Origin of the sequence: Pseudomonas sp. BN515, from assembly GCF_029873155.1 — a bacterium.
In the GTDB taxonomy this organism is placed as follows: domain Bacteria; phylum Pseudomonadota; class Gammaproteobacteria; order Pseudomonadales; family Pseudomonadaceae; genus Metapseudomonas.
The window spans coordinates 9,647-64,025 of the sequence record NZ_SSOH01000081.1; the positions used below are offsets into that span (position 1 = coordinate 9,647).

A 54,379-nucleotide genomic window follows, 5' to 3' on the forward strand; every position below is an offset into this window, starting at 1 on the left:
AAGCTTCTATCCCAAAGCCCCGGTATGCCCAGCGCATGCCGGGGCTTTGCCTATTAGTGAAAGTCATAGATTTCGGGATTGCGTCCGAGGACGAGATCCCAACCGAATTGCTTGACGACCATAGAGCGTTGGAACCACCTGATCCCATCCCGAACTCAGCAGTGAAACGACGCATCGCCGATGGTAGTGTGGAGCTTCTCCATGTGAGAGTAGGTCATCGTCAAGCTTCTATCCCAAACCCCCGATACGCCCAGGCGTGTCGGGGGTTTGTCTTTGCGCGCGAGAAAATTCAGCTCAGCGCGCCGGCATAAAAAAGGCCACCCGAGGGTGGCCTTTTGCATTCTGAAGCTGTCAGTCGCCGCGGTATTCGCAGCCACTGGTGCAGGTCTCGTGGATGCGGATGCGGGAGAGTTCCGGGAGCAGGGGCTTGAGCTGCTGCCAGATCCACTTGGCGAGGACTTCGCTGGTGGGGTTCTCCAGGCCGGGGATCTCATTGAGGTAGTTGTGGTCGAGCTGCTCGTAGAGCGGCTTGAAGATGGCCTTGAGCTCGGAGAAGTCGCGGATCCAGCCGGTATAGGGATCGGGCTCACCCTCGATGTAGATGGCCACACGGAAGGAGTGACCGTGCAGGCGGCCGCACTTGTGGCCGGCAGGCACGTGAGGGAGCCGGTGCGCGGCTTCGAAGATGAATTCTTTGAAGATTTCCACTGAACAACGCTCTTGAAGTGACGGCCATGTGACTGGCCAAAGCAGGAAAGCCCTGATTCTACCAGCTCTCCGGCAGCCTGACCGAAAAGACAGATACTGCCGGACGAGCTAACGCTTCACTTGATTCCTAGTCGCTTGGCCAGGCGCAGCAGGTTGGCGCGGTCCAGGCCCAGTTCACGGGCTGCTGCCGCCCAGTTCTGCTGTTGGCGCTCCAGGCTCGCGGTAATGAGTTGGCGCTGGTAGTGGTCCACGGCCTCGCGCAGATCGCCGACGGCTTCAATGGCCGGTGCATCGACCAACTCGGTGGTGGGCGCCGGCTGGTTGCTTGGCAGGGCCAGGTCATTGGCGGTCAGGGTAAGGATGCGTGGGCGCTCGGGGCAGGCTGCCAGGGCCTTCAATGCGGCTCGGCCGATCAGATGTTCGAGTTCCCGTACGTTGCCAGGCCAGTCGTAGCCGAGCAGGGCTGCCTGGGCGTCCTGGCTGAGGCGCAGGCTACGCAGACCGAGCCTGGCGCGATTCTCCTCGAGGAAGAAGCCTGTCAGCAGCAGCACGTCACGGCCCCGTTCACGGAGGGGCGGGACGCGCAAGGGGTAGACGCTGAGTCGGTGATAGAGATCGGCGCGGAAGCGGCCGGCACGCACTTCTTCTGCCAGATCGCGGTTGGTAGCGGCAATTACACGTACGTTCACTCGGTGTTCCCGGTCGGAGCCCACCCGCTGCAGTTGCCCGCTCTGCAGCACCCGCAGCAGCTTGGCCTGGATCGCCAATGGCAGCTCGCCCACCTCATCGAGGAACAGCGTGCCTTCATCAGCCAACTCGAACTTGCCCTTGCGATCATTGACCGCGCCGGAGAAGGCGCCGCGCACATGGCCGAACAGCTCGCTCTCAACCAGGGTATCGGGCAGAGCAGCGCAGTTGAGGCTGATCAGCGGATATCGAGAGCGTAGCGACCGGGTATGGATGGACTGGGCCACCAGCTCCTTGCCGACGCCAGTTTCACCGCTGATCAGCACCGTGAGGTCACTTCCGCCCACCAGGTTGATCTCTTCCACCATTGCCTTATGGGTGGCGCTTTGCCCGATCATCTCCTGCGGACGAACCTGCCCGGCGGCCTGGCGATACACCTCTGCCAGCTGCTGCTCGTCCTGGGCACGGCGGGTCAGGGTTTCCATGCGCTCGGCGGCTTTCACCGTAGCGGCAGCGAGGCTGGCGAAGCTTTCGAGGACGTCAAGGTCCTGCCCATCGAATCGCGATGGGTCCATGGCATCCAGCGTCAACACACCCCAGGGGCGGTCATCCAGATAGAGGGGGCAGCCCATGCAATCGTGCACTTCCAGCTGCTCCTGGTGCCCTTCCACCAGGCCGTCATAGGGGTCTGGCAGGCCACAGTCGGCTGCGAAGCGGGTGACGCCGCGTTTCTCCATCAGAGCCTGCAGCCTTGGATGATCGGAAACCTTGAAGCGTCGCCCGAGCGTGTCCTGGCTGAGGCCGTCTACCGCCATCGGTACCAGCTGGTCGCCATCCAGGCGGAGCAGGGCGGTCGCGTCGCATGGCAGCAGGCCGCGCAGGGCCTCCAGCAGGCGGCGGTAGCGTTCGCGCTCAGGGAGTTCGCGGGACAGATCGCTGACCAGGGGGATCAGTGTCTGCAGGAAGGGATGAGTTGTCATTATGACTCCGGCATGTCGATATGACTCGATCGCTAGTGTAGTCAAAACAACACATTGAAATATAGGTGATTGATTTTAAAGGGATAAAAAGTTGGCACGAAAGCTGAAATAGAACAGGCAGAAAGACCAACCCAGAAATTGGAGTCCTTATGCTCACTAGCCAACAACGTGCCATCGTCAAATCCACTGTCCCCCTGCTGGAGACCGGGGGCGAAGCGCTGACCAGTCACTTCTACAAGATCATGCTGGGTGAATACTCCGAAGTGCGCCCGCTGTTCAACCAGGCTCACCAGGCCAGCGGCGATCAACCGCGCGCCCTGGCAAACGGCGTACTCATGTATGCCCGCCACATCGACCAACTCGAGGCTCTCGGCCCGCTCGTGGGCAAGATCATCAACAAGCACGTCGCACTGCAAGTGCTGCCTGAGCATTACCCGATTGTCGGTGCCTGCCTGCTGCGGGCCATCCGCGAAGTGCTGGGTGCCGAAGTCGCCACCGATGAAGTCATCGAAGCCTGGGCCGCTGCCTACCAGCAACTGGCTGACCTGCTGATCGGTGCTGAAGAGGAAATCTACGCCGCCAGCGCTTCTGCCAAGGGTGGCTGGCGGGGTGCCCGCTGGTTCCGCCTGGTGCGCAAGGAAGTGGAAAGCGCGGAAATCACCTCCTTCTACTTCGCTCCGGAAGATGGCGGCGAGCTCATGGACTTCATTCCGGGCCAGTACATCGGCCTGCGCCTCAACCTCGACGGTGAGGAAGTTCGCCGTAACTACTCCCTGTCGGCACTCGGCAATGGTCGCGAGTACCGCATCAGCGTCAAGCGTGAAGAGGGCGGTCGCGTTTCCAACTATCTGCATGACGAGTTCCACGTAGGCGATCGCATCGAACTGTTCGCTCCGGCCGGTGACTTCGTCCTGCGCCCCGGTAGCAAACCCCTGGTGCTGATTACCGCCGGCGTCGGCATCACTCCGGCGCTGGCCATGCTGGAAGCCGCGCAAGATAGCGGTCGGCCGATCCACTTCATCCATTGCGCGCGCAATGGTGCGGTCCACGCCTTCCGCGACTGGATCGACGAGAAGGTCGCCGCCATTCCGCACCTGAGCCGCTTCTTCTGCTACAGCGAGCCGCATGCGGACGACCAACCCGACGCCGAAGGTCTGCTGAGCCGCGAACAACTGGCCCAGTGGCTGCCCACCGAGCGCGACCTGGATGCCTACTTCCTCGGGCCGAAAGGCTTCATGTCCCAAGTGAAGAAGCACCTGCGCGAGCTTGGGGTACCCGAGCGCCAGTGCCACTACGAGTTCTTTGGACCGGCCAGCGCCCTGGAGGCCTGACCACAGCCACCCGGCGCCAAGGTGGCGCCGGGTCTTCACGCGAGGAGTGCAAGATCATGACCAGTCTGTTCGGATGCCCCCAGCGTTTGCTGCAACTGTCTCATCTGTTCCTCTGGACCGGACTGTTCCAGCTCCTGCTGGGCATCGCCGGCGCTTACTACCTCGATGCCCACTTGGGCCTGCTCACGCTGATTGGTGCCCACGGCATGGTCATTCTGGGCCCGACACTGATCAAGCTGGGCTATGTGATGCGCCTGACGGCTCTGTACCAGATGCGCAAGGAAGAAAGGGGGCTGGCCCGTGCAATTGCTTGATGCTTCTCGCGAACTGGCCATCCGGCCGATCTGGCGCCTGGGCTTCAGGCCCTTCTTTCTCTTCGGTACGGCCTTCGCTCTGTTGGCGGTGCTGATCTGGCTGGCGGCTCTTAGCGGCCAAGTTGCCTGGCAACCGGCCGGGGGCTGGCTGGCCTGGCATCGCCACGAAATGGTGTTCGGTTTCGGCGGCGCCATCATCGCCGGCTTCCTCCTGACCGCCGTACAGAACTGGACCGGCAACCCCGGTCTGCGCGGGCGCTCCCTGGCGATGCTGGCAATGTTCTGGCTGACCGCGCGAGCGGCCTGGTTGATGGGCGCGCCCCTGACGCTGGTCATTCCTCTTGAGCTGGCCTTCCTGCCCACCGTCGCCTTCGTGATGGGACGCAGCCTCTGGCGTGTGCGCCAGCGTGGCAATTACCCGGTGGTGATAGTGCTGACCCTGCTGGCCGCGGCCGATGCGTTGGTGCTCTGGGGGCTGGCCGCTGGTGATGACGCATTGCAGCGTCAAGGCGTGCTGGCCGCGCTCTGGCTGGTGGCTGCGCTGATGGGGTTGATCGGTGGGCGCGTAATTCCGTTCTTTACCCAGCGGGGCCTTGGGCGTGTTCAGCAGGTGAAGGCCTGGCCCTGGCTGGACTGGAGCCTGTTGGTGGGTGGCGTGCTACTGGCCGCGAGCTTCGCCAGTGGCCTTGGGTTGCAGCCCAATCTTTGGCTCGCGGGTCTTTGCATGCTGCTCGGTCTCGGCAATCTGCTGCGATTGGCGCGCTGGTATGACGCCGGCATCTGGCAGGTGACGCTGCTCTGGCCGCTGCACCTGGCGTTCGCCTGGTTGGCTGCAGCGCCGCTTGGGCTTGCGGCCTGGCACCTGGGCATCCTGGCCAATCCGAGTCTGGCCCAGCACGCCTTGGGCGTAGGCGCCATGGGCGGGTTGATCCTGGCGATGATCGCACGCGTAAGCCTGGGGCACAGCGGTCGCCCACTGGAACCGCCCCGCGCAATGGGGGTGGCGTTCGCGCTGCTCAACCTGGGCGCTGCAGCGCGCGTGCTGCTACTGCCGATTGCCGGAAGCGCTGCGCTCTGGCTGGCCGCCATCTGCTGGGCTGCCGCGTTCGCGCTGTTCCTGCGGCACTACGCCGTGCTGCTCTGCACCCCGAGGGTGGACGGCAGGCCGGGTTGAGTCGGTTCCGGTTCGGTGGACGAACCGGTACAGGCGCGCAGCAGTTCGCGCAGGTGGCGGGCGAGGTAATCCTGGAAGCGGGAGTCGTTCCAGTATTCCAGGTGACTCAGCGGCGTGTGGCGGCGGAACCAGGAGCCCACCGCCATCGGCCGGTCCTCATGCACCACCGCGGCGTAGCCCTGCACCGGACGCAGCGGGTAGCCCAGCAGGTCGGCCGGTGCGTAGACGTTCAGCCAGCGCGCAGACTGCGCCAGGCGTTCATCGAGGCAGTGTCCCGGAAAGCGAATCGGCTGCACCGGGTCATAGGCGAACGTGAACAGCGGGATGTTGCAGCCGAAGGTGACCAGGCACGCCAGGGTTTCCATGGCCAGGAAGGGATCCCGTGGGCAGCTCGGTGTGGTGTTGAGCTTCTGCTGGTCCCAGATGTAGTTGGAGATGATGTGCCCGCCCAGAGAGTGGGCCAGCACCACCAGCGGGGTGTTCGGCCCCACCTTGGCGCGCAAGGCGTTGAGACCATTGCGCACGCTCTGGTGGACCTGCTCATAGGTGGTGTCGTACGCCTGGCTGACCTTGCGGTAACCGCTGGCGTCGCCGAGGAAGAGGGTGACCAGGCGGCGCATCCAGCGCCAGCGAACCGGTTCCTGTTCGAGCTTCTCCAGGTAGGCCAGTTCGCGCTTGTCCAGCACGTTGGCCCAGTACAGCGACTGGAACGCGATGTCCGCCGCTTCCACGTCAAGCCGTTTACGCAGGCCGCGAATCAGCCCCTGGGAAAAGGCGTGCTGACCCTCTGCATCCTTCGCGTCCTGTTGATTGCCGATGCCATGAATGATGGCAACTGCCAGCTTCATCCCTGTACTCCCTTCGCTCCATGCGTCTCAGATCAGAGGCTTTGCAGGCGCTCTCCCAAGGTGCCGCTTTCCACCAGTTCGAGGAACTCATCGCCCAGGCGCTGGCTCTCGGCCATGGCCTTGCGCCAATAGCGCTCGCGTCCGGCGTCGTCGCCGAGATAGCGCTTGAAATCCTTGCGGTCTGGCAGTTTGCCATGAGGCAGTGTGGCGAGATACTCGCGTGAAGGGGAAATCAGCAACACATCCTGCAGGCGCTCGGCATCGCCTTTGCGCCAGGGCAGGCCCTTGTCGAACCAGCCGGGCACCACCTTGTCCGTGAAGTGCGGATAGAGCACCACGCCACCTGGGTTGTAGGGCAGGTCCAGGTGGTAGTCGAGCAGGCCACCGTCGCGGTAGGTGCCGGGGCCGGCGCCGGGAATGTCGCGCACGCCTTCCATCACCATGGGAATCGAGCCCGACGCCAGCAGGGCGTGGCGCAGGTTGCTGGTATCCAGCGCGTGGTAGTGCGAAGGGAAGTCGGACAGCGGCGCCAACGGCGGGGCCTGGCGGGCATCGTGGAGGATGACGCGTTCGAAGTGTTTCGCCAGGTGCGGACGGCCGAGGAGATTGCTGCCGATCACCGACGACAGACCGAGGCCCAGGGCGCCACGGCGGTCGTGGGCGAGCAGGCCGTGGCTCTTCACCACCACCACGTTGAGGCGGTAGTTGGGGTTGGACAGCACATGGGCGTCGTGGCCCTGGAGCAGGTCATCGAGCATCTGACCGCACAGACGGCTGACTTCCGCCATGCTCACGCCCTTGGGAAACCGTTGGCTGGTATAGAGCTCGCCCAGGCGGCGGATACCGTTGGCAGCGTCCGGCAGGCAGGCGCTGGCGAAGCGCCAGGAACCGATGGAGGCGCCGATCAAGGCGCGCTCGCGCGGCGCGCGTGGTAGCCAATCGCCGAACAGCGCCAGATCAAGTCCCTGGATGCCCAAGGCCTTGGGGCCGCCCGCCGCGCCCGGCAGGATGCCGACGTCGGCCGGCTTCAGACCTTGCCCGCGAATGTGGGCGAGGGCGCGGCGTCCGGCACGCAGGGTGAGGGCGGGGAACTTGATCTGGATGGCGCTCATGCGGGGCTCCTGAAGGCAAGGCAGCGATTATAGTTGCGACCCCGTCAAGGCCAAGCTTCTTCAGGGTATGAATGATCCTTCCCAAGTCTTAAGGCGAATTCAGCTTCAATTAAGTCGTCCTCGGTATCTTGCTCCCATCGAAAGCACACAAGCTCCCAAGGAGATGACCCCATGAAGAAACTCGCTGCCCTGTTCGCCGTGACTGCTCTCGCCGCCACCGCTGGTATCGCCCAGGCCCGTGACCTCGGCCCGGACGAGGCTCTGAAGCTGCGTGATGCCGGCACCATCCAGTCGTTCGAGAAGCTCAACGCCGCGGCGCTGGCCAAGCACCCTGGCGGCACCATCAACGAAACCGAGCTGGAAGAGGAATACGGCCGCCACATCTACCAGGTAGAGCTGCGTGATGCCCAGGGCGTGCAGTGGGATCTGGAACTCGATGCCACCAACGGCCAGATCCTCAAGGATCACCAGGACGACTGATGCGCTGGATCCTTCGCTACAGTGGGATCATCGCCCTGGTCCTGGCCATCTTCGCGCTCGAAGCGGTGGCCAGGGACCTGGACCAGGACGAAGCCCTGAAGCTTCGCGAAGAGGGGGTCATCATGCCGCTCGACCAACTCTTGCGCAGTGCCCTGGGGCTCTACCCCGGGGCACGGCTGCTGGAGGCCGAGCTGGAAGAGGAAGATGACGTCTACATTTACGAGGTTGAGCTGGTCACTGCCGATGGCACCGTGCGAGAGCTGGAACTGGACGCCCGCGACGGGCGAATTCTGAAGGACGAGGAAGACGACTGATGCGGTTGTTGCTGGTAGAGGACCATGTACCCCTGGCCGATGAGCTGACCACCAGCCTCGGCCGCCAAGGCTACGCCGTGGACTGGCTGGCCGATGGCCGCGATGCATTGCACCAGGGGGCCAGCGAACCTTATGACCTGATCATCCTGGACCTGGGCCTGCCCGGTAAGCCCGGGCTCGAAGTGCTGCAGGAATGGCGTGCGGGCGGTCTCTCGACGCCGGTGCTGATCCTGACTGCACGCGGCTCCTGGGCGGAACGCATCGAAGGCCTCAAGGCCGGCGCCGACGACTACCTGACCAAACCCTTCCATCCCGAAGAGCTGGCCCTGCGCATCCAGGCGCTGCTGCGTCGTGCCCATGGGCTGGCGAACCAGCCGCAACTGGAAGCGGCCGGCCTGCAACTGGACGAAGGGCGCCAGTGCGTCAGCCGCAATGGCGAGGAAGTCCAGCTGACCGCCGCCGAGTTCCGCCTGCTGCGCTACTTCATGTTGCATCCCGGCCAGCTCCTGTCGAAGAGCCACCTTGCCGAACACCTCTACGACGGCGAGACCGAGCGGGATTCCAATGTGATCGAGGTGCACGTCAATCATCTGCGCCGCAAGCTCGGGCGCGAAGTCATCGAGACGCGAAGAGGGCAGGGCTACCGTTTCACCGGTGAGGGCCGATGAGGTCGATCCAGCGCCGGCTCAGCCTGGGGCTGATCGGCGTTCTGCTGCTGGTGGGGTTGGCCCTGGCTCAGACCAGTCTCTGGCTGTTCGATCTCGGCTTGCGGCGCTATCTGGCCGAGGGCATGCGCAGCGAAGCTGAGTTGCTGCTGGGAGCGCTGGTGCGTGGTCCCAGCGGCATCCAGCTGGACGAGAAACGTCTCAATCCCGCCCATCAACAGCCCTATTCGGGCCGCTATTTCATCATCGAACTGGACGAGGAGCCCTGGCGTTCCCGTTCCCTCTGGGATGCCGAACTGCCCATGCCGTCTCAGAAGGGGCTCGCTCCGCAATTGTTGCCGGGGCCGGATGAGCAGGAGTTGCTGGCCTGGCGCGGTGACTACAAGCGCTTTGGCCGCCAGGTTCGCATTGTCGTCGCGCAGGATTACACCCCGATTCTGGAAAGCTTCCGTCGCGTGCAGTGGACGGGCTTTGCCCTGGGCGCGGCGGGCCTGTTGCTGATTCTCGCCCTGCAGCGCATTACCGTGCGCCGGGCATTGCGTCCATTGGAGGACGTTCGCCAGCAGATCGCCCAGCTGCATCAGGGGCAGCGCAGCGAACTGGACAACCAGGTGCCTGAGGAGCTGGAACCGCTGGTGGCGCAGATCAACCATCTGCTCAGCCATACCGAAGACACCCTCAAACGCTCCCGAAATGCCCTGGGCAATCTCGGCCATGCGCTGAAAACTCCTCTGGCGGTGCTGGTCAGCCTGGCCGACCGCGAAGAGCTGCGCGACCAGCCCGAGCTGCGCGAAACCTTGCGTGAGCAACTGGAGCAAATCCAACAGCGCCTGGGGCGTGAGCTGGGCCGTGCGCGCCTGGCTGGCGAGGCGTTGCCGGGTGCCCATTTCGACTGCGCCGAAGAACTGCCTGGCCTGTTCAACACCCTGGCGATGATCCACGACCGTGGGCTGGACCTGGATTGGGACGCCCCCGAAGGGCTGCGCCTGCCGTGGGACCGGGAAGACCTGCTGGAACTGCTCGGCAACCTGCTGGACAACGCCTGCAAGTGGGCGGAAACCCAGGTCAACCTCACCATTCGCGGCGGGGAGGGCGGCTACAGCCTGATGGTGGACGACGATGGTCCGGGCATCGCCGAAGACAAGCGCGAAGAGGTCATCGGCCGTGGCGCACGACTGGATGAGCAGGTGATGGGACACGGCCTGGGACTTGGGATCGTGCGCGACATCGTCGAATCCTGGAATGGCCGTCTTAGCCTTCAGGAAAGCCCGCTGGGCGGCTTGCGGGTGCGCATCGAGCTCCCGGCAACAACGGCCTCGTAGGGCGCGCTTTTCCTGTAGGGGCGATTTCAATCGCCAAGCGGACCGAAGGTGCGCCTCTCAGCCTCGATGAGGCAGCTGCGCTGCCCTTGGCGAATGAATTCGCCCCCACATGGATTTTCAGCGCAGCCAGCGGGATACGCGTTGCAGCACGAGCTGACGGCGCGTTTCCCAACCACCCTCGACCACTTCATATCGCTGGCCGGTTCTCTCCAGCCAGCTGCGGCAATCCTCAAAGAAGGCCATGCGCTCCGCCAGGTCCGGTTGGCAGCGCTGGCCATCGTCTACCCATTCCACCTGCTGCGGGCTCAGCAGCAGATGGAGGTCGTAACGGCGCGCCAGCAATTCGCGCTCCAGCCAGCCTGGGCAGTCGTTGAACAGCTTGCGGCTCCATAGGATGTTGCTGAGCAGATGCGTATCGAGAATCAGCAGGGACGGCGCTTCGGAACGGGCCTTGTCTTCCCATTCGAGCTGGCCACGGGCGATGGCCGGAATGTCGGCGTAGCAGGTGTCGCGCTGCTCGCGATCGATGAAATGACGGACGTACTCGCCCACCAGCAGGCCGCCGAATTCGGCCTGAATCGCTGCCGCCAGCCAACTCTTGCCGCTGGATTCCGGCCCTGTCAGCACCAGTACCTTCATGCAGCAGCCGGCTCCAGCTCACGCCGCCAGGTACGCCAACCCTGCACGGCCAGCAGGGTGAAGAGCCCGTAAAGCGCGGCAGTGAGATACAGCTCCTTGCTGAGGAACAACCCCACGAACAGCACGTCAACCACTATCCAGAGCACCCAGCATTCCAGGCGTTTGTGCGCCATCCAGAACTGGGCCACCAGGCTGAAGGCAGTGAGCGCAGCGTCCCACCAGGGCGCGGCGGCATCGGTCCAGTTCGCCATGGCGTAGCCCAGCCCAAGGCTGCCGAGGGCGCCCGCCAGCAGGCCAAGACCCAGTGATTGCACGCTCAGGCGGCTGACCCGGCGGCCATCGTGCTGGGTGCCGCCCCGGGTCCATTGCCACCAGCCGTACAGCTGCAGGCCGGCGTAAACCAGTTGCAGGAGCATGTCCGAGTACAGCTTCACTTCGAAGAAGATCCAGCTGTACATCAGCACCATTACCAGGCCGATGGGCCAGCACCAGAGGTTTTGTCTGACGGTGAGCCAGACGGCCAGCACGCCCAGGCTGGCGGCGAGGAGTTCGAGAGGAGACAACTTACCGATTCCGAGGAAGAAAGCCGCCGATTGTAGCGGCTCCCTCCGGTTTCGGCTGGGTTGTGGCTACACGCGAAACTGACCCAACAGGTGATTCAGCTGCTCGGCCAGTTGCCCGAGGCGCTGGCTGGCGCCGGTCGTCTGCTCGGCGGCACTGGCGCTGTTGTGGGCGAGACCAGCGGCCTGGGTGACGTTCTGGTTGATGTCTTCCACGACGTGGGATTGCTGCAGCGTGGCGCTGGCGATGGAGGCGTTGAGACCGGTGAGGTTACGCAGCGCCTGGGCGATCTGCGCCAGGCTCTCACCGGCCTGGCTGGCCTGGTCCACTGTGGCGCGGGACGCCCGGCTGCTTTCGTCGATGACCTGGACTGCCGCCTCGGAGTTCTGCTGCAGGCGCTCGATCATGGTCTGGATTTCCGCCGTGGATTTCTGCGTGCGCTGGGCCAGCAGGCGGACTTCATCGGCCACCACCGCGAAACCGCGCCCCTGTTCGCCGGCGCGCGCGGCTTCGATGGCGGCGTTCAGCGCCAGCAGGTTGGTCTGCTCGGCGATGGAGCGGATCACTTCCAGCACACTGCCGATCTGGGCGCTTTCCTGGGCTAGCGTCTGGATCACTTCCACCGCCTTGGTGATGGTGGAGGACAGCTGGTCGATCTGCCGCAGGCTGCTGTCGATGTTGTCATGCCCCTGGCGCGCCTGCTCCTCGGCGTGGCGCACTTCGCTGGCGGCATGCTCGGCGTTCTTCGCCACGTCCTGCACGCCGTAGGTGACCTCGTTGATGGCGGTGGCCACCTGCTCCATCTGCAGGGATTGTTGCTCGCTCTGGCGCAGGCCCTGGCTGGCGATGCCGTCCAGGTTGCTGGCGGCCTGGTCGAGGGCGTTGGCGGCGTCCAGGGATTGGCGGATCACGCCGCGCAGCTTGCCGGTGAAGGCGTTGAAGTGACTGCCAAGGGCAGTGATCTCGTCACGGCCGTGGGTGTCCAGATTGCTGGTGAGGTCGCCTTCGCCACTGGCGATGTTGGCCATGGCAGACACCACCTCGTCCAGCGGCCGGGTGATGCTGCGGGCGATGAGGATGACCAGCAAGGCCATGACGATGGCGATGGCCAAGCCCACCGCCGACGCGCGAATGGCCTGAGCGCGGAACTCGGCCTGCATGTCGTCGATGTAGATGCCCGAGCCGATCACCCAGCCCCAGGGGGCGAACAGCTGGACGTAGGAGACCTTGGGCACCGGGTCGCTGGCGCCCGGCTTGGGCCAGCGGTAGTGAACCAGGCCCGCGCCGTTTGCCTTGGCTACTTGCACCATCTCGTTGAACAGCGCTTTGCCGTCCGGGTCCTTGTAGCCGGAGAGGTCCTGTCCCTCCAGCTTGGCGTTGGTCGGATGCATGACCATGCGTGGGGTCAGGTCGTTGATCCAGAAGTAGTCGCCCTTGTCGTAGCGCAGCGCACGCACCGCCTGCATGGCCTGCTTCTGCGCTTCTTCGCGGGGCAGGGTGCCGGCGGATTCCTGGGCCTGGTAGTACTGCAGCACGCCGGCGGCGGTCTCGACCACGTGGCGCGTCTTCTGCTCCTTGCCCTGGTAGAGGTCGTTGTAGATCTGCTGCAGCATCAGTACGCCGAGGGTGACCAGCATGAATACCGCGACGATGAGGATCAGCCAGAGACGGCGGCTGATCGGCAGGTTGCGCAAGCTGTGCATGGGGCGGGAACTCCTGGTTTCTTGTTATTGACTACGTGCCGGAAGCAGAGCAGGCCGGCTGGCCGTTTTCAATCAGCCTTTAGCCGCGATTTCCAGATGGCTCTCTGTTAGCATTTCGGCGCTTCGGGGCAAAGCTGAAGGCTCATTCGTCCCCGGAACCTGGCCGCCGGTGCCCGGTCTCATCGCCGAACGGCACGCTCGCAGCGCCAGCTACCTGCATATTCGTAACGAAAGGCCGCCAGAAGAGCGCGCCTCAGGGGAGATTTTCGATGGATTTGTGGACGGCCTTGCAGGCCATCATTCTGGGGGTTGTCGAGGGCCTGACGGAGTTCCTGCCGATCTCCAGCACCGGCCACCAGATCGTGGTCGCGGACCTGCTGGGCTTCACCGGTGAGCGGGCGATTGCCTTCAACATCATCATTCAGCTGGCGGCCATCCTCGCGGTGGTCTGGGAATACCGGCGGAAAATCCTCGACGTCGTCATCGGCCTGCCGACCCAGCGCAGTGCCCGGCGTTTCACCGTCAACCTGCTGGTGGCGTTCTTCCCGGCGGTGATCCTCGGCGTGGCCTTCTCCGACCTGATCCACCACTACCTGTTCAACCCCATTACCGTGGCGTCTGCCCTGGTGGTTGGCGGCGTCGTCATCCTTTGGGCAGAACAGCGCCAGCACCAGGTGCAGGCCGAAACCGTCGACGAAATGACATGGAAGCACGCCCTGAAGGTGGGCTGCGCCCAATGCCTGGCGCTGGTGCCGGGTACTTCGCGCTCCGGCGCCACCATCATCGGCGGCCTGCTGTTCGGCCTTTCGCGCAAGGCGGCCACCGAGTTTTCCTTCTTCCTCGCCATGCCCACCATGGTCGGTGCTGCGGTTTACTCGGGCTACAAGTACCGCGACCTGTTCCAGCCGAGCGACCTGCCGGTGTTCGCCCTGGGTTCCGTGGTGTCGTTCGTCTTCGCCATGATCGCCGTGCGCAGTCTGCTGAAGTTCATCGGCAGCCACAGCTACGCGGCGTTCGCTTGGTATCGCATCGGCTTCGGCCTGCTGATCCTGGCGACCTGGCAGTTCGGCATGATCGACTGGTCCACCGCACAGGGTTGATCGCAGCGGTTGCCTTGAAGGCGCGCCATAGGGCGCGCCTTTTGCGTTTCAGGGGGCGGGAAATTCGAGGATGAAGCGCGTCCAGCCGTCGGCGGATTCGCAGCGAATCTCACCGCCGTGGGCGCGCACGATGGAGCGGGTGATGGCCAGGCCCAGGCCGGCATGCTCGCGACCCTCGCGGCGCGCGGGGTCGGCGCGGAAGAAGCGATCGAACAGGCGCGGCAGCAGTTCCGCGGGGATTTCCGGACCGCTGTTGGCCACCGTCAGGCTGAGGCCGCGGGCATCGCTGGCCAGATTCATTTCGATGCGTCCGCCTTCCGGGGTGAAGCGCAGGGCGTTGTCCAGCAAATTGGAAAGGGCACGGCGCAACATGTCGCGGTCAGCGCTGAGCCGGGCTTCGCCACTGCGGCTCATGGCCACCTGGCGGTCTTCGGCCAGGGGGCTGAAATAGTCCAGCAGGGTGTCCAGCTCGGCGGCCAGCGCCAAGGGCTCGCGACGGGTCGCCAGCAGGCCGTGCTCGGCCTTGGCCAGGAACAGCATGTCGCCGACCATCTGGGCCAGTCGCTGGAGCTCTTCCAGGTTGGAGTGGAGGGTTTCGCGGTACGCATCCATGTCGCGATCCTGGCTGAGGATCACCTGGGTCTGGGTCAGCAGGTTCGACAGCGGCGTACGCAACTCGTGGGCGATGTCGGCGGAGAAGGCGGAAAGCCGCTGGAACGCGTCGTCCAGCCTGCCCAGCATCGCATTGAAGGCGCGCACCAGTTCCACCAGTTCCTGGGGGACCTGATCGTCGGCCAGGCGAGTGGTCAGGGAGCTGGCGGAAACCCCGGCGGCTACCTCGGCCATACGGTGCAAGGGGCGGAGGCCGCTGCGCGCGGCCCAGGCACCAAGCAGGGCGGTGGCCAGGGCGGAGAGCCCTACGGTGAGCCAGATCAGCCGCTGCATGCGTTCGAGAAAGTGCTGGTGATGGGTGATGTCCAGAGCCAGTGCCAGCCGTGGCGAAGCCGGGTCTTCCGGCCGCAGCGGCGCGCTCAGCACCCGGTAGTCGGTGCCATCCTGCTGCCAGTCATGGAGCCCATCGCGAGCCGGCGCGCGTAGGCCGTCAGCACTGTTGAACCAGTAGCTGCCATCGCGGCCTTCCAGTCGCAGGGTGAGATCCGGGTGCAGGCGCAGTTCGGCTTGCAGGGCTTCCAGCCGAGGCGCCAGGGTGGCGGGGCTGTCGACGCCGTTGACCAGGGCGCGGAAGGCTTCCAGGCGGATTTCCAGCAGTTGCTGGTCGAGTTCGATGAAGTGCGCTTCGCTGGCGCGGCTGAACAGCACCCCGGCGATCAGGGACACGGCAGCGGTGCAGGCAGCGAACAGCAGGCCCAGGCGGGCGGTGAGGGAGAGTCCGCGCATCAGCCTTCGCGCGCCTCCAGCACGTAGCCCATGCCGCGCACGGTGTGGATCAGCTTGGTGGGGAAATCGTCGTCCAGCTTTGCCCGCAGCCGGCGGACGGCCACTTCGATGACATTGGTTTCGCTGTCGAAGTGCATGTCCCAGACCTCAGCGGCAATCAGCGTCTTGGGCAGCACTTCCCCTTGGCGGCGCAGGAGGAATTCCAGCAGGGCGAATTCCTTGGTGGTGAGGTCGATGCGCTGGCCGCCGCGTTCGACCCGCCGACTCAACAGGTCGAGGTGCAGGTCGCCCAGGTCCAGGCTGGTTTCCTGGGGAGCGCTGGCGCCACGGCGGAGCAGGGTGCGCACGCGGGCAAGGAGTTCGGCGAAGGCGAAGGGCTTGATCAGGTAGTCGTCAGCGCCCAGTTCCAGGCCATGGACGCGTTCTTCCACGGCGTCCCGCGCGGTCAGGAACAGCACCGGAACCTGCAGGCCGGCCTGGCGCAGGCTGCGCAGCACCTGCCAGCCGTCGAGGCCGGGGAGCATCACGTCGAGGATGATCAGGTCGTAGCTGCCGGCGAGCGCCAGGTCTCGGCCTTCGAGGCCGTTGGTGGCGAGGTCCGCGGCCAGGCCGGCTTCGGTCATCCCCTGGCGCAGGAACTGGCCGGTCTTGGGTTCGTCTTCGACTATCAGTAACTTCATGGGTGGCTCATCGTTCGAATTGCTGCTTTATACCGCGCCGACAGGATGGGCTGGGCAAGCTGACAAAGTTGTAATGCAGCGGCGCCGTTGGTGCGGTGGATTTTTCAGCAGCCGGCCAGCTGTATACAATTGCCCGATTTCCGCATTTTCAGGTCCACCCGCCCATGCATCATCCCGCCGAACATTCGCCGCTGGGCAAGTCCAGCGAGTACGTCAGCACTTACAGCCCGGAGCTGCTGTTCCCCATTTCCCGTGTGACCAAGTGGAACGAGCTGGGGCTGACCGCTACGACCTTGCCGTATCAGGGCGTGGACTTCTGGAACTGCTACGAGCTGTCCTGGCTGACGCCGTCCGGCAAGCCGGTGGTGGCGATCGGCGAGTTCGCCATTCCGGCCGATTCGCCGAACATCATCGAGTCCAAGTCGTTCAAGCTCTACCTCAACTCGCTGAACCAATCCGTCTACACCAGCGCTGCCGAGCTGGAGCAGGTGCTGGCGCGGGACCTGAGCGGCGCGGCTGGCGCTCCGGTCGCGGTGCGGGTGCGCAGCCTGAAGGAGGTCGAGGCCGAAGGCGTCGCCGCGTCCGCGGGCATCTGCATCGATGAGCTTGATGTGGCTATCGACCGTTACGAGCATCCGCAGCCCGAGCTGCTGCGCGCCGAAAACGGTCAGGTGGAAGAAGCGCTGCACAGTCATCTGCTGAAGTCCAACTGCCCGGTTACCGGTCAGCCGGACTGGGGCACGGTGGTGGTGGAGTACCGCGGTGCGAAGCGCCTGGATCACGCCAGCTTCCTGGCCTACCTGATCAGCTTCCGCCAGCACGCTGACTTCCATGAGCAGTGCGTGGAGCGCATTTTCCTCGACCTCAAGCGCCTGCTGGAGCCGGAGCTGCTCACGGTTCACGCCCGCTACGTGCGTCGCGGTGGCCTGGACATCAACCCCTACCGCAGCACCCACCCCGTTCAGCCGGACAATCGCCGCCTGGTACGTCAGTAACGAAAACCCCGACGTGAAGTCGGGGTTTTTTCTTGTGCGCGGCCTTAGATGCCCATGTTGGCAAGGCTCTGCATGATGTTCCGCAAGGTTCCGGCCAGGGTGGGGTGACGGGTTTCGAAGCGCTCGACGGCCAGGTTGACCCCATCCACCAGGGTGGCGTCCGGCGCCATGGCGGCATCCTGGGCCAGGCGCAGTTCGATTTCCTGCATCAACTCGATCAGCGATGCGCGTTCCTCCGCATCCAGCGGTGGTTCCTGGGCCAACTGGTCGCGCAGTTGTTGCAGTTGCTGCTGCAGGCGTTCAGGCATGTCTTTCTCCCTTTGCGAATGTCTCAGGAGTGGACCCATTGAAGCATTCAAAGGTCCCTCATGCCTTAGAGATTAATCCAGCCTGGTCAGGCCTGCCTGATTCGGATCAAGCCTGAAACAAATGTACCGGGCTCAGGGCTTTTCACCCTTCTCGCGGCGGTGGGAGAGGTCCGCCAGGCAGGGCGCCAATTCGCCCAGGTGGTCGATCACCGAATGGGCGCCCAGGCGGTAGAGTTCCAGGGTGGCGGCGGCGCGCAGGCGATCGCGTTCGCTGCCTTCCAGTGCGTGCCAGTCTGCTGGTGCCAGGCCACACAGGGGGCCGCTGGCGGCGAGGCCAATGGTCCATAGACCCGCATTCAGGCCGGCCTGCAGCAGTCGCGGGTTGGCACTGATCAGGACGCAACCTTCCAGGCGCGCAACGCCCAGCCCGGCCAGGGCTTGCCAGCAGCTGTCCGGTGCCGGCCAGGGACGTGCGCCATTGATCTCGCTACCGCCTAGCCAGGCGGGTAGGGGGGTGGCGAGGCGCCAGCTGGCCGGGGTGGGGAGTTCGTCGAGCCAGGCGCAGGGCACCTGGGCGCCGCCCATCAGGTTGGCCAGTTCTTCGGGGTCAGTGACGGCTTCGGCGTGTTCCCCGGCAGCGTCCAGCAGTTGCTGCTGAAAGGCCTGGAACATTTCTTCGCTGGCGGAGCGGCCAAGGGCGTGGTCGAGGGCGGCACGAGGGGTCAGGGTGCCGGCTTCGGCCAGCTGGGAAGTAGAGAGGTCCGGCAGCAATCGGCTTAGGGCCAGCGGCAGGGTTCGGGCACCGAAATCCACCAGGCAGCCGGAAAGGCCGAAGAGGATGGCGGTGAAGGCGGGCGGTTGGCTGTGGGGCATCTGCGTCATCCTGACGAGGTCTGGCGCAGGCTAACCGCCCTGGATGACAGCGAGGTTACTGCCGCTTGCCTGCGCCCATGACCTGGCGCAGATCGTCCGGCACCGGCACGGATCTGTCAGTAGCGTGGTCGATCCACACCAGCTTGCAGTGGCCTTCGCCATAGAGCGTCGTGGGGTCCTCCAGGGTGCTCAGGCGGTGCTCCACCACCAGGCTACTATTGCCTACCGGGCCCGCGCGGAGCTCGATGACCACGGTTGCGGGGTGCACCACGGGTTTGAGGTAGGTGTGCAGGGTCTGCAGCACCACGGGGCCCTGGGGCACGTTGTTCATGGCGATGCCGAGGCTCTCGAACCAGGCGACCCGGGCTTCTTCCAGGTACTGGATACAGAGGGTGTTGTTGACGTGACCGTAGCTGTCCATATCGCCCCAGCGAACGGGGATGTGGGCAATATGAAGTAAGGTTTTTTCCGGCATGCTGGCAGTCCGCTATGCTACCCAGAGTGTGCGATGGCCTTATACTGCGCGCCTTTGATGAGGCGGCGGGCCGCCACACTACTTTTCTCAAGGAGAGTCTGCAATGCAATTGATCGGTGCTCGTTGGCTCGATCGTCTGGGTCGAGTTCTGGCCTGCGTCACCCTGGCGGTTCTGCCCGTCGCTGCGAACGCCGCGGAGGAGGACCCCTGGGAGGGCTTCAACCGTGCGATGTTCCGTTTCAATGACACTCTCGACACCTATGCGCTGAAACCCGTCGCCCAGGGCTACCAGGCGGTAACCCCGCAGTTCCTCGAAGACGGCGTCCACAATGTCTTCAGCAACATCGGCGACGTGGGTAACCTGGCCAACGACCTGTTCCAGGCCAAGTTCCACAATGCCGGCGTGGACACCAGCCGCCTGGTGTTCAACACCACCTTCGGCCTGCTGGGCTTCTTCGACGTGGCCACCCACATGGGGCTGCAGCGCAACGACGAAGATTTCGGCCAGACCCTGGGCTACTGGGGCGTGGACAGCGGTCCCTACCTGGTGATTCCGTTCCTCGGCCCGAGCAACGTGCGTGACGCTGGCGGCAAGGTCCCGGATTCCTTCCTCGAGCCTTACCCCTACATCGACCACGTGCCGACCCGCAACGTGACCCGTGCCGTCGATGTGGTGGACACCCGCGCCAGCCTGCTGTCGGCGGAGAAGCTGATTACCGGCGACAAGTACATCTTCATTCGCAACGCCTACCTGCAGAACCGCGAGTTCAAGGTGAAGGACGGCGAAGTGGAAGACGACTTCTAAGTCCGGCTGTTCTTTGCTGCGACATGAAAAAGGCGACCCCAGGGTCGCCTTTTTCGTTTCCGGGCATTGCCGCTAGCGCATGTCGAGAATGGCCAGCCCGAGCGTGTGGCGGCCGTTGCTGCCTTCGCCGATCCGCACCACTTCGGCATCGGCTTCCAGCCCCTTGAGGGCATTGTGCTCGGACGGAATGAGCACGCGGACCCGGTCGCCCACCGCCAGCGCGATATCCACTTCGAGCTGCATGCCGCTGCTGGAGAGGTCCAGGCAAAGGGCTGGGTACTGCTGGCCAGCGTGTTCCAGGATGGCCTTGGTCTGCACCTGCATCCTGATGAAATCGCGCTTCTCGCTGTAGTGGCGGTCGTCCAGACTCACGCGCTGATCCTCTTGTCGTCGTACGGGGTGGCCGAACCTCTTATAACTTCCGGCGATTTAGGGTGTAAAGGCAGAGTTCAGCGCGCGGCGCAAGCTTGAATCGCCCTGCGGATGGGAGTACCGTCTGCGCCGTAAAGCGAACCCCCGTACTCGTGCTCGGGCCTTAGGTCGGGTGCTACAACAACCCATCCCTGGCGCCGTTTGCCTGGATAATCCATGCACAATCCCAGTGCCAAGCTGCTGATTATTGATGACGACGAGGTAGTGCGCGCAAGCCTCGCGGCCTATCTGGAAGACAGTGGATTCAGCGTTCGGCAGGCCAGCAACGGCCTGCAAGGGCTGCAGGTTTTCGAGCAGGAGCGCCCGGATCTGGTGATCTGCGACCTGCGCATGCCTCAGGTCGATGGCCTGGAACTGATCCGTCGCATTTCCGAACTGGAAGCAGAAACCCCGGTAATCGTGGTCTCCGGCGCTGGCGTCATGAGCGACGCGGTCGAAGCCCTGCGCCTGGGTGCAGCCGACTACCTGATCAAGCCCCTGGAAGACCTGGCCGTTCTCGAGCACTCGGTGCGCCGCGCGCTCGACCGCTCGGCCCTGCGCCTTGAGAACCGTCGCTACCGGGAAAAGCTCGAAGCCGCCAACCGTGAACTGCAAGCCAGCCTGCACCTGCTGCAGGAGGACCAGAACGCCGGGCGCCAGGTGCAGATGAACATGCTGCCGGTGACGCCCTGGGAAGTGGACAGCCTGCGTTTCGCCCACCAGATCATCCCGTCTCTGTACCTTTCCGGTGACTTCGTCGACTACTTCCGCGTGGACGAGCGCCGGGTGGCGTTCTACCTGGCGGATGTGTCCGGCCACGGCGCGTCGTCGGCCTTCGTGACCGTGCTGCTCAAGTTCATGACCACGCGCCTGCTCTACGAGTCCCGGCGCAATGGCATGCTGCCCGAGTTCAAGCCTTCCGAGGTGCTGGGGCATATCAACCGCGGCCTTATCAACACCAAGCTGGGCAAGCACGTGACCATGCTCGGTGGGGTGATAGACGAGGAAAGCGGCAAACTGACGTACAGCATCGGCGGGCATTTGCCCTTGCCGGTGCTCTATAGCGAGGGCAAGGCCTCCTACCTGACCGGTAAGGGGCTGCCGGTGGGGCTGTTCGAGGAGGCGAGCTATGATGACCAGATCATCGATTTGCCGTCGTCCTTCAGCCTGACCTTGCTCTCGGATGGGATCTTGGACCTTTTGCCCGGCGAGACCCTCAAAGATAAGGAAGCCGCACTGCCAGAGATGGTTTGTGAGGCAGGTGGCAGTCTGGATGGCTTGCGACAAGTATTTGGACTGGCCAGCCTGGGCGAGATGCCGGATGATATCGCCTTGCTGGTGTTGAGCAGGAACCTTGCATGAGTACCGGTAAAATCCAGTTTGCCGAGCAGGATGGGACCTTTGTCCTGAAGTTCGTCGGAGAAATCCGCTTGACCCTGTGTTCGGCCCTGGATGCGACCATTGAAAAGATCTTCTCGGCGCTGAATTTCTCGGCGATCGTGATCGACCTGACCGAAACCCAGAGTATCGACAGCACCACCCTCGGCCTGCTGGCCAAGCTGTCGATCCTTTCGCGGCAGAAGGTGGGCCTGTTGCCCACGGTAGTGACCACCCACCCCGATATCACCCGGCTGCTGCAGTCGATGGGGTTCGATCAGGTGTTCAATATTGTCGGGAGACCGGTTCCCTGCCCGGAAAGCCTCGAGGACCTGCCGCCGCAGGATCAGACGGAGGAGGTCGTCCGCACCAAGGTGCTGGAGGCCCACCGCATCCTCATGGGACTCAACGAGTCCAACCGCGAAGCCTTCCACGACCTGGTCAGCGCTCTAGAGCGCAGCTGATTCGTCGATTTTCTCAGACGCATGAAAACGCGCGCAGCCCGCAAGGGCTGCGCGCGTTCGTGTTTCAGCGGCGCGAGGCGAGCAGGGCTTCCAGCTTTTCCTGGTCGCGAGCGAAGAGGCGGATGCCTTCGGCCAGCTTCTCGGTGGCCATGGCGTCTTCGTTGAGCTGCCAGCGGAACGCGACTTCGTCCAGCACGACGCGGGCTTCGGCATCGCTGCCAGGGGCCAGGTTGCGTTCCAGCGTGCCCTGGTCGTCCGCCAGCTTCTGCAGCAGCTCGGGGCTGATGGTCAGCCGGTCACAGCCTGCAAGCGCTTCGATCTGCCCCAGGTTGCGGAAGCTCGCGCCCATTACCACCGTCCGGTAGCCATTAGCCTTGTAGTAGCGGTAGATGCGCGCAACGGACTGCACGCCTGGGTCTTCGGCGCCAACGTAATCGCGGCCTTCGGCCTTCTTGTACCAGTCGTAGATGCGGCCGACGAAGGGGGAGATCAGGAACACCCCGGCATCGGCGCAGGCAGCCGCCTGGGCGAAGTTGAACAGCAGGGTCAGGTTGGTCTGGACACCCATGCGCTCCAGCTGTTCGGCCGCGCGGATGCCTTCCCAGGTGGACGCGATCTTGATCAGTACGCGCTCTCGACCGATGCCAGCTTCCTCGTAGAGGCCGATCAGGCGCTCAGCGCGGCGCAGGGTGGCGTCGGTGTCGAAGGACAGGCGGGCGTCCACCTCGGTGGAGATGCGCCCCGGAATCACCTTGAGGATCTCCTGACCCACGGCTACACCGAAGCGGTCGCAAGCCAGGCCAAGGTCACTGCCGGCACCTGCCACCGCGCTGTCGAGCAACTCGGAATAGCGTGGCATGGCAGCGGCTTTCAGCAGCAGGGAAGGGTTGGTGGTGGCGTCGACCGGCTTCAGGCGGGCGATCGCGTCCAGGTCGCCGGTGTCGGCAACGACGGTGGTGTATTGCTTGAGTTGGTCCAGCTTGGAGGTCATGGCAAAACCTTGTCGTGGCGGATGATCTGACCTTACCCGAGCCGCAGGGGCTGCTCAACGGGGGCGTAAGGGCTTTTTTACAGGCCATCGGCCTGCCCATCTCAACAGACCCGGAAAAGGGGCATCCGGGTTCCGCGCGGAAAAAGATTTCGCATTTTTATTGCGGTTTTTTCGTGCTCGTCCGTCTACATCTGTGAGAGTCCGAATTTTTCGGGAAACAGGCTGGCAGGAGAGCCAGTCGGAGGCGTTGCGTCAGCAAGCCATTGATAAACAAGGAGATATTGATGCGAGTACACGCATTGCCACGGGTCAGGCCGGTTGTCCTGCAGCCCCTTGATCTGACGGTCGAACGGAGCCTCCCGCAGCTGGACCAGCGCCTGTTGCGGCAGATGCTGCAGCAATCGGGGCTGAAAACCAGCATGCCGCGCCTCAAGGTGCTGGAAATCCTCTGCCTGGCATCCTTGGAGGGTGGCGAGATTCTCAGTCGCGTTCTTCACGAGCGTCTGGTGGAAGCAGGCGAACCGCTGTCGCTGGTCAGCGTGCGCCAGGTGCTGGGCCGGATGGTGGACAGCGGCCTAGTGGTCGCCCTGGGCGGCAGCCGTTACTGCCTGGCGCCGTCCTGGGAAGCGACGATTTCCGCTCAGCGGCCGCGCAGCAGCTCGGCAGCCTGATCCAGCAGCGCCAGCGGGTCGTCTGTCTTGTGTACGTCGACCGACAGCAACTGGCGGAAGCGCCGGGCGCCGGGGAAACCCTGCGCCAGGCCGAGGACGTGGCGGGTGATGTGATGCATTACGCCGCCTTCCTGAATGTGGCGCTCGATATAGGGGCGTATGGCCTCGAGGGCCTCGGCACGGCTGATCTGCGGGCCATTGCCTCCAAGCAGCCCAGCATCCACTTCGGCCAGCAGGTAGGGGTTGTGGTACGCCTCGCGGCCCAGCATCACGCCATCGAAGGTATCGAGGTGCTCGCGGCACTCGTCGAGGGTCTTGATACCGCCGTTGAGGATGATCTCCAGGTCCGGGAAGTCCCGCTTCAGCTGTGCCGCCACGTCATAGCGCAATGGCGGAATCTCGCGGTTCTCCTTGGGCGAAAGACCTTCGAGGATGGCGATGCGTGCATGGACCGTGAAGCTGCGGCACCCGGCCTCGCGTACCTGGCCGACGAAGTCGCAGAGCTCCTCGTAGCTGTCCCGCCCATTGATGCCGATCCGGTGCTTCACCGTGACCGGAATCTCCACCGCATCCAGCATCGCCTTGACGCAATCGGCCACCAGCGCGGGATGGCCCATCAGGCAGGCGCCGATCATGTTGTTCTGCACCCGGTCGCTAGGGCAGCCGACGTTCAGGTTCACTTCGTCATAACCCGTCTCCTGCGCCATCTTCGCGCAGGCCGCCAGGTCCGCTGGCACGCTGCCGCCCAGTTGCAACGCCAGCGGGTGCTCCGCCTCGTCGTGACGCAGAAAGCGCTCACGGTCGCCATGCAACAACGCGCCGGTGGTCACCATCTCTGTGTAGAGCAGGGCGTGCTTCGACAGCTGGCGCAGGAAGAAACGACAGTGCCTATCCGTCCAGTCCATCATCGGCGCCACGGAGAAGCGGCGGGACAGGGCAGGGCGCGTGGATGCTGGCGTGGAGGCTTGTGCGGCGGTCATTCGGGGGCTTCTGGATTGCTGCGTTTTCCTGGTACTTCCGGTTGTTTTCGAGCTGTTGTAGCAACCCGAACGGGGGCAATCGGAAGGTGGAAACGCAAGGACGGGACGTTTGGCAGATTCGGATCATGCGTAATGGCCGGGAAGTTTATCAGGAAAGCCGGGCCTTCAACTGCATGCCGGTCGCCACGCGCTTCGACCAGTCAAGCCCCAGGACCAAAGGGAACTTCAGGCATTGGTGAGAGTCGGAGTTCGCCGAGATTTTCCCATCCCGTCCTATCTGAACTCAGGTGAGAACACCGCCGATGCGCCACAGGAATTTCTTCCCGACTCTGTTACTTGCCGTCTGCGCGGCCGCCACGTTACCCGCGTTCGCTTCTGGTCCGCGGAGCAATGGTGCGTCGGGCGCTTTTCTGGAAGCAGCGGCGCTGCAGCTGGAGTACGGTGAGGTAGAGCTGGCTGGCGACACCCTGGAGCGCGCCCTGCGTATCGAGCCGAACAATCCGGCGATCCTGCACCAGCTGGGTCAGGTGCGGTTCCAGCAAGGGCAATATGCGCAGGCTGTGGCGCTGGCGATGCGGTCCAACGCACGAACACGCAACGATGCCGATCTGCGCAGTCGCAATCTTCAGCTGATCCAGTCGGCGCGACAGGCCATGGGGCCGGGTGTAGCGGGCGGCTCGGAGGCGGAAGTGGAGGTGGATGAGCAGGCCGAGGTCCGGGTCGGCCTCGATCAGTACATACCGGCTCGTCATGAGGCGGGTGTCTCCGCCGGTGGGGTTGAGGCCTATTGACCCTTCCGAGGGGGCGCGCAGCCTTGAGGCGTCTATGTCGTGACTTCGGCGGCAGGGCATAATCGCCGTTTCCTCTTCGCTGGAGCTTTTCCATGCAGCTCGACTTCTCCCAGCTGGCGCCGCTGGATGCTTATCGCTGGCTCGCTTCGACCATCACACCGCGTCCCATTGCCTGGGTTTCCACCCTGTCGAAGGATGGGGTCAGCAACCTGGCGCCGTTCAGTTTCTTCCAGATCATCAGTGACAATCCGGCGACGCTGCTGGTGAACATCAACACCCGTGGCGACGGGCAGCTCAAGGACACGCTGCGCAACGTGCAGGACACCGGCGAACTGGTGATCCATCTGGTTTCCTTCGAGCAGGCGGAGGCCATGAATGCCAGCGCGGCTCTGCTGCCCCACGGCGAGAGCGAGTTCGAGGCCTGCGGTATCGCCACGGAGCCTTCGCTGCGCGTGCGTCCGCCGCGCGTACGGGGCGCGTCGGTGGCTTTCGAGTGCAAGCTGGCGGAAATCCAGCCCTATCCGCGCGCCAATCCCAATTGCCACCTGGTGTTCGCCGAGGTGCTGCTGGCGCACATCGATGATTCGGTGCTGACCGACGCGGGCAGGGTGGACCCGCAGCGCCTGGACCTGGTGGGGCGCCTGGGCGGCAGCGCCTATACCCGTACCCGTGACACCTTCAACATGGTGCGGCCGACCTGAGCCGCACCACCTGACTTACCCGTAAATCACCACCAAGGGGCGCAACCGTTGTCCGCATCGTGACGTTGCTCGATCGGCATCAGGTCAGGGGCGGGCGTCGTTTGCTGGCGATGTAGTGGCGCAGCCACTTGTCGGCCTCGGCGACCGCACAGGTGGCGACTGCCGTGGCCAGGCACCAGCCCCAGCCTTCCAGGCCCAGCCCACGGGTGCCGAACAGCGACTGCAGCGCGGGCACGTAGGTGAAGCCCAGTTGCAGCAGCACCATCAGGCCCACCATGGCCCAGACCATCGGATTGTCCCGGATGCCGAAGCGCGCCGGGCCATTCAGGCGCCGGCTGCTGAACAGGTAGCCGATTTCGCCGAACACCAGTGCGTTCACCGCCAGGGTGCGGCTGGCTTCCATGCTCCAGCCGAGCTCCTGGGAGTGAATGAACAGCCCCAGGCTGGCCAGGGTCAGCAGCACCGATACCAGCAGGATCAGCCAGAGCAATTCGCCTGAGAGCAGTGGAGCCTTGGGGTCCCTCGGCGGCCGCGCCATGAGGTCGTCTTCGGCGGGCTCGAAGGCCAGCGCCAGGGCCAGGGTGACTGCGGTGATCATGTTCACCCAGAGGATCTGTAGCGGCGTGATAGGCAGCGTCAGACCGAGCAGAATGGCGGTCAGCAGGACGAAGGCCTGGGCGCCGTTGGTGGGCAGGATGAAGAGGATGGACTTCTTCAGGTTGTCGTAGACGGTGCGGCCTTCCTCCACTGCGTGGGCGATGGTGGCGAAGTTGTCGTCGGCCAGCACCATCTGCGCTGCTTCCTTGGCCGCCTCGGTGCCCTTGATACCCATGGCGATGCCGATGTCGGCGCGTTTGAGGGCAGGGGAGTCGTTGACGCCGTCGCCGGTCATGGCCACCCGCTCGCCGATTGCCTGCAGGCGCTCCACCAGGCGCAGCTTGTGGCTCGGACTGGTGCGGGCGAACACGCTGGTTTCCCGAAGCAGGGTGTCCAGCTCGGCGTCGGTCAGGTCGTCCAGGTCGGCGCCGGTCAGCGGGGTACCGGACGGCAGCCCCAGGCGTTCGGCGATGGCGGCGGCGGTGGCGGCATGGTCGCCGGTGATCATCTTCACGTGGATGCCGGCGCTGTGGCAGTCCTCGATGGCGAGGATGGCCTCTTCTCGTGGCGGGTCCATCATCCCCACCAGGCCCAGCAGCACGAAGCCATTGTCCAGGTCTGCATGGTCCAGCTCGTGTTGGCCGCTGCCGACAGCGCGACGGGCCAGGCCGATCATACGCAGGCCGGCAGCGGCTCCCTCATCCAGCACGTCGTCCCAGATGCGTGGGTCCAGCGGTTCGGCGGCGGCATTGCGCCATTGCTGGTCGCAAACTTCCAGCAAGCGTTCCGGTGCGCCAACCAGATAGATCACGCCCTGGCCCTTTTCATCGCGGTGCAGGCTGGCCAGGTAGCGGCGCTCGGAGCTGAAGGGAATGGCGTCCACCCGGGGCTGGCGCAAGGCTTCGTCGCTCGAATCGAGTTGCAGCTTGCCGGCCAGGGTGAGCAGGGCGGCTTCGGTGGGATCACCGGTGATGCACCACTGGTTGTCCACCTCGCAGAGGCTGGCACTGTTGGCCAGTAATCCGGCCCGCGCCAGTTCGTGAAGGTCGTGGGCCAAGTCGCCGCTGGGGCTGACATCGCCTTCGGGCGCATAGCCCACGCCGGAAATCTCGTAGTGGCGGGCGGCGGTGTAGACGCGCTGCACCGTCATTTCATTGCGGGTCAGGGTACCGGTCTTGTCGGAGCAGACCACCGTCACCGCCCCCAGGCTTTCCACGGCCGGTAGCCGGCGGATGATCGACTGGCGGCGAGCCATGCGTTGCACCCCCAGGGCGAGGATGATGGTCAGCACCGCTGGCAGCCCCTCGGGAATGGCGGCTACGGCCAGGCCCACGGCGGCCATCAGCATGTCGTCGGCACTGTAGCCACGCAGCAGGATGCCGAAGACGAAGGTGGCCGCCGCCAGCACCAGGATGATCAGGGTGAGTTGGCGGGCGAAGCGGGCCATGTCCGCCAGAAGCGGGGTCTGCAGTTGCTCCACGGAGCCCAAGAGGTGACTGATGCGCCCCAGCTCGGTCTCGCCTGCGGTCGCCACCACCAGGCCCACGCCGCTGCCGGCGCTGACCAGGGTGCCCGAGTAGGCCATGCTCTGCCGGTCGCCCAGGCTGGCGTCCGCGGTGACGGGACGGTTGGTCTTGTCGGCGGGAACCGACTCGCCAGTGAGCGCGGCTTCCTCGATGCGCAGGTCACGGGTTTCCACCAGGCGCAGGTCCGCCGGTACGCGGTCGCCGGCTTCCAGCAGCACCAGGTCGCCCGGTACCAGGTCTTCTGCAGGCACCTGGCGCACTTCACCGCTGCGTTTGACGCGGCTGTCCAGGGTCAGCAGCTTCTGGATGGCGCGCATGGCCGACTCCGCCTTGCCTTCCTGGATGAAGCCGACCACGGCGTTGATCAGCACCACGCCGAAGATCACGGCGCTATCCAGCCATTCGCCCAGGGCCAGGGTGACCAGGGTCGAGGCCAGCAATACATAGATGAGCAGGTTGTGGAACTGCAGCAGGAAGCGCTTGAGCGGTCCGGCCCCGGCACGTTCGGGCAGGCGGTTGGGCCCAAAGCTGGCCAGGCGGCGCTCGGCTTCCTCGGCGTCCAGCCCGGTCGGCCTGCTGTCCAGTCGCTGCAGGCTGTCCTCGACAGTCTGGGCATGCCAATGGGTGGGTGATGGCGCGGTCATGACGTCCTCCTTGGCGAGTCCTGAGTCAAGCCTAGTTCTCAGGCCAAGTTCCTTTATTGGCCTGGGTCAGTTCCCAGGGTTCCGTAGGAAGGATAGAAAGCGATCCAGAAACGACCTCCACTTAGCCAAAAACAGCAGGCCAGTCCGGGCGGCAGGATTGTGGCTTGTCGCCAGTATCCGGCTGCTCCTATGTTCGCCCTTTCAGGGAAGCGGATGACAGATCGCGTCCATGCAGTTGTCGCCTTGCGGGGAGGTAGGAGCATGTGGACTGTCTTGCAACACCGGCTGGCCAGCCTGAGTACTGCCAGCAAACTGATGCTGGGATTCGGCGTCGTGTTGGCGCTGACCCTGGTGGTGGCCGCCACCGGCTTCACTGCCCTGCGTGCCGTGGACGACAGGGCCCATCTGCTGGAAGAGATGCGCGCCATCAGCGGCGACGTGCTGGTGATTCGCCGCACGGAAAAGGACTACGCCCTCACCTCCGACGCCAAGCACGCCGACGCGCTTCGCCAGCAGGCTGAAGCCATAGTCGCCCGCAGCGAGGCGCTGGCCGCGCAACTGAGCGGACCGGGGCACGACGCCCTGGGCGAAGTCACCCAGGCCATGGCCGAATACCGTGGCGCGTTCGACCGCTACGTGGAACTCACCGATAACCAGCGCCTGGCCCTGGAAGCGGCCAACTGGCTGGTGGTCAGCGCCTCCAACAGCCTCGACGTGCTGCAGAGCGGCCTGAACGAGGATGGCGTCGACTTGCTGAAAAGCTCCCAGGGTGCTGAAGGTGCCGACCTGGTGACCCAGGGCGGGCAGATCGGCCGGGTCTATCAGTTGCTCCTGCAGGCGCTCAATCAGGCCCGTCTGCGCCTGGAGCAGAGCCGCGGCAGCGAGGAAACCGGCGCGCCGCAGATCCAGGAAGCCCTGGACGCCCAGAAGCTTGCCGCCGAACTGCGTGACGGCATGCAGGACCCCGGCTACGCCGCCGTGCTCACCGAAGTGATCGGCAACGTCGACTCCTTCAACGAACGCCTCAAGGATTACACCGCCACCCTGGCCCAGCAGCGCCAGGAGTACGCGCACCTGGCCGCCGAGGCGGATCGCGTGGTGCAGGCCGTGGAGCGGGCCTATGAACTGCAGAAGGCCGACATGCGCGCCCAACAGGATTCCAGCTCGCTGCTGATCCTGCTGGCGGCGGCGCTGGCGCTGGTGATCGGGCTGGCTGCCACGGTGCTGATCAGCCTGCTGATCGTCCGGCCGCTGCGGCGAGTCATCGGTCTGGCACAGCAGATCGCCGAGGGTGATCTCAGCGCCAGCATCGAGGTGCAGCGCCGCGACGAGATCGGCCAATTGATGGAAGCCATGCGGGGCATGTCCGCCAACCTGCGGGACATGGTCGGCCGCCTGCAGGGCGGGGTAGCGCAGATTTCCGCCTCGGCGCAGGCGCTGTCCAGCGTCACCGAGCAGACCCGTGTCGGCGTCAACGGGCAGAAGGAAGAAACCGACCAGGTGGCCACCGCCATGAGCGAGATGGCCGCCACCGTGCAGGAGGTGGCGCGCAACGCAGAGGCCGCTGCCAGCTCCACCGAGGCGGCCGACAACCGCGTCAGCACGGGCAGCCAAGTGGTGCGCCAGACCCTGGAGCGGGTCAACCAACTGGCCCATGCGATGGAAGAAACCACTTCCAGCATCCAGCGCCTGAGCCATGACACCCAGAGCATCGGCACCGTGCTGGATGTGATCAAAAGCGTCGCCGAGCAGACCAACCTGCTGGCGCTCAACGCCGCCATCGAGGCAGCCCGAGCCGGCGAGCAGGGCCGTGGTTTTGCCGTGGTGGCGGACGAGGTGCGGGCGCTGGCGCGGCGTACCCAGCAGTCCACCGCCGAGATCGAACGGCTGATTGCCACCCTGCGAGAAGGCGTACGCAACTCGGTGGAGCACATGCAGCAGAGCGAAAGCCTGGTGGACCTGACCGTGCGCGACGCCAACCTGACCGAGGAAGCCCTGGCCGGCATCGCCGAAGCCGTGACCCTGATCCATCAGATGAACCAGCAGATCGCGGCGGCAGCAGAGCAGCAGAGTGCGGTGGCTGAAGAAATCAATCGCAGTGTCACCAGCATCCGCGACATTGCCGACCAGTCCGCCGAAGCCATGGATGAAACCGCGACATCCAGCGTGCAGCTGGCCCGTCTGGGCCAGGAGCTTCAAGGCATGGCGGGAAACTTCAAACTCTAGGCAGCTGTTCCGGAAGTCCACCGCGAACGAGAAGATCTGGAGGATTCGGCATTCCGTCGCCTGACGCGGCGCCCTAGAATGGTGCCCCTGTCCAACCGGCCTGGAGTGTCGCAATGCTGAAGATCTGGGGGCGAATCAATTCCACCAACGTGCGCAAGGCGCTCTGGGCGGCGGAAGAAGTCGGCGTCGCGTACGAACAGCGGGATGCCGGCGGCGCTTTCGGGCTGGTCAACGAGCCGGCCTACCGTGCGCGCAATCCCAACGGCCTGGTGCCGATGATCGAGGATGGCGACCTGGTGCTCTGGGAGTCCAACGCCATCGTCCGCTACCTGGCGGCGTGTTATGCCGCAGGCACCCTGTACCCGGAATCCCCGGTTGCGCGTGCCGAGGGTGACAAGTGGATGGACTGGACCACCTCCAGCTTCGCCACGCCCTTCCGCGACCTGTTCTGGGGCACCCTGCGCACACCGCCGGCCGAGCGCAACCAGGCGCTGATCGACGCCGCGCTGACCCGCTGCGGCGAGCTGCTGGCCATTCCCGACCGGGCCCTGGCCCAGCATCCGTATCTTTCCGGCGACGCCTTCGCCATGGGCGACATCCCCTTGGGTTGCTTCGCCTATGCCTGGTTCGAGATGCCCATCCTGCGGCCGGAGCTGCCCCACCTCCAGGCCTGGTACGAACGCCTGACGGCGCGGCCTGCGTATCGCAAGGCTGTGATGACGGCGCTCACCTGAGTCGCCAGCTCGCCGACCCGGCCATTGGAACCTAGGCTGATGTGCAGCGATGCATGGTTGAATTTGCTGGCATTTAGCCTTATCTAGCCACTTCCCCTTGAAGCAGACGAATCCACTATGAGTTCCGCCCTGTCCATCCGGCAGTTGACCAAGACCTACGGCAATGGCTTCCAGGCCCTCAAGGGCATCGATCTGGAAGTGGCCGAAGGTGATTTCTTCGCCTTGCTCGGCCCCAACGGCGCGGGCAAGTCCACCACCATCGGCATCCTGTCCACCCTGGTGAACAAGACCAGCGGCAGCGTCAGCGTCTTCGGCAACGACCTGGACAAATCGCCCTATGCACTCAAGCGCTGCCTGGGCGTGGTGCCCCAGGAGTTCAACTTCAACCAGTTCGAGAAGGTCTTCGACATCGTCGTGACCCAGGCGGGCTACTACGGCATTCCGGCGAAGGTCGCCAAGGAGCGCGCCGAGCAGTACCTGAACCAGCTCGGCTTGTGGGAGAAGCGCAATTCGGCATCCCGCGAGCTGTCCGGTGGTATGAAGCGCCGCCTGATGATCGCTCGCGCGCTGATCCACCAACCGCGCCTGCTGATCCTCGACGAACCCACCGCAGGCGTGGACATCGAGCTGCGCCGCTCCATGTGGAGCTTCCTCACCGAGCTCAACGAGCAGGGCATCACCATCATCCTGACGACGCACTACCTGGAAGAGGCCGAGCAGCTCTGCCGCAACATCGGCATCATCGACCACGGCCGGATCGTCGAGAACACCAGCATGAAGGAGCTGCTGAAGAAGCTTCACAAGGAAACCTTCCTGCTCGACCTCAAGGAGCCCCTGGAAGTGGTGCCGCAGCTCAACGGCTACCCGGCCGAACTGGTGGATGACCACACCCTGGAAGTGCAGGTGGAGAAGAGCCAGGGCCTGACCGAGCTGTTCCGCCAGCTCGCCGCCCTGAACATCGACGTGCTGAGCATGCGTAACAAGTCCAATCGCCTCGAGGAGCTGTTCGTGTCCCTGGTGGAGAAAAACCTGGCGAAGGTGGCCGTATGAGTTCGGAACTCTCCGCCAACCTGGTCGCCCTCAATACCATCGTCACCCGTGAAGTCCGCCGTTTCATGCGGATCTGGCCGCAGACCCTGCTGCCCCCGGCCATTACCATGGCGCTGTACTTCGTCATCTTCGGCAACCTGATCGGCCGGCAGATCGGCGACATGGGCGGCTTCAGCTACATGGACTACATCGTCCCCGGCCTGATCATGATGTCGGTGATCACCAACTCCTACAGCAACGTGGTGTCGAGCTTCTTCGGCAGCAAGTTCCAGCGCTCGGTGGAGGAGCTCCTGGTATCGCCGGTGTCGGCGCACACCATCCTCCTCGGCTACACCATTGGTGGCGTGCTGCGCGGGTTGGCGGTGGGGGTGATCGTGACCTTCCTGTCGCTGTTCTTCACCAAGCTCCAGGTGCACCACATCGGGGTGACCGCGCTGGTGGTACTGCTGACCGCCACCATCTTCTCCCTGGGTGGCTTCATCAACGCCGTCTACGCACGCAACTTCGACGACATCTCGATCATCCCGACCTTCGTGCTGACCCCGCTGACCTACCTGGGCGGCGTGTTCTACTCGATCAACCTGCTGCCGCCCTTCTGGCAGGCGGTGTCCCTGGGCAACCCGATCCTGCACATGGTCAACGCCTTCCGCTACGGCATCCTCGGCGTTTCCGACATCAACATCGGTGTCGCCATCGCTCTGATGCTGCTGACCATGGTCATCCTCTACACCGCCTGCATCCGTCTATTGGTGAGCGGACGGGGCATGCGTCAGTAAGGCGAAACAATGCGACACAGAGTGGCATTATCTCTGTAATGCCACTGGCGAGCCTGCCGATATAGTCGGCAGGCTCCTTTCCTTCCGAATCGTCCCAGAGGCTCCAGATGAAGGTCCGTCGCAGTGTTTGGCTGTTGTTCGGGGCGCTTGCCTCGTTGTCCGCCATGGCCCAGGAGGCGCCTCTGGTGGAAGTGGCCGAACCGCAACGGGCGCTGGTGCGCGACGAGCTGGTGACCTTCGGGTCCCTGCGCTCGGACGAGTCGGTGATGATCCGCCCGGAAGTGGAGGGCAGGGTGGCCAGCCTGCATTTTCGCGAGGGAGAGAAGGTCAAGGGCGGCGAACTGCTGATCAGCCTGGACGACGCCATCGCCCGCGCCGAGCTGGCCCAGGCCCAGGCCAATCTCGACCTGGCGGAAAAGAGCTATGAGCGGGCCAAAATGCTGTTCTCCCGTGGCGCCAGCAATGCCCAGGCCCAGGACGAATCCCTGTCCCAGGAACAGGCCGCCCGCGCCAGCCTGGCGCTGGCCCAGGCGCGCTTCGACAAGACCCAGATCCGCGCCCCTTACGACGGCACCCTCGGCCTGCGTCTGGTGAGCGTCGGTGACTACCTCAGCGCCGGACAGGACGTGGTCAACCTGGAGGTACTGGACCCACTCAAGGTGGATTTCCGCGTGCCGCAGAAGGCGGTCAGCCAGGTGAGCATCGGCCAGGCGGTGGAGCTGAGCCTGGACGCTTACCCGGGCGAACGCTTCCGGGGCGCGATCATCGCCCTCAACCCGCGCCTGGATGAGGTCGGCCGCAGCCAGGCGATCCGAGCGCAGGTTCCCAACCAGGACCACCGCCTCAAGCCCGGCCAGTTCGTGAAGGTGTCGGTGATCCTCGCCGAGCGCCCGCAAGCCTTGCTGATCCCCGAGGAAGCGGTAATGCCCCTGGGGCACCAGTTGTTCGTCAACCTGGTGGTGGACGGCAAGGTGGAGCGGCGTCCCATCAAGATCGGCCAGCGCCTGCGCGGCAAGGCCGAGGTCCGTGAGGGCCTGCAGGGCGACGAGCAGGTCATTACCGCGGGCTGGCAGAAAGTCAGCCCAGGGCTGGAGGTCCGCACCGTAGCGCGGGGTGGCGTATGACCCTCTCAGATGTGTGCATCCGCAGGCCGGTATTCGCCACCGTCCTGTCACTGATCCTGGTCCTGCTCGGCTTGCTGGCCTACCAGCGACTGGCGGTGCGGGAATACCCCAACATCGACGTGCCCATCGTCACCGTCAACGTGATCTACCCCGGTGCCAGCCCGGAGATCATGGAATCCCAGGTGGCCCAGCCCATCGAGGACGTGTTGTCAGGCATCGAGGGCCTGGACTTCGTTGCCTCCATCAGCCGTTCGGAGAACACCCAGATCACCGCCCAGTTCCGCCTCGGCACCAATGCCGACGAAGCGGCCAACGACGTGCGCGACCGCCTGGGCCGCGTGCGTGGCCTGCTGCCGGACGAGATCAATGAACCCATCGTGCAGAAGGTCGAGGCCGACGCCCAGCCGGTGATCTGGATCGCCTTCTACAGCGAGCAGCACTCGGCGATGGAGATCACCGACGTACTGGAGCGGGTGATACGGGACCGCCTGCAGACCATCCCGGGTGTTTCTGAGGTGCAGATCCGGGGTGCCCGGCGTTTCGCCATGCGCATCTGGCTGGACCCGGAAAAACTCGCCGCCCACGACCTCACCGTGCAGGACGTGGAAGATGCCTTGCGCCGGCAGAACGTGGAGATTCCCGCCGGCCGCATCGAGTCCGTGCAGCGCGAGTTCAGCGTGCTGTCGGAAACCGACCTGCGTACCCCGGAGGAGTTCAACGACCTGATCCTCAACGACCAGCGCGGCTACCTGCTGCGCCTGGCCGATGTCGGTCACGCCGAAGTGGGCGCGGCGGACGAACGCAGCATCGTGCGCTTCAACGGGCGCGCGGCGGTGTCCCTGGGGCTGGTCAAGCAGGCCACGGCCAACCCGCTGGAGATTTCCGACGGGCTCGATGCCGCGCTGCCGGAAATCCGCGCGTTGCTGCCCGATGGCATGAAGATGACCATCGCCAACGACAACTCGCTGTTCATCCGCGAGTCCATCAACAACGTCTACACCACTATCTGGGAAGCGGTGGTGCTGGTCATCCTGATCATCTTCCTGTTCCTGCGCTCCCTGCGCGCCACCCTGATTCCCCTGGTCACCATCCCGGTCTCGCTGATCGGTGCCTTCAGTCTGATGGTGCTGCTGGGCTTCTCCATCAACACCCTGACGTTGCTGGCCATGGTGCTCGCCATCGGCCTGGTGGTGGACGACGCCATCGTGGTGCTGGAGAACATCCACCGGCACATCGAGGAGGGCATGTCGCCGATCCAGGCGGCCTACAAGGGCAGCCGCGAGATCGCCTTCGCGGTGATCGCCATGACCCTCACCCTGGCGGCGGTCTATGCCCCCATCGGCTTCATGCAGGGCACGTCGGGCAAGCTCTTCACGGAATTCTCCTGGACGCTCGCCGGCGCGGTGCTGGTGTCCGGCTTCGTCGCCCTGACGCTGTCGCCGATGATGTGCGGACGCCTGCTCAAGCCCCACGCAGCGCAGCAGCACGGGCGCTTCTACAACCTGGTGGAGTCCTTTCTCCACGCGCTGACCTACAGCTACCGCCACCTGCTGGAGCGGGTGCTGCGGGTCTGGATGCTGATCATCCTGCTGCTGGCGGGCATCCTCGTGCTTTGCCTGGTGCTGTTCAGCGGCCTGCGCAGTGAGCTGGCGCCCACCGAAGACACCGGTACCATCGTCGGCTCCATCAATGGCCCCGACGGCGCCACCATCGAATACACCAGCCGCTACGCGAAGATGCTGGAAGAGGCCTACCAGTCGATCCCCGAAGCCAACCGTTACATGGTGGTGGTGGGTTTCCCGACCGTGGCCCAGGGGCTGTCATTCCTCAAGCTGGAGGACTGGGACTCGCGGGGGCGCAGCCAGTTCGAGATTCGCGACGAGCTACTGCCCAAGCTGCGCGACATCCCCGGCGTGCGTGCCTTTCCCATCAACCGGCCACCCCTGGGCCAGAGCGCCCGCAACCAGCCGGTGAACTTCGTGATCCGCTCCTCGCTGGAGTACAGCGAGCTGCAGACCTACGTCGACCAGTTGATGGAGCGGGTGCGCGACTATCCGGGGCTGGAGAGCCTGGACAGCGACCTCAAGCTCAACTCGCCGCAACTCAAGGTCACGGTCAACCGCGAGCAGGCAGTGGCCGTGGGTACCGATGTGGCCGCGATCGGTCGCAGCCTGGAAAGCCTGTTCGGCAGCCGCCAGGTGACCCGCTTCAAGCAGAACGGCGAGCAGTACGACGTGCTGGTGCAACTGGCCAACGTCGACCGCAGTAATCCTGACGACCTCAACCGCGTCTACGTGCGCGGCCGCAACGACAGCATGGTGCAGCTGGCCAACCTGATCGACGTACGGGAAACCGTAGCGCCCCGCGAACTCAACCATTTCAACCAGCTGCGCGCGGTAACCGTCACCGCCAACGTCGGCTCCGGCTACACCCTCGGTGAGGCGCTGGATTATCTGGAGGAAGCGGCTCGCGCGGTATTCCCGCCGGATACCCAGTTCGACTACACCGGCACCTCGCGGGACTTCAAGGACTCCAGCAGCGGCGTGGCGCTGATCTTCGCCCTGGCCCTGGTGTTCATCTACCTGGTGCTGGCGGCGCAGTTCGAGAGCTTCATCGACCCGCTGATCATCCTCTTCAGCGTGCCGCTCTCCATGGCCGGTGCGCTGCTTGCGCTGACCATTTTCGGCGGCACCCTGAACATCTATTCGCAGGTGGGGATGGTCACCCTCATCGGCCTGATCACCAAGCACGGCATCCTCATCGTCGAGTTCGCCAACCAGCTCCTGCGCCAGGGCGTGGACCTGCACGAAGCGGTGATGGAAGCCTCGGTGAAGCGCCTGCGGCCGATCCTGATGACCACCGGCGCCATGGTGCTGGGCTCGGTGCCCCTGGCCATCGCCAGCGGTGCTGGCGCGGAAAGCCGGCAGCAGATCGGCATGGTGATCGTCGGCGGCCTGCTGGTGGGGACCTTCTTCACCCTCTTCGTGGTGCCGACCCTCTACCAGCAACTGCGCCGCTGGAAGCCGATTCACCGGCTGGAGACCGCGCCGGCGTGAGGGGCGTTGCTTTTCGCTGTAGGGGCGAATTCATTCGCCAAGGGTAGCGAAGCTGCCCCCCGGTGCCTCCGGCGGGCAGACCTTCGGCCTGCTTGGCGATTGAAATCGCCCCTACAAGGTCGTTTCCCTTTCCATCACAACCGCTGAAAGAACAGCGGATAGCGATTCACCAGCCCGTCCTCATCCAGCGTCAGCACCGCTTCGAAGCCGCTGCCGTCGAGGTTCTGGTAGAGGTAATGGGTCTGGTCGAGGCGGGTGTAGGCCTGGCGCATGCGCCGTACGGTCAGTTGCGGGGCTTCGACGAAGACCGTTTCGATCTCCCTCCGCTCGCCGGGGTTGAGGAACAGCCGCCAGATGCTCGGGCTGTTGGTGAAGGGCGTGGGCCAGAGGTCCAGGTCGAGGCTGCCGGACAGCTCCGGCAGCTTCTGGCCGTTGCCATCGAACCAGTGCAGGCCATCGCGGCGCAGGGTCAGGTTGCGGCTGCCACGTCCGTCACGCACCGTGGCGTTGAAACCCCGGGGCTCCCAGCCTTTCTCGTACTCCACGCTGTAATTCAGGCGATAGGACTTGCCGTCGTCGTCGAAGGCCAGCATTCCGCTGTCCGCGCGGCGTCCCTCAAGGCGGAAGTCTTCCAGGCCCTGGGTGGGCGCCCGGTTGTTCCACAGATGGGTCCAGAGGGCGGTGGTTCTCATCGCTTCAGGCTTCCTGGCGCTGGGGTTTGCGCATGACCAGATAGAGCAGCGGCCCGATGGAGGCGAACACCGCGGTCAGCACGTAGAAGGGTAGCAAGTAGGCCAGGCTGCGGCCCTGGCGACGGTTGTCCTGGTACATCCAGATGCCGATCAGCGCACAGGCGAGGTAGAGGTCGATCACGACCTGCGCGGTATCGGCGCGGCTCATCAACTGTGCGCCGAACTCCAGCAGGGGCTGTTCGCTGGTGGCCATGACCCAGAGGGTGTAGCCACCGAACAGCACCAGGGCGACCAGGGCGAAGGAGCGAATGGACATGAGACTTTCCTTGTCGTTGGGGAGATTCAGTCTAGGCGTAGCCCCACCTGCCGGATCTTCGGCAGGCGCGCCACCACCAGCTGGTGGGAGCGGATAATCAGCTCACGCAGCTCATCGTCGCCCATGGGGTAGGGCCGTTGCATCGCGATCCAGTGGGCGCGGGCCAGGTAGGGGGCAGGGCTGATGCCAGGGCGGTCGACATAACCGAGGAAGAGGTCCTTGTCGACCTTGAAGGTCAAGCCGTCACCCAGGAAGTTGATGATGGCGAACATCTTGTTGCCGGCGATGGAAAACACCCGGTTACTGCCCCATTTGAGGTCTTCCCGGGCACCGGGAAGTTGCAGGCAGAAGGCGGCGACTTGGTCGGGGGTCATGGGGGCTCCTGTTCCGTCAGGTTCGGGTTTCGCCGCGCAGCAGCCACAGGCTGAGCAGCATGCCGGCCAGCGCCATCAGGGCAGCGACCAGGAAGATGGCGGCAAAGCCCGCGCCACCGGCGATGGCGCCCATCAATGGCCCGGCGATGCCCAGGGCGAGGTCGAAGAATACCGCGTAGGCGCCCAGCGCTGAACTACGGCTGGCGGCTGGAATGCGCGTGACCGCCTCGACCCCCAGGGCAGGGTAGACCAGCGACAGGCCGAAGCCCGTGAGGGCCGCGCCGGCCAGGGCCAGCCAGGGTGAGGTGGCGGCCCACAGCAGGAACAGGCCGAGGCTCTCCACGGCCAGGCAGACAATGGCCACCCGGTAGCCGCCAAGGTGTTTGATGGTGCCCACGAACAATAGCCGCGCACCGATGAAGGCACAGCCGAACGCGGTGAGGCAGTAGGCGGCGCCTTCCCAGCCGACACTGGCGTAGTAGAGGGTGATGAAGGTGGCCAGGGTGCCGAAGCCGATGGAACCCAAGGCCAGCGCCGTGCCGTTGGGGGCGATGCGCAGGAACACGTTGCTGAAGGGCAATCGCTCACCGTGGACGATGGGCGAGGGGCGCTTCGGCCAGGCCAGCAGGAGGGCGATGGCGCAAAGCAGGGCGATCAGCCCGCCAATGCTCCACAGGCCCAGCGAATCCACCATCACCACACCCAGGGGCGCACCGATGGCCACGGCGCCGTAGGAGGCGATGCCGTTGAACGAGATGACCCGCGCCATGTTCTCCGCGCCCACCAGGCCCACGCCCCAGCTGATGGAACCGGTGCCCACCAGCCCCTGGCCGATACCCAGCAACACGCGCCCGCCCAGCAGCAGCGCAAGGCTCGTCATGGGGAATTGCGCCAGGGAGGTGGACAGGAAGGTCAACACCCCGGACAGGCCGCAGCAGGCCATGCCGTACATCACCGCGCGCTTGGCGCCCAGCCGGTCGGCCAGGCTTCCGGACATGGGGCGGGAGAGGAGGGTGGCAAGGTACTGGGTGCTGATGACGATCCCCGCCATTACCGAGCCGTAGCCCATGTCGTCGTGCACGTAGCCGGGCAGCACCGCGATGGGCAGGCCGACGCAGAAGAAACTGATGAAGGTGAAAAAGACGACGGTGATGATCTGCAGGGTATGGGAGGACGCGGGCAGCCGTGGCGTGCTCATGGCAGAACCTGGAATCGGAGAGACGGGCGTGGATGCCGTCCATCATCCCTGACTCCCTGCGGCAAAGGAAGCTGGCTAATGGTTGTCTTGCTTGGCAGCGTTCAGATCACCGTTCCCTGATGGCGGGAGAAGGCTTCCGCGAGGTGTTCGATCCAGGCGCGAACCGCAGGCAGCAAGCCACGTCTGTGGGTGTAGACCGCCTGTAGGTTGCCACCCGGCAGATGCCAGTCCGGCAACAGACGTACCATGCTGCCGTCGCGCAGTTCGGCCTCGCAGTTCATCTGCGGCAACATGCTGAAGCCGAGGCCCGCCAGTACCGCGTGCTTTCGCACATCGAAATCCTCGATGCCCAGGCGCGCCTCCAGCACCACCTCCCGGCGATTGCCCTGGGCGTCCCGCAGGTCGTGATGGATGCGCCGGTCGGCTTCCAGGCCGCCAAGGGCCGGCAACGACTGGAGGTCGTCGGGCGTGAGGATGCTCCGGCCCTCAACCAGGCTGGGGGCGGCGACCAGGAATGCCTGCGCCGGCCTCAGGACGCGGGCGATAAGGGTCGGGTCTTCATCGCCTTCCTCGCGAACCCGTAGCGCCACGTCTACTCCTTCCTCGCGCAAGTCCACCCGGCGGTTGGTCAGGATCATGTCCAGCTGCACGAGGGGGTATTGCTGGAGGAAGTCGGTGATCATCGGCCTCAGCATCGCGTGCGCGAGTTCCGTTGGGCAGGACACCCGCAGACGGCCCCGTGGCTCGACCGTGAGGCTGGCGACCACTTCCTCGGCCTGTTCGGCCTCCAGCAGCATGGCCTGGCAATGGCGCAGGAAGCGCTCGCCGACGTCGGTCAGCGCCATCTTGCGGGTCGTGCGCTGCAGCAGGCGGGCGTCCAGGCGGGTTTCCAGCTCCGCAATGCGCCGGGAAAGGCGAGATTTCGGCACCCCGAGCAAACGCGCGGCCGCCGAGAAGCCACCGTACTCCACCACCTTGGCGAAGTAGAAAAGGTCGTTGAGATCCTGCATGGCTGGATTGTTCCGTGTGGGGTACGAACTATCTCACCGGAGCCTGTTCGGCAGCCATCGTTTTCGCTGGCGGTACGATGCGCCGGGAACCAGTCGACCGGGCCGTGGAGCCTGCCTATGCTGGTCGTCAATCCGTGGCGCGATACCTGCAATCGACAGGGAGGCTCGCCGATTCGGTGAGCGAGGGATGGCGTGCACGCCGGCAGGTATGCCTGACAGCGGTTTCCGGTACGGAAAGTGAGCACCATGTTGGTTCGTCTTTCAGCAATCCTGGCTCTTCTTGTCCCGCTGGTGGCGTTCGGCGCCCCGGCCGTCGGCATGCACCGCCTGGAACTGGCCGACCCGCTGGACGACGGCCAGCGCTTGAGCGCGGTGGCGTTCTACCCCGCGCAGGGCAAGCCACGCAGCACGGATGTCGACCTCTATCAGGTGGAAGCCGGCGACGATGCGCCCATGGCAGACGGGCATTTCCCTCTGGTACTGATTTCCCACGGCAACGGTGGCTCGCCGCTGGCCCACCATGACCTGGCGACCGCCCTGGCCAGGGCCGGTTTTGTCGTGCTGGCCGTGCAGCACACCGGCGACAACTACCAAGACCAGAGCCGCGCCGGGACTTTCAGCAACCTCTACGGCCGTCCGTTGCAGTTGTCCGCCGCCATTGATGCGGCGGCGTCCGATGACCTGCTGGCCGGCGGGCTGGATACCGAGCGGGTGGGCGTGATCGGCTACTCCGCCGGTGGTGAGTCGGCCCTGATACTGGCGGGCGCCCAGCCCACACCGGAACGGCTACATGACTACTGCCGGCAATGGCCAGATGACCGGGATGCCTGTGGTCGCGGCGGCAAGTTGATCGTCGACCGGGACGACCTTTCGGCCTTCGCCGATCCCCGGGTGGGTTCGGTGATGCTGATGGCGCCGCTGGGGCTGATGTTCGATCGCAAGGGGCTGGAGCCGGTAAAGGTTCCGGTGCTGATCTACAGCGGGGACGATGACCGCATCCTGCAACTGGAACAGAACGCCGGCGCGCTGGTGCGGCGCCTGCCCAGTCCGCCGGATTTCCGCCTGCTGCCCGGAGCGGGGCACTTCGTCTTCATGGCACCCTGCCCGCAAGCGCTGGGTGCCGTGGCGCCACACGTTTGCCAGGACGCCGAAGGCGTCGACCGGGCGGCGATCCATGAGGAGCTGAACGACGAGGCGGTGCGCTTTTTCAGCCGGACCCTGGCGGATCCCCAGGACCCGTTCCGCTGACCGCGCCGGAGGCGTCCCGCGGATGGAACGAAGTCGCTCGGGGAGGGTGCGGCCTGGCGTTCAAGCGCATTGCCGGGTGGCCGGTCAGGGGCTATACCTGAGCCTTTCCCATCCACCCGAAAACGGAGCGATCACCATGTCCTTGTCCATGTACGAGGCGTCCATCCCGGTCCTGACGCGCATGCTCGGCAACCTTTCCAACCTGCTGAAAAAGGGCGAAGCCAACGCCCAGGCGCGCAGCATCGACCCCAAGGTGTTCATCGATTCGCGCCTGGCGCCTGACATGTATCCCCTTGCCCGCCAGGTCCAGATCGCCAGCGACATGGCCAAGGGGTGCGCGGCCCGTCTGGCCGGCGTCGAAGTGCCGAGCTGGCAAGACACCGAAAGCACCTTCGAAGAGCTGCAGGCACGCATTGCCAAGACCCTGGATTTCATCAAGGGCATCGATGCCGCCAAGCTCGAAGGCAGTGAAACCCGCACCGTGGTGCTGAAGATGCGCAGCGGCGAAATCAGCTTCAGCGGTCGCGACTACCTGCTCGGTTTCGCCATGCCGAACTTCTATTTCCACGTCACCGCCGCCTACGCCATCCTTCGCCACAACGGCGTGGACGTCGGCAAGATGGATTACCTGGGCGGGGTCTGACGCTTACCGGCACGCTTCGCTATCCAACATTGGAGCTTGAGCACGGCTCCAATGGTGGATCGGTAAAGCGTGATCCACCGTACGCAGAAATTTTTGTCCCATGAGTGAGACGCTGAATCACGAAATCGCCGTCTAATCAGCTTTTATCGACATGGATAGGATTACCCCCAATCCGATCGGCCGTCGCCGGTCGCCCAACTGAGGGTAACCAACCATGAAACTCCTGCACCTCGACTCCAGCATCCTCGGCGACGCCTCCGCCTCCCGCCAACTGAGCCGCGACGTGGTCGCCGCCTGGAAGGCCGCCGAGCCGACCGCCCAGATCACCTACCGCGACCTGGCAAGCGACGCCATCAGCCACCTGTCCGCCCTGAGCCTGGTTGCCGGCGGTACTCCGGCTGACCTGCGCGACGCCGCCCAGAAGCACGAAGCCGAACTGGGTGAAACCACCCTGAACGAATTCCTCGCCGCCGACGCGGTCGTCATCGGCGCGCCGATGTACAACTTCAGCGTCCCGAGCCAACTGAAAGCCTGGATCGACCGCATCGCCGTCGCCGGCAAGACCTTCCGCTACACCGAGAACGGCCCGGAAGGCCTGGCGGGTGGCAAGAAGGTGGTGATCGTCAACACCGCAGGCGGTATCCACTCCGGCCAGGTGACCGGCCAGGCCCATGAGGACTACCTGAAGCTGGTGCTGAACTTCCTCGGCGTGACCGACATCGAAGTCGTCCGCGCCGAAGGCCTGGCCTACGGCGAAGAGCCCCGCGCCAATGCCATCAGCGCCGCCAAGCAGCAGATCGGCGAGCTGTTCGCCACTGCCTGATTCGGTACGCCGGAAAACACAAAGCCCCGCAATTGCGGGGCTTTGTCGTTTGTAGCGAGTGAGCGATCTCAAGAGGCATGGCCTGCTTTACCTGTAGGAGCGAATTCATTCGCGAAAGGGCTGCGCAGCAGCCCTGGCGAACTGAAGGGCAGACCTGCAGTCTGCATCGCGAATGAATTCGCTCCCACAAAGAGGTTCAGGCCGTCCTCAGACAATCACACCCTGGCTACGCAGGTAGTCGTCATAGGTACCGCTGAAGTCGGTCACGCCGTTCTCGTTCAGTTCGATGATGCGGGTGGCCAGGGAGCCGACGAACTCGCGGTCGTGGCTGACGAAGATCAGGGTGCCCGGGTAGTTCTCCAGTGCCAGGTTGAGCGCCTCGATGGATTCCATGTCCAGGTGGTTGGTGGGTTCGTCCATCACCAGCACGTTAGGCTTCTTCAGGATCAGCTTGCCGAACAGCATGCGGCCTTGCTCACCACCGGAAATCACCTTCACCGACTTGAGGATCTCGTCGTTGGAGAACAGCATGCGGCCGAGGGTGCCGCGCACCAGCTGCTCGCCACCCTGGGTCCACTGGCCCATCCAGTCGAACAGGGTCATGTCGTCTTCGAAGTCATGGGCGTGGTCCTGGGCGTAGTAGCCGAGGTCCGCACTTTCGGTCCACTTCACGCTACCGGCGTCTGGGGTCATCTCACCGACCAGGGTACGCAGCAGGGTGGTCTTGCCGATGCCGTTCGGGCCGATGATGGCGACGCGCTCGCCAGCCTCGATCTGCAGGTCCAGGCCCTTGAACAGTTGCTTGCCCTCGAAGCCCTTGGCCAGCTTCTCCACGGTCACCGCCTGGCGGTGCAGCTTCTTGTGCTGGTCGAAGCGGATGAAGGGGCTGACGCGGCTGGACGGCTTGACCTCGGCCAGTTGGATCTTGTCGATCTGCTTGGCGCGCGAGGTGGCCTGCTTGGCTTTCGAGGCGTTGGCGGAGAAGCGGCTGACGAAGGTCTGCAGCTCGGCGATCTGCGCTTTCTTCTTGGCGTTGTCGGCCAGGAGTTGCTCGCGGGACTGGGTCGCGGCGGTCATGTACTCGTCGTAGTTGCCCGGAAACAGACGCAGCTCGCCGTAATCCAGGTCCGCCATGTGAGTGCACACGCTGTTCAGGAAGTGGCGGTCGTGGGAAATGATGATCATGGTGCTGTTACGCGCCGTGAGGATGTTTTCCAGCCAGCGGATGGTATTGATGTCCAGGTGGTTGGTCGGCTCGTCCAGCAGCAGCACATCCGGGTCCGAGAACAGCGCCTGGGCCAGCAAAACGCGCAGCTTCCAGCCGGGAGCGACTTCGCTCATCGGACCGAAATGCTGGCTGAGCGGAATGCCGAGGCCAAGCAGCAGCTCGCCGGCGCGGGATTCGGCGGTGTAGCCGTCCATCTCGGCGAACTCGGTCTCCAGCTCGGCCACGGCCATGCCGTCGTCCTCACTCATTTCCGGCAGCGAATAGATGCGGTCACGTTCGGCCTTGACTCGCCACAGCTCGGCATGGCCCATGATCACGGTGTCGATCACGCTGAATTCTTCGTACGCGAACTGATCCTGGCGCAGCTTGCCGAGGCGCACGTTGGGTTCCAGCATCACCTGGCCGCCAGAAGGCTCCAGATCGCTGCCGAGGATCTTCATGAAGGTCGACTTGCCGCAGCCGTTGGCACCGATCAGGCCGTAGCGGTTGCCGTTGCCGAACTTGACGGAAACGTTCTCGAACAGCGGCTTGGGGCCGAACTGCATGGTGATGTTGGCGGTAGAGATCACGGTGGAATCCTGAGCTTTGGGGCGCTCGCGCGCAAAAAAGGCGCGATTGTAGCGGTTTTGCCCAGGGCTGGGGGGAACCTTCGGCGGCTGTGGGACGAAAGGGCGTGCGAACTCGTCGGCCCCCTTCGAACGGGAATAGGGTCTCGGCGCCTATGGGGGATTCATGCCCGAGGGGAATTGATCCCCATCACGATGCGCCTCGCCATCATGAGCATGATGAACGCCCATTAAGGATGAGGGGGAAGTGACATGCTCTATCTACTGCTCAAGTTCGCGCATCTCACGGCAGCGGCTTTTTTCATCGGCGGGGTGTTCTTCGAGGTCATGATCCTCAACCGGGCGGCCCGCAGTCTGGAAGCGGGGCCTCGTGAACAGCTGTCCAGGGCCCTGGGGCAGCGCGCCCGGCGTGTCATGCACTGGGTCATCCTCGTACTCTTCGGCGCCGGCCTGGCGCTGGCCTGGCATTACCGCGCTGTGCTGCAGGACCCTTTCTCCAGCAGCTTCGGCACCTTGCTGGTGCTGAAGATCTGCCTGGCACTGAGCATCCTCGGGCACTTCCTGCTGGTCGTTTTGCTGATGCGCAGTGGGCGCATGACGCCAGCCCGCTCCCGTCTGATCCACCTCAGCGTGCTGATTCAGATGCTTGGCATCCTGTTCCTGGCCAAGGCGATGTTCCTGGTCAGCTGGTAGCGCGGTCTGCGGAGGCTGCGAAGGTGCGGAATGTCCGGTCTGACCTGTACACGGCGCTATCACGAAACCGTCAAGAACCGGCGCTAGCCTGACCTGGCTTCCACGGCACTTTGACTCTCGATCGCGCCGCCCACGCTACGCGATGCAGGCCAACCTGATCAGTTGGCCTTTTTTCTTTCTGCCGTTCCGCCGTGCACCAGTCGGAGTATCCATGGACATCGCAATCCAGCAGGTCAGCCGCAGCGACAGGGAAGAGTGGCAGGTGGAGGTCTTCGGCATGAAGGTTTCCTTCCGCGACAAGGCGGCTGCGCTGGCCTTCGCGATCAGGCTGCAGGAGCGCGTGGAAGCGCCCCATCTGCTGCCGGGCACACCCGATCAGGATGATGTTCAGGCCTGAGGCTCAATTTCTTGTCGGTTCCAGCTATTGCGTGGCGGGCCTGGGCTGGGGCAAAAATGTGCCTTCCGGACCAGAAGGAGAAGGCACGTGAAGAGAGCTCTGATTTTCGTTGCACTGACCTTGCAGGCCTGCACCTTCGCAGCGGTGGCGGGGGAGTGGCCGCAAGGTGGTGGCGAGAAGTTCACCCAGGAATGCGTTGCCAGCGCGGCCAGGCAGGTTCCGCAGGACAAGGCCGTCGCCTACTGCAACTGCTCCAACGGCATGATGCAGGAGGCCTTCACCTCGCAGCAGCTGGTGAGCGTGACCGAAGGCCGGAAACCGACCGAAGACGAATTGACGGTCCTCACCGATATCTCGCGTACGTGCGCTCGCGAAACACTGCAATGATGAAGTCGGGGCGCGGAGTGAAGGCGCTGCAATAAGGCCTTCACATTCCGGCGCGAGAATAGGCACTGCGCCACGGACGGTGCCCATTCTCGCCAGATGCCCCTCACTCCCTGAAGAACACCTGCACCAGGTGATAGCCGAACTGGCTTTTCACCGGGCCATGGATGACGCGCACGGGTTTCTTGAAAATTACCTGATCGATCACTCGCACCATCTGGCCAGGGCGCACTTCGCCCAGGTCGCCGCCGCGCTTGCCGGACGGGCAGATGGAGTGCTTCTTGGCCAGGACGGCGAAGTCTTCGCCCTTGTCCAGGCGCTTCTTCAATTGTTCGGCTTCCGCCTCGGTCTTGACCAGAATATGGCGGGCAAGGGCCTTGGCCATGGGAATTCCTCTTGGACTGTGGAGCGGTTCATTGTGCCAGTACAGGCAGCCGCCATACAGTTGGGCACCGGTGATCCGCCAAGCGGATGCCTTCACCTGACACGGGATGTGCACCTTCGATGGACCTCTCAGCGATGCTCAAGATCCTGGCTACCCAGGATGGCTCCGACCTCTACCTGTCCACGGGCGCGCCGCCCTGCGCCAAGTTCAACGGCCTGTTGCGGCCGCTCAGCAACGAACCACTGAAGGCCGGCGACGTGGCCAGGATCGCCGAGTCGATCATGGACGCCGAGCAGCGTGCCGAGTTCGACCGCGAACTGGAGATGAACCTGGCGATCTCGCTGCCGAACATCGGCCGCTTCCGTATCAACATCTTCCGCCAGCGCAACGAGGTATCCATCGTCGCGCGGAACATCAAGCTGGATATCCCGCGCTTCGAAGACCTCAAGCTGCCCGAAGTGCTGCTCAAGATGGTGATGGAAAAGCGCGGCCTGGTGCTCTTCGTCGGCGGAACCGGCTCTGGTAAGTCCACCTCGCTGGCGGCGCTGATCGACTACCGCAATCGCAACACCGGCGGCCACATCATCACCATCGAAGATCCTGTGGAGTACGTGCACCGGCACAAGAAATCCATCATCAACCAGCGCGAAGTCGGGGTGGATACCCGCAGCTTCCACGCTGCGCTGAAGAACACCCTGCGCCAGGCGCCGGACGTGATCCTGATCGGCGAGATTCGCGACCGCGAGACCATGGAGCACGCCCTGGCCTTCGCCGACACCGGCCACCTGGCCATTTCCACCCTGCACGCCAACAACGCCAACCAGGCGCTGGACCGCATCATCAACTTCTTCCCGGAAGAGCGTCGTCCGCAGCTGCTCAACGACCTGGGCAACAACCTCAAGGCCTTCGTTTCCCAGCGCCTGGTACGTACCCAGGACGGCAAGCGCCGAGCGGCGGTGGAGGTGCTGCTGGGTACCTCGACCATCAGCGACCTGATCAAGCGCGGTGAATTCCACTCCATCAAGGAGATCATGGAAAAGTCCCGTGGCCTGGGCATGCAGACCTTCGACCAGGCGCTGTTCGACCTGGTGGTGGAGGGCGCCATTCCCGAAGAGGAGGCGATCAAGAACGCAGACTCGGCCAACAACCTGCGCCTGAAGCTCAAGCTCTATCGCGAAGGCCCTGCTGCAACGCCCGCACCGGCCGCAGCGGCGCCAGCACCGGCAGCTGCCCCTAGCGCCACTCCGGATTCCGCCGGCTGGGGCCTGGAGCTGAAGCTGGAAGACCTGGAAGAAGACGCGCCGGAAGAGCCGGGGCCTCGGATGGGTTAGTTCGTTGTGGGAGCGAATTCATTCGCGAAAGCAGCCCGTAGGGCTGCCTGCCCCAATCGCGAATGAATTCGCTCCCACAAGTAAGGCAATCGCGCGATTACCCCCAACCTGTATGGCCAAATTTAAATCTGTCTGTACATAGCGACCACGTTCCGGCGCGCATAGATTCGCCCCATGCACCAAACCGATCCGGGAGGTCGTGATGCGAATCGCCGTACTGACATTCGAAGGTTTCAACGAACTGGATTCCTTCGTGGCCGCCGCCTTGCTCAACCGCATGCGTGGACAGGGCTGGCAGGCGGAGATCACTGCGCCCAGCGACTGGGTGACGTCCATGAACGGCGTGCGGGTCCAGGCCCAGCAACCGCTGGAGTTCGCCAACGGTGCCGACGTGGTGCTGTTCGGTAGCGGCATCCTGACCCGTGATATCGCCAAGGACCGGAACATCCTCGATCGCCTGCAACTGGACCCGCAACGCCAACTGATCGGCTCACAGTGCTCCGGCGCCTTGCTCATGGCCAAACTCGGCCTGCTCGACAATCTGCCGGCCTGTACCGACCTCACCACCAAGCCCTGGGTGATCGAGGCCGGCGTACGGGTGCTGGATCAGCCGTTCTTCGCCAGCGGCAACCTCGCCACGGCGGGGGGCTGCCTATCCGCGCCCTACCTGGCCGCCTGGGCGATCGCCAAGCTGGCCGGCGAAGACGCCGCAGCTTCCGTGCTGCACTACGTGGCGCCGGTAGGGGAGAAAGAGGCCTATGTGGAGCGGGCGCTGGGTGTGATTCGGCCGTATCTATAAGGTGCGATGCGCGCTTCTGTAGGGTCGATTTCAATCGACAAGGGCGGCGCAGCCGCCCCCTGAGAAATTGCAGGCCGGACCTTCGGCCCGGTTGGCGAATGAATTCGCCCCTACAAGTGTTCGGCCTTCACTCCGTAGGGTGGGCTTCAGCCCACCATTGCAGGTCAGCTGTGGGCTAAAGCCCACCCTACAAGGCTACAAGGCGAATCCCTTGAGGATGCGCGGGCCGCCCCTTCAACTCTGAAGCTCTGGAAGATCCCGATACAACTCCAACGCCTGCGGGTTGGCCAGGGCATCGGTGTTCTTCACCGGCTTGCCATGCACCACGTTTCGCACCGCCAGTTCGACGATCTTGCCGCTCAGGGTGCGGGGAATGTCGTCAACGGCGATGATCTTCGCCGGCACGTGGCGCGAGGTGGTGTTGGTGCGGATCACCTGGCGGATGCGTGCCCGCAGGGCGTCGTCCAGCACCACGCCTTCGCGCAGGCGCACGAAGAGCACCACCCGCACGTCGCCGTCCCAGTCCTGGCCGATGGCGATGGATTCCAGCACTTCCTCCACCTTCTCCACCTGGCGATAGATCTCCGCCGTGCCGATGCGCACGCCGCCGGGGTTGAGCACGGCGTCGGAGCGGCCGTGGATCACCAGGCCGCCGTGCGCGGTTTCCTCGGCGTAGTCGCCGTGTGCCCATACACCGGGGAAGGTCTCGAAGTAGGCGGCCCTGAACCGCGCTCTGTCCGGGTCGTTCCAGAAGCCCACCGGCATCGACGGGAAATGCCGGGCGCAGACCAACTCGCCTTTCTCGCCGAATACCCTTCTGCCGTCCTCGTTCCACACCTGCGTGTCCATGCCCAGGCCCTTGCACTGCAGCTCCCCGCGCCATACAGGCAGCACCGGATTGCCCAGGGCGAAGCAGGAAACGATGTCGGTGCCGCCGGAAATGGAAGACAGGCACAGCTCGCCCTTGATGTCGCGGTAGACGAACTCGAAGCTCTCGTGGGACAGCGGTGAACCGGTGGAAAGCAGGGCCTTCAGACGCTCCAGGCGGTGGCTCTGGCGCGGTTTGATGCCGGCCTTCTCCAGGGCGGCCAGGTACTTGGCACTGGCACCGAAGATGCTGATGCCCTCGGCATCGATCAGGTCCATCAGGCGTTCCGGGCCGGGGTGGAAGGGCGAGCCGTCGTAGAGCACCAGGGTTGCGCCCAGGGCGAGGCCTGAAACCAGCCAGTTCCACATCATCCAGCCGCAGGTGGTGAAGTAGAACAGCGTGTCCGAGGCCGACAGGTCACAGTGCAGGCCGTGTTCCTTGACGTGTTGCAGCAGGGTGCCGCCAACGCCGTGGACGATGCATTTGGGCACCCCGGTTGTGCCGCTGGAGTAGAGGATGTACAGCGGCTGGTCAAAGGGGACGGGGGTGAACTGGGGCTCGCCGCCGGGTTGGTAGAAGTCGTTCCACAGGGCGACGCGGGCGCGGGTGGTGAAGTCCGCCGGCTGTGCCTCGGGGCGGGAGTAGGGCACCACCACCAACTGTTCCAGCCAGGGCATGCGTTCGAGGATTTCGTTGAGCTTGTCGGTCAGGTCCAGGTTCTTGCCGGCGTAGCGGTAGCCGGCGGCAGCGATCAGCACCCTCGGCTCGATCTGGCCGAAGCGGTCGATCACCCCCTGGGTGCCGAAGTCCGGCGAGCAGGACGACCAGGCGGCGCCCAGACTGGTCGCGGCGAGCATGCCCGCCACCGCTTGCCAGGTATTGGGCATGAAGGCCGCAACGCGATCGCCGACGCCCACGCCCAGGGCTTTCAGGCTCTGCTGCAGGCCGGCGACATGGTTGGCCAGTTCGGCGTAGGTCAATTGCACGCGGCTGCCGTCTTCGCCGATGGCGATCAGTGCCGGCTGCTCGTCGCGGCGGCGCAGCAGGTGCTCGGCGAAGTTCAGGGTGGCGCCGGGGAACCAGCGGGCGCTGGGCATCACGGGGCTTTCTTCCAGCACGGCCGTAGGCGGCGTGCTGAAGCGGATGTCGAAGAATTCGACGATGGCCTGCCAGAAGGCCTCACGACGATCCAGGCTCCAGGCGTGCAGGGCAGGGTAGTCGGGCAGGTCCAGGCCCTGTTGCTGGCAGACCTGGCGGCGGAAGGCGTCCATGCGGGTGGCGGCGATCCGCACCGGGCTGGGGGTCCACAGTGGCTTATCCATCTGCGCATCCTCATCTGGCGAGACGTGGGTCATCCGGTTGCTATTCAGCATAGGCCCTGGCTCAGGGCCGGGGCAGGTCCATACGGCTCCAGTCGTGGGCCTTCAGCAGCACGTCGCTGAGGGCCTGGGCGGCGGTGGAGAGCTGGTGCTCGGCCAGCCGAAAGAGGCCCACGCGGCGCTCCACCTGTGGGCTGTGCAAGGCAATGCAGCGGGCACCGAGCTCCTCCATCTGCTGGATGCACAGGCTGGGCACGGCGCTGACGCCCAGCCCCTGGGCCACCATCCGGCCCACGGTCACCAGTTGATGGCTCTCGAAGGCCACCGGCAGGCGGCCGTGCTGCGGCGCGAGTACTTGTTCGAGCATCAGGCGCACGGCCGACGGGCGCTGCAGGGTGATGAAGTTGCCCTGCAGCAACTCCGTCCAGCCGATCTCGGCGCGCTGCGCCAGCTCGCAGTCGGCGGGTACCACGGCAACAAAGCGGTCGGTGTAGAAGGGCATGAAGTCCAGGCCGTCGAGGGACTCAGGCTCGAAGGCGATGCCCAGTTCCACCCGCCGGTTGCGCACCATCTCCAGCACCTGCTCGTTGATCACGTCGTGCACCGCCACGTTGACCTTGGGGTGCTGGTCGCGAAAAGCCTTGAGCGCTGCCGGCAGCAAGTTGCCGGCGAAGGAGGGCATGGCAGCGATGGAAACCTTGCCCAACTGCAGGGTGAAGTGCTGGCGCAACAGTTCTTCGGCGTTGTCCCAGTCCGCCAGCAGGCGCCGGGCGATGGGTAACAGCGTTTCGCCCTCGGGCGTCAGCGCGACGCTCCGTGTGGTGCGCACCAGCAGTTGGCCACCGAGGGAATCTTCCAGGTTCTTGATCGCCAGTGAGAGGGCCGGCTGGGACAGGTGCAACCGCTCGCAGGCCTGGGCGAAGCTCAGGCTCTGCGCCACGGCGAGGAAGGCGCGCAGCTGCTTGATGGTCATTGATTTGCTTTGTTTATTAATCGTTAGGAAAAACAAACTTAACAAATCAGTCTGCGCGGGAGAAGCTCTGACCCACTCAACGGCGGTATCCCCGTCGCGACCAATAAAGACAAAGAGGCACATGAGCATGAGTGGACTCGACAAGCGCGTATACAGCTACGAGGAAGCCCTGGACGGGCTGACAGACGACATGACCGTCCTGGCCGGTGGTTTCGGCATCTGTGGCATCCCCGAGAACCTGATCGCCGAGATCCGCCGTCGTGGCGTCAAGGGCCTCACCGTGGTTTCCAACAACTGCGGCATCGATGGTTTCGGCCTGGGCGTGCTGCTCGAAGACCGCCAGATCCGCAAGATGATCGCCTCCTACGTGGGCGAAAACGCCCTGTTCGAGCAGCAGCTGCTCAGCGGCGAACTGGAAGTCGAACTGACCCCCCAGGGCACCCTCGCCGAGAAAATGCGCGCAGGCGGTGCCGGCATCCCGGCCTTCTTCACCGCCACCGGCTACGGCACCCCGATTGCCGAAGGCAAGGAAGTGCGTGAGTTCAACGGCCGCAAGTACATCCTCGAGCCGTCGATTACCGGCGACTTCGCCATCGTCAAAGGCTGGAAGGCCGACCACTTCGGCAACGTGATCTACCGCCACACCGCGCAGAACTTCAACCCGCTGGCGGCCACCGCCGGCCGGATCACCGTGGTCGAGGTGGAAGAAATCGTCGAGCCGGGCGAACTGGACCCTGCCCACATCCACACGCCGGGCATCTACGTTGACCGCGTCATTTGCGGGACCTTCGAGAAGCGCATCGAAAAGCGCACCGTCCGCTCCTGATCACGACAAGAAGAATTCGAGGAAACCGACATGGCACTGACCCGCGAACAGATGGCCCAGCGCGTGGCCCGCGAACTGAAAGACGGCTACTACGTGAACTTAGGGATCGGCATTCCGACCCTGGTCGCCAACTACGTACCTGAAGGCATGCAAGTGATGCTGCAGTCCGAGAACGGCCTGCTGGGCATGGGTGCCTTCCCCACTGAAGATGAAGTTGACGCCGACATGATCAACGCCGGCAAGCAGACCGTCACCGCGGTGAAGGGTGCTTCGATCTTCTCCTCCGCCGAGTCCTTCGCGATGATCCGCGGCGGTCACGTGGACCTCACCGTGCTCGGCGCCTTCGAAGTGGACGTGCAGGGCAACATCGCCTCCTGGATGGTCCCGGGCAAGCTGGTCAAGGGCATGGGCGGCGCCATGGACCTGGTGGCTGGCGCGGAAAACATCATCGTCACCATGACCCACGCTTCCAAGGACGGCGAGTCCAAGCTGCTGGAAAGCTGCTCGCTGCCGCTGACCGGCGCCGGTTGCATCCGCAAGGTGCTGACCGACCTGGCCTACCTGGAGATCGAGAACGGCGCCTTCATCCTGCGTGAAACCGCGCCCGGCGTGAGCATCGCCGAGATCGCCGAGAAGACCGCCGGCCGCCTGATCGTCCCGGACGACGTGGTTGAAATGACTTTCTGATTGCTCTGCCGCTCTGGAGGAGGCCACC

Annotated in this window: 56 protein-coding genes and 1 rRNA gene; 32 read left to right on the forward strand and 25 right to left on the reverse strand. The window is 64.4% G+C overall.

The features are described from left to right. Positions 1 to 110: 110 nt before the first annotated feature. A 5S ribosomal RNA gene (rrf, locus tag E8E91_RS22600) occupies positions 111 to 226 on the forward strand. A 125-nt stretch (positions 227 to 351) separates the two neighbouring features. Here rrf and queD read toward each other — a convergent pair. Both queD and norR read right to left on the reverse strand, forming a co-directional pair. Next, the gene (gene queD / locus E8E91_RS22605; protein WP_069084299.1) at positions 352 to 708 is read right to left on the reverse strand and encodes a 6-carboxytetrahydropterin synthase QueD; all 357 of its coding nucleotides are present in this window, start codon (positions 706 to 708) and stop codon (positions 352 to 354) included. Between the two features lie 116 nt (positions 709 to 824). Then, complete coding sequence (norR, locus tag E8E91_RS22610) at positions 825 to 2,375, reverse strand: nitric oxide reductase transcriptional regulator NorR (protein ID WP_280378979.1); 1,551 nt, start codon at positions 2,373 to 2,375, stop codon at positions 825 to 827. Between the two features lie 149 nt (positions 2,376 to 2,524). Here norR and hmpA point away from each other — a divergent pair, with 149 nt between their 5' ends. From hmpA to E8E91_RS22625, 3 genes are read left to right on the forward strand one after another with little or no spacing between them, the layout of a single operon-like run. After that, a complete protein-coding gene (gene hmpA / locus E8E91_RS22615) occupies positions 2,525 to 3,706 on the forward strand; it encodes an NO-inducible flavohemoprotein (protein WP_190832316.1) in 1,182 nt (393 codons plus the stop codon). 56 nt (positions 3,707 to 3,762) lie between these two features. Beyond that, positions 3,763 to 4,020 (forward strand): transmembrane sensor/regulator PpyR, encoded by a 258-nt coding sequence (locus tag E8E91_RS22620; protein ID WP_280378981.1) that lies wholly within the window; start codon positions 3,763 to 3,765, stop codon positions 4,018 to 4,020. Beyond that, positions 4,007 to 5,194, forward strand: coding sequence for an NnrS family protein (locus E8E91_RS22625; protein WP_280378983.1), 1,188 nt, complete (start codon positions 4,007 to 4,009; stop codon positions 5,192 to 5,194). Before E8E91_RS22620 ends, E8E91_RS22625 begins: the two co-directional genes overlap by 14 nt. Here the strand turns inward: E8E91_RS22625 and E8E91_RS22630 are convergent. Next, positions 5,146 to 6,042: a hypothetical protein gene (locus E8E91_RS22630; RefSeq protein ID WP_280378985.1), complete on the reverse strand. Its 897-nt coding sequence runs from the start codon at positions 6,040 to 6,042 to the stop codon at positions 5,146 to 5,148. The two genes, E8E91_RS22625 and E8E91_RS22630, sit on opposite strands and share 49 nt — an antisense overlap. Positions 6,043 to 6,074: 32 nt before the next feature. Continuing rightward, positions 6,075 to 7,154: a patatin-like phospholipase family protein gene (locus tag E8E91_RS22635; RefSeq protein WP_280378987.1), complete on the reverse strand. Its 1,080-nt coding sequence runs from the start codon at positions 7,152 to 7,154 to the stop codon at positions 6,075 to 6,077. A gap of 171 nt (positions 7,155 to 7,325) precedes the next feature. On the opposite strand from E8E91_RS22635, the gene E8E91_RS22640 reads away from it, so the two are divergent. From E8E91_RS22640 to E8E91_RS22655, 4 genes are read left to right on the forward strand one after another with little or no spacing between them, the layout of a single operon-like run. Further along, on the forward strand, positions 7,326 to 7,634 hold the full coding sequence (locus E8E91_RS22640; protein ID WP_280369727.1) for a PepSY domain-containing protein: 309 nt from the start codon (positions 7,326 to 7,328) through the stop codon (positions 7,632 to 7,634). Beyond that, positions 7,634 to 7,948, forward strand: coding sequence for a PepSY domain-containing protein (locus tag E8E91_RS22645; protein ID WP_280378989.1), 315 nt, complete (start codon positions 7,634 to 7,636; stop codon positions 7,946 to 7,948). Before E8E91_RS22640 ends, E8E91_RS22645 begins: the two co-directional genes overlap by 1 nt. Continuing rightward, positions 7,948 to 8,616, forward strand: coding sequence for a response regulator transcription factor (locus tag E8E91_RS22650; protein ID WP_280378990.1), 669 nt, complete (start codon positions 7,948 to 7,950; stop codon positions 8,614 to 8,616). Before E8E91_RS22645 ends, E8E91_RS22650 begins: the two co-directional genes overlap by 1 nt. Beyond that, entirely contained in the window at positions 8,613 to 9,935 is a 1,323-nt protein-coding gene (locus E8E91_RS22655; RefSeq protein ID WP_280378992.1) for a sensor histidine kinase, read from the forward strand. The genes E8E91_RS22650 and E8E91_RS22655 overlap by 4 nt, the downstream gene beginning before the upstream one ends. A 117-nt stretch (positions 9,936 to 10,052) precedes the next feature. Here E8E91_RS22655 and E8E91_RS22660 read toward each other — a convergent pair whose 3' ends face one another. The 3 genes from E8E91_RS22660 to E8E91_RS22670 all read right to left on the reverse strand — a co-directional run bounded on the left by E8E91_RS22660 (position 10,053) and on the right by E8E91_RS22670 (position 12,838). Next, complete coding sequence (locus tag E8E91_RS22660; RefSeq protein ID WP_280378994.1) at positions 10,053 to 10,574, reverse strand: AAA family ATPase; 522 nt, start codon at positions 10,572 to 10,574, stop codon at positions 10,053 to 10,055. Further along, positions 10,571 to 11,137 (reverse strand): nicotinamide riboside transporter PnuC, encoded by a 567-nt coding sequence (pnuC, locus tag E8E91_RS22665; protein WP_280378995.1) that lies wholly within the window; start codon positions 11,135 to 11,137, stop codon positions 10,571 to 10,573. Before pnuC ends, E8E91_RS22660 begins: the two co-directional genes overlap by 4 nt. Positions 11,138 to 11,203: 66 nt before the next feature. After that, positions 11,204 to 12,838: a methyl-accepting chemotaxis protein gene (locus tag E8E91_RS22670; protein ID WP_280378997.1), complete on the reverse strand. Its 1,635-nt coding sequence runs from the start codon at positions 12,836 to 12,838 to the stop codon at positions 11,204 to 11,206. Positions 12,839 to 13,107: 269 nt separating this feature from the next. On the opposite strand from E8E91_RS22670, the gene E8E91_RS22675 reads away from it, so the two are divergent. Then, positions 13,108 to 13,938, forward strand: coding sequence for an undecaprenyl-diphosphate phosphatase (locus E8E91_RS22675; protein ID WP_280369716.1), 831 nt, complete (start codon positions 13,108 to 13,110; stop codon positions 13,936 to 13,938). Between the two features lie 48 nt (positions 13,939 to 13,986). Here E8E91_RS22675 and E8E91_RS22680 read toward each other — a convergent pair whose 3' ends face one another. Beyond that, positions 13,987 to 15,336, reverse strand: a complete 1,350-nt coding sequence (locus E8E91_RS22680; RefSeq protein WP_280378998.1) for a heavy metal sensor histidine kinase — start codon at positions 15,334 to 15,336, stop codon at positions 13,987 to 13,989. Beyond that, a complete protein-coding gene (locus tag E8E91_RS22685; protein ID WP_280379000.1) occupies positions 15,336 to 16,016 on the reverse strand; it encodes a heavy metal response regulator transcription factor in 681 nt (226 codons plus the stop codon). The genes E8E91_RS22680 and E8E91_RS22685 overlap by 1 nt, the downstream gene beginning before the upstream one ends. Positions 16,017 to 16,180: 164 nt before the next feature. Here E8E91_RS22685 and queF point away from each other — a divergent pair, with 164 nt between their 5' ends. Then, on the forward strand, positions 16,181 to 17,011 hold the full coding sequence (gene queF / locus E8E91_RS22690) for an NADPH-dependent 7-cyano-7-deazaguanine reductase QueF (RefSeq protein WP_280379002.1): 831 nt from the start codon (positions 16,181 to 16,183) through the stop codon (positions 17,009 to 17,011). A gap of 44 nt (positions 17,012 to 17,055) precedes the next feature. Here queF and E8E91_RS22695 read toward each other — a convergent pair whose 3' ends face one another. The 3 genes from E8E91_RS22695 to E8E91_RS22705 all read right to left on the reverse strand — a co-directional run bounded on the left by E8E91_RS22695 (position 17,056) and on the right by E8E91_RS22705 (position 18,667). Beyond that, positions 17,056 to 17,319, reverse strand: a complete 264-nt coding sequence (locus E8E91_RS22695; RefSeq protein ID WP_151133121.1) for a DUF4404 family protein — start codon at positions 17,317 to 17,319, stop codon at positions 17,056 to 17,058. A 132-nt stretch (positions 17,320 to 17,451) separates the two neighbouring features. Continuing rightward, complete coding sequence (locus E8E91_RS22700) at positions 17,452 to 18,192, reverse strand: HAD family phosphatase (RefSeq protein ID WP_280379004.1); 741 nt, start codon at positions 18,190 to 18,192, stop codon at positions 17,452 to 17,454. A 55-nt stretch (positions 18,193 to 18,247) separates the two neighbouring features. Further along, entirely contained in the window at positions 18,248 to 18,667 is a 420-nt protein-coding gene (locus tag E8E91_RS22705) for a thioesterase family protein (protein WP_280379005.1), read from the reverse strand. A 103-nt stretch (positions 18,668 to 18,770) separates the two neighbouring features. On the opposite strand from E8E91_RS22705, the gene E8E91_RS22710 reads away from it, so the two are divergent. Continuing rightward, positions 18,771 to 19,472: a VacJ family lipoprotein gene (locus E8E91_RS22710; RefSeq protein WP_280379007.1), complete on the forward strand. Its 702-nt coding sequence runs from the start codon at positions 18,771 to 18,773 to the stop codon at positions 19,470 to 19,472. Positions 19,473 to 19,544: 72 nt separating this feature from the next. Here the strand turns inward: E8E91_RS22710 and E8E91_RS22715 are convergent, their stop codons facing one another. Next, the gene (locus E8E91_RS22715; RefSeq protein WP_280379009.1) at positions 19,545 to 19,844 is read right to left on the reverse strand and encodes a PilZ domain-containing protein; all 300 of its coding nucleotides are present in this window, start codon (positions 19,842 to 19,844) and stop codon (positions 19,545 to 19,547) included. 216 nt (positions 19,845 to 20,060) lie between these two features. Between E8E91_RS22715 and rssB the strand changes: the two genes are divergently transcribed. Together rssB and rssC are read left to right on the forward strand one after the other, a co-directional pair. Beyond that, positions 20,061 to 21,245 (forward strand): two-component system response regulator RssB, encoded by a 1,185-nt coding sequence (gene rssB / locus E8E91_RS22720; RefSeq protein WP_280379010.1) that lies wholly within the window; start codon positions 20,061 to 20,063, stop codon positions 21,243 to 21,245. Next, on the forward strand, positions 21,242 to 21,724 hold the full coding sequence (rssC, locus tag E8E91_RS22725) for an anti-sigma factor antagonist RssC (protein ID WP_044874184.1): 483 nt from the start codon (positions 21,242 to 21,244) through the stop codon (positions 21,722 to 21,724). The genes rssB and rssC overlap by 4 nt, the downstream gene beginning before the upstream one ends. A gap of 64 nt (positions 21,725 to 21,788) precedes the next feature. Here rssC and tal read toward each other — a convergent pair whose 3' ends face one another. After that, complete coding sequence (gene tal / locus E8E91_RS22730) at positions 21,789 to 22,715, reverse strand: transaldolase (protein ID WP_280379012.1); 927 nt, start codon at positions 22,713 to 22,715, stop codon at positions 21,789 to 21,791. 284 nt (positions 22,716 to 22,999) lie between these two features. Between tal and E8E91_RS22735 the strand changes: the two genes are divergently transcribed. Continuing rightward, complete coding sequence (locus E8E91_RS22735) at positions 23,000 to 23,386, forward strand: hypothetical protein (RefSeq protein WP_280379014.1); 387 nt, start codon at positions 23,000 to 23,002, stop codon at positions 23,384 to 23,386. Here the strand turns inward: E8E91_RS22735 and dusA are convergent. Continuing rightward, the gene (gene dusA / locus E8E91_RS22740; RefSeq protein ID WP_280379016.1) at positions 23,356 to 24,366 is read right to left on the reverse strand and encodes a tRNA dihydrouridine(20/20a) synthase DusA; all 1,011 of its coding nucleotides are present in this window, start codon (positions 24,364 to 24,366) and stop codon (positions 23,356 to 23,358) included. The genes E8E91_RS22735 and dusA overlap by 31 nt on opposite strands. 302 nt (positions 24,367 to 24,668) lie before the next feature. Between dusA and E8E91_RS22745 the strand changes: the two genes are divergently transcribed. Both E8E91_RS22745 and E8E91_RS22750 read left to right on the forward strand, forming a co-directional pair. Further along, positions 24,669 to 25,157 (forward strand): tetratricopeptide repeat protein, encoded by a 489-nt coding sequence (locus E8E91_RS22745; protein ID WP_280379018.1) that lies wholly within the window; start codon positions 24,669 to 24,671, stop codon positions 25,155 to 25,157. Between the two features lie 92 nt (positions 25,158 to 25,249). Then, the gene (locus tag E8E91_RS22750) at positions 25,250 to 25,858 is read left to right on the forward strand and encodes a flavin reductase family protein (RefSeq protein ID WP_280379020.1); all 609 of its coding nucleotides are present in this window, start codon (positions 25,250 to 25,252) and stop codon (positions 25,856 to 25,858) included. A gap of 79 nt (positions 25,859 to 25,937) precedes the next feature. On the opposite strand, the gene E8E91_RS22755 is transcribed toward E8E91_RS22750, so the two are convergent. Next, positions 25,938 to 28,625, reverse strand: coding sequence for a cation-transporting P-type ATPase (locus tag E8E91_RS22755; RefSeq protein WP_280379022.1), 2,688 nt, complete (start codon positions 28,623 to 28,625; stop codon positions 25,938 to 25,940). Between the two features lie 261 nt (positions 28,626 to 28,886). Between E8E91_RS22755 and E8E91_RS22760 the strand changes: the two genes are divergently transcribed. The 6 genes from E8E91_RS22760 (at position 28,887) to E8E91_RS22785 (ending at position 37,591) form a co-directional block, all read left to right on the forward strand. Next, positions 28,887 to 30,851, forward strand: coding sequence for a methyl-accepting chemotaxis protein (locus E8E91_RS22760; protein WP_280379024.1), 1,965 nt, complete (start codon positions 28,887 to 28,889; stop codon positions 30,849 to 30,851). A 113-nt stretch (positions 30,852 to 30,964) separates the two neighbouring features. Next, positions 30,965 to 31,585, forward strand: a complete 621-nt coding sequence (locus E8E91_RS22765) for a glutathione S-transferase (RefSeq protein ID WP_280379026.1) — start codon at positions 30,965 to 30,967, stop codon at positions 31,583 to 31,585. A gap of 117 nt (positions 31,586 to 31,702) precedes the next feature. Next, positions 31,703 to 32,635, forward strand: coding sequence for an ABC transporter ATP-binding protein (locus tag E8E91_RS22770; RefSeq protein WP_190832258.1), 933 nt, complete (start codon positions 31,703 to 31,705; stop codon positions 32,633 to 32,635). Further along, entirely contained in the window at positions 32,632 to 33,411 is a 780-nt protein-coding gene (locus E8E91_RS22775; protein WP_280371913.1) for an ABC transporter permease, read from the forward strand. The genes E8E91_RS22770 and E8E91_RS22775 overlap by 4 nt, the downstream gene beginning before the upstream one ends. Positions 33,412 to 33,518: 107 nt before the next feature. Then, a complete protein-coding gene (locus E8E91_RS22780) occupies positions 33,519 to 34,535 on the forward strand; it encodes an efflux RND transporter periplasmic adaptor subunit (protein WP_280379028.1) in 1,017 nt (338 codons plus the stop codon). Beyond that, entirely contained in the window at positions 34,532 to 37,591 is a 3,060-nt protein-coding gene (locus tag E8E91_RS22785) for an efflux RND transporter permease subunit (RefSeq protein WP_280379030.1), read from the forward strand. The genes E8E91_RS22780 and E8E91_RS22785 overlap by 4 nt, the downstream gene beginning before the upstream one ends. 134 nt (positions 37,592 to 37,725) lie before the next feature. On the opposite strand, the gene E8E91_RS22790 is transcribed toward E8E91_RS22785, so the two are convergent. The 5 genes from E8E91_RS22790 to E8E91_RS22810 all read right to left on the reverse strand — a co-directional run bounded on the left by E8E91_RS22790 (position 37,726) and on the right by E8E91_RS22810 (position 41,181). Beyond that, complete coding sequence (locus E8E91_RS22790) at positions 37,726 to 38,283, reverse strand: putative glycolipid-binding domain-containing protein (RefSeq protein ID WP_280371916.1); 558 nt, start codon at positions 38,281 to 38,283, stop codon at positions 37,726 to 37,728. 4 nt (positions 38,284 to 38,287) lie between these two features. After that, positions 38,288 to 38,599 (reverse strand): DUF2834 domain-containing protein, encoded by a 312-nt coding sequence (locus tag E8E91_RS22795; RefSeq protein ID WP_280379032.1) that lies wholly within the window; start codon positions 38,597 to 38,599, stop codon positions 38,288 to 38,290. Positions 38,600 to 38,625: 26 nt separating this feature from the next. After that, positions 38,626 to 38,973: an MmcQ/YjbR family DNA-binding protein gene (locus tag E8E91_RS22800; protein WP_280379034.1), complete on the reverse strand. Its 348-nt coding sequence runs from the start codon at positions 38,971 to 38,973 to the stop codon at positions 38,626 to 38,628. A gap of 16 nt (positions 38,974 to 38,989) precedes the next feature. Beyond that, positions 38,990 to 40,171 (reverse strand): MFS transporter, encoded by a 1,182-nt coding sequence (locus E8E91_RS22805; protein ID WP_280379035.1) that lies wholly within the window; start codon positions 40,169 to 40,171, stop codon positions 38,990 to 38,992. A gap of 101 nt (positions 40,172 to 40,272) precedes the next feature. Next, positions 40,273 to 41,181, reverse strand: coding sequence for a LysR substrate-binding domain-containing protein (locus E8E91_RS22810; protein WP_280379037.1), 909 nt, complete (start codon positions 41,179 to 41,181; stop codon positions 40,273 to 40,275). Positions 41,182 to 41,430: 249 nt separating this feature from the next. Between E8E91_RS22810 and E8E91_RS22815 the strand changes: the two genes are divergently transcribed. From E8E91_RS22815 to E8E91_RS22825, 3 genes are all read left to right on the forward strand, one after another. Further along, positions 41,431 to 42,429 carry a dienelactone hydrolase family protein gene (locus E8E91_RS22815; RefSeq protein WP_280379076.1) on the forward strand — a complete coding sequence of 333 codons (999 nt, stop codon included), beginning with the start codon at positions 41,431 to 41,433 and terminating at the stop codon, positions 42,427 to 42,429. 136 nt (positions 42,430 to 42,565) lie between these two features. Then, complete coding sequence (locus tag E8E91_RS22820) at positions 42,566 to 43,072, forward strand: DUF1993 domain-containing protein (RefSeq protein ID WP_280379039.1); 507 nt, start codon at positions 42,566 to 42,568, stop codon at positions 43,070 to 43,072. Between the two features lie 214 nt (positions 43,073 to 43,286). Continuing rightward, positions 43,287 to 43,895: an FMN-dependent NADH-azoreductase gene (locus E8E91_RS22825; protein WP_280379041.1), complete on the forward strand. Its 609-nt coding sequence runs from the start codon at positions 43,287 to 43,289 to the stop codon at positions 43,893 to 43,895. Between the two features lie 207 nt (positions 43,896 to 44,102). On the opposite strand, the gene E8E91_RS22830 is transcribed toward E8E91_RS22825, so the two are convergent. Next, positions 44,103 to 45,692 carry an ABC-F family ATPase gene (locus E8E91_RS22830; protein ID WP_280379043.1) on the reverse strand — a complete coding sequence of 530 codons (1,590 nt, stop codon included), beginning with the start codon at positions 45,690 to 45,692 and terminating at the stop codon, positions 44,103 to 44,105. Between the two features lie 249 nt (positions 45,693 to 45,941). Between E8E91_RS22830 and E8E91_RS22835 the strand changes: the two genes are divergently transcribed. From E8E91_RS22835 to E8E91_RS22845, 3 genes are all read left to right on the forward strand, one after another. Further along, entirely contained in the window at positions 45,942 to 46,382 is a 441-nt protein-coding gene (locus E8E91_RS22835; RefSeq protein ID WP_280379045.1) for a hypothetical protein, read from the forward strand. 211 nt (positions 46,383 to 46,593) lie between these two features. Next, on the forward strand, positions 46,594 to 46,779 hold the full coding sequence (locus E8E91_RS22840) for a hypothetical protein (RefSeq protein WP_280379047.1): 186 nt from the start codon (positions 46,594 to 46,596) through the stop codon (positions 46,777 to 46,779). An 87-nt stretch (positions 46,780 to 46,866) separates the two neighbouring features. Continuing rightward, positions 46,867 to 47,166 carry a hypothetical protein gene (locus E8E91_RS22845; RefSeq protein ID WP_280371926.1) on the forward strand — a complete coding sequence of 100 codons (300 nt, stop codon included), beginning with the start codon at positions 46,867 to 46,869 and terminating at the stop codon, positions 47,164 to 47,166. Between the two features lie 103 nt (positions 47,167 to 47,269). Here E8E91_RS22845 and E8E91_RS22850 read toward each other — a convergent pair whose 3' ends face one another. After that, positions 47,270 to 47,548: a peptidylprolyl isomerase gene (locus tag E8E91_RS22850; RefSeq protein WP_280371927.1), complete on the reverse strand. Its 279-nt coding sequence runs from the start codon at positions 47,546 to 47,548 to the stop codon at positions 47,270 to 47,272. Positions 47,549 to 47,667: 119 nt separating this feature from the next. On the opposite strand from E8E91_RS22850, the gene E8E91_RS22855 reads away from it, so the two are divergent. Both E8E91_RS22855 and E8E91_RS22860 read left to right on the forward strand, forming a co-directional pair. After that, positions 47,668 to 48,879 (forward strand): PilT/PilU family type 4a pilus ATPase, encoded by a 1,212-nt coding sequence (locus tag E8E91_RS22855; RefSeq protein ID WP_280379048.1) that lies wholly within the window; start codon positions 47,668 to 47,670, stop codon positions 48,877 to 48,879. A 202-nt stretch (positions 48,880 to 49,081) separates the two neighbouring features. Further along, entirely contained in the window at positions 49,082 to 49,678 is a 597-nt protein-coding gene (locus E8E91_RS22860) for a DJ-1/PfpI family protein (protein ID WP_280379050.1), read from the forward strand. A gap of 234 nt (positions 49,679 to 49,912) precedes the next feature. Here E8E91_RS22860 and E8E91_RS22865 read toward each other — a convergent pair whose 3' ends face one another. Next, complete coding sequence (locus tag E8E91_RS22865; protein ID WP_280379052.1) at positions 49,913 to 51,868, reverse strand: acetoacetate--CoA ligase; 1,956 nt, start codon at positions 51,866 to 51,868, stop codon at positions 49,913 to 49,915. 61 nt (positions 51,869 to 51,929) lie between these two features. After that, positions 51,930 to 52,838 carry a LysR family transcriptional regulator gene (locus E8E91_RS22870; protein ID WP_280379054.1) on the reverse strand — a complete coding sequence of 303 codons (909 nt, stop codon included), beginning with the start codon at positions 52,836 to 52,838 and terminating at the stop codon, positions 51,930 to 51,932. Positions 52,839 to 52,965: 127 nt separating this feature from the next. Between E8E91_RS22870 and E8E91_RS22875 the strand changes: the two genes are divergently transcribed. After that, entirely contained in the window at positions 52,966 to 53,664 is a 699-nt protein-coding gene (locus tag E8E91_RS22875) for a CoA transferase subunit A (protein WP_280379055.1), read from the forward strand. A 30-nt stretch (positions 53,665 to 53,694) separates the two neighbouring features. Beyond that, a complete protein-coding gene (locus E8E91_RS22880) occupies positions 53,695 to 54,351 on the forward strand; it encodes a CoA transferase subunit B (RefSeq protein WP_179059794.1) in 657 nt (218 codons plus the stop codon). Positions 54,352 to 54,379 lie beyond the last annotated feature (28 nt).

Bases quoted from the DNA above. Each gene is read 5' to 3' on its own strand.
- norR (WP_280378979.1), bottom strand. From the start codon at position 2,375: ATGACAACTCATCCCTTCCTGCAGACACTGATCCCCCTGGTCAGCGAT.
- hmpA (WP_190832316.1), top strand. From the start codon at position 2,525: ATGCTCACTAGCCAACAACGTGCCATCGTCAAATCCACTGTCCCCCTG.
- E8E91_RS22620 (WP_280378981.1), top strand. From the start codon at position 3,763: ATGACCAGTCTGTTCGGATGCCCCCAGCGTTTGCTGCAACTGTCTCAT.
- E8E91_RS22630 (WP_280378985.1), bottom strand. From the start codon at position 6,042: ATGAAGCTGGCAGTTGCCATCATTCATGGCATCGGCAATCAACAGGAC.
- E8E91_RS22635 (WP_280378987.1), bottom strand. From the start codon at position 7,154: ATGAGCGCCATCCAGATCAAGTTCCCCGCCCTCACCCTGCGTGCCGGA.
- E8E91_RS22640 (WP_280369727.1), top strand. From the start codon at position 7,326: ATGAAGAAACTCGCTGCCCTGTTCGCCGTGACTGCTCTCGCCGCCACC.
- E8E91_RS22645 (WP_280378989.1), top strand. From the start codon at position 7,634: ATGCGCTGGATCCTTCGCTACAGTGGGATCATCGCCCTGGTCCTGGCC.
- E8E91_RS22650 (WP_280378990.1), top strand. From the start codon at position 7,948: ATGCGGTTGTTGCTGGTAGAGGACCATGTACCCCTGGCCGATGAGCTG.
- E8E91_RS22655 (WP_280378992.1), top strand. From the start codon at position 8,613: ATGAGGTCGATCCAGCGCCGGCTCAGCCTGGGGCTGATCGGCGTTCTG.
- E8E91_RS22660 (WP_280378994.1), bottom strand. From the start codon at position 10,574: ATGAAGGTACTGGTGCTGACAGGGCCGGAATCCAGCGGCAAGAGTTGG.
- E8E91_RS22670 (WP_280378997.1), bottom strand. From the start codon at position 12,838: ATGCACAGCTTGCGCAACCTGCCGATCAGCCGCCGTCTCTGGCTGATC.
- E8E91_RS22675 (WP_280369716.1), top strand. From the start codon at position 13,108: ATGGATTTGTGGACGGCCTTGCAGGCCATCATTCTGGGGGTTGTCGAG.
- E8E91_RS22680 (WP_280378998.1), bottom strand. From the start codon at position 15,336: ATGCGCGGACTCTCCCTCACCGCCCGCCTGGGCCTGCTGTTCGCTGCC.
- E8E91_RS22685 (WP_280379000.1), bottom strand. From the start codon at position 16,016: ATGAAGTTACTGATAGTCGAAGACGAACCCAAGACCGGCCAGTTCCTG.
- queF (WP_280379002.1), top strand. From the start codon at position 16,181: ATGCATCATCCCGCCGAACATTCGCCGCTGGGCAAGTCCAGCGAGTAC.
- E8E91_RS22695 (WP_151133121.1), bottom strand. From the start codon at position 17,319: ATGCCTGAACGCCTGCAGCAGCAACTGCAACAACTGCGCGACCAGTTG.
- E8E91_RS22700 (WP_280379004.1), bottom strand. From the start codon at position 18,192: ATGCCCCACAGCCAACCGCCCGCCTTCACCGCCATCCTCTTCGGCCTT.
- E8E91_RS22705 (WP_280379005.1), bottom strand. From the start codon at position 18,667: ATGCCGGAAAAAACCTTACTTCATATTGCCCACATCCCCGTTCGCTGG.
- E8E91_RS22710 (WP_280379007.1), top strand. From the start codon at position 18,771: ATGCAATTGATCGGTGCTCGTTGGCTCGATCGTCTGGGTCGAGTTCTG.
- rssB (WP_280379010.1), top strand. From the start codon at position 20,061: ATGCACAATCCCAGTGCCAAGCTGCTGATTATTGATGACGACGAGGTA.
- rssC (WP_044874184.1), top strand. From the start codon at position 21,242: ATGAGTACCGGTAAAATCCAGTTTGCCGAGCAGGATGGGACCTTTGTC.
- tal (WP_280379012.1), bottom strand. From the start codon at position 22,715: ATGACCTCCAAGCTGGACCAACTCAAGCAATACACCACCGTCGTTGCC.
- E8E91_RS22735 (WP_280379014.1), top strand. From the start codon at position 23,000: ATGCGAGTACACGCATTGCCACGGGTCAGGCCGGTTGTCCTGCAGCCC.
- dusA (WP_280379016.1), bottom strand. From the start codon at position 24,366: ATGACCGCCGCACAAGCCTCCACGCCAGCATCCACGCGCCCTGCCCTG.
- E8E91_RS22745 (WP_280379018.1), top strand. From the start codon at position 24,669: ATGCGCCACAGGAATTTCTTCCCGACTCTGTTACTTGCCGTCTGCGCG.
- E8E91_RS22750 (WP_280379020.1), top strand. From the start codon at position 25,250: ATGCAGCTCGACTTCTCCCAGCTGGCGCCGCTGGATGCTTATCGCTGG.
- E8E91_RS22755 (WP_280379022.1), bottom strand. From the start codon at position 28,625: ATGACCGCGCCATCACCCACCCATTGGCATGCCCAGACTGTCGAGGAC.
- E8E91_RS22760 (WP_280379024.1), top strand. From the start codon at position 28,887: ATGTGGACTGTCTTGCAACACCGGCTGGCCAGCCTGAGTACTGCCAGC.
- E8E91_RS22765 (WP_280379026.1), top strand. From the start codon at position 30,965: ATGCTGAAGATCTGGGGGCGAATCAATTCCACCAACGTGCGCAAGGCG.
- E8E91_RS22770 (WP_190832258.1), top strand. From the start codon at position 31,703: ATGAGTTCCGCCCTGTCCATCCGGCAGTTGACCAAGACCTACGGCAAT.
- E8E91_RS22775 (WP_280371913.1), top strand. From the start codon at position 32,632: ATGAGTTCGGAACTCTCCGCCAACCTGGTCGCCCTCAATACCATCGTC.
- E8E91_RS22780 (WP_280379028.1), top strand. From the start codon at position 33,519: ATGAAGGTCCGTCGCAGTGTTTGGCTGTTGTTCGGGGCGCTTGCCTCG.
- E8E91_RS22785 (WP_280379030.1), top strand. From the start codon at position 34,532: ATGACCCTCTCAGATGTGTGCATCCGCAGGCCGGTATTCGCCACCGTC.
- E8E91_RS22790 (WP_280371916.1), bottom strand. From the start codon at position 38,283: ATGAGAACCACCGCCCTCTGGACCCATCTGTGGAACAACCGGGCGCCC.
- E8E91_RS22795 (WP_280379032.1), bottom strand. From the start codon at position 38,599: ATGTCCATTCGCTCCTTCGCCCTGGTCGCCCTGGTGCTGTTCGGTGGC.
- E8E91_RS22800 (WP_280379034.1), bottom strand. From the start codon at position 38,973: ATGACCCCCGACCAAGTCGCCGCCTTCTGCCTGCAACTTCCCGGTGCC.
- E8E91_RS22805 (WP_280379035.1), bottom strand. From the start codon at position 40,171: ATGAGCACGCCACGGCTGCCCGCGTCCTCCCATACCCTGCAGATCATC.
- E8E91_RS22810 (WP_280379037.1), bottom strand. From the start codon at position 41,181: ATGCAGGATCTCAACGACCTTTTCTACTTCGCCAAGGTGGTGGAGTAC.
- E8E91_RS22820 (WP_280379039.1), top strand. From the start codon at position 42,566: ATGTCCTTGTCCATGTACGAGGCGTCCATCCCGGTCCTGACGCGCATG.
- E8E91_RS22825 (WP_280379041.1), top strand. From the start codon at position 43,287: ATGAAACTCCTGCACCTCGACTCCAGCATCCTCGGCGACGCCTCCGCC.
- E8E91_RS22835 (WP_280379045.1), top strand. From the start codon at position 45,942: ATGCTCTATCTACTGCTCAAGTTCGCGCATCTCACGGCAGCGGCTTTT.
- E8E91_RS22840 (WP_280379047.1), top strand. From the start codon at position 46,594: ATGGACATCGCAATCCAGCAGGTCAGCCGCAGCGACAGGGAAGAGTGG.
- E8E91_RS22850 (WP_280371927.1), bottom strand. From the start codon at position 47,548: ATGGCCAAGGCCCTTGCCCGCCATATTCTGGTCAAGACCGAGGCGGAA.
- E8E91_RS22855 (WP_280379048.1), top strand. From the start codon at position 47,668: ATGGACCTCTCAGCGATGCTCAAGATCCTGGCTACCCAGGATGGCTCC.
- E8E91_RS22860 (WP_280379050.1), top strand. From the start codon at position 49,082: ATGCGAATCGCCGTACTGACATTCGAAGGTTTCAACGAACTGGATTCC.
- E8E91_RS22865 (WP_280379052.1), bottom strand. From the start codon at position 51,868: ATGGATAAGCCACTGTGGACCCCCAGCCCGGTGCGGATCGCCGCCACC.
- E8E91_RS22870 (WP_280379054.1), bottom strand. From the start codon at position 52,838: ATGACCATCAAGCAGCTGCGCGCCTTCCTCGCCGTGGCGCAGAGCCTG.
- E8E91_RS22875 (WP_280379055.1), top strand. From the start codon at position 52,966: ATGAGTGGACTCGACAAGCGCGTATACAGCTACGAGGAAGCCCTGGAC.
- E8E91_RS22880 (WP_179059794.1), top strand. From the start codon at position 53,695: ATGGCACTGACCCGCGAACAGATGGCCCAGCGCGTGGCCCGCGAACTG.